The following is a 52,680-nucleotide window of genomic DNA, read 5'->3' as shown; positions in this document are numbered from 1 at the left end:
AGCCCGTTTGCGCCGATGATACTACAAACGTGGAAAAGTAGGTCGCCGCCTTCTTTAAACCCTGAAGTGAGTTTACTCTACTTCAGGGTTTTTTATTTTAAAACCATTAATTATTACAGGGCAATGCTTGAAGCATTTCATTGAGTTCAATAAGCTTTTGACCTTGCCAGACAGGGTTTATATCATCTAAAATGGTAAGGATGTCTTTAATTACTTTATCCTTTTCGGCTTGATCAACCTCACCGATATATTCTCCACATGCACACCCTAAATCATCGGGATGAATGCCTCTATTATTCCAATCTTTTCCATTTAAAAGATCGTTGGAACAAAATGGATTCACTAAAGGAGGTGTATCAATGTATGGTTCTAACATATCAACTCCATGATTAGTATATTCTTTACCTCGAAAGTACCAGTAAGCCACAGCCATTGCCAGCATAGCATCAACTATCTCGTGATTTTCCAGTTCCTCTGGTTGTAAATATTCAAGGCAATAGGAGTCTAAATTCATAGTACCTATAAAAAGGATATAATCTTCAATTAAGATTTGCCTTTCTTTACAATCTAATTTATCTCCTTTAAGCTTCTTTTCATAGGTAAGTATATCAAGGTATTTTGCAAGAGTATTCCACATACACATATAGGTTTTTGAACACCCTTTCTGTCCCATTCTATAAGTACCCACAGCACCAATGATTAAGCCACCTAATGAACCAAGACTATCAGATTGAATAATGTTCCCTAGTTTTGTAATCTCATTATCATATGTTTTTAATTCTTCATAATCCTCCTCTTCTTCATCGTCTTCAGTGTCATACATATCATAGGGGTTATTAGAGGGAGTCTGGGATTTTACCTCCATACCCGTTCCTAAGGAAATAATCAAAAAAATCAATAGGTATTGTGTTTTCATATGTTTCATTCTAATATCCTGAGTTGTAATCTTTCTTATTAATTTCGACAGTAATTTCAACAAGCTGGGTGCAAAGCATTGTCATATTGTCCTTTTTACCACGGTTGGCAGTGTAGTTCATTTCAAGAATCAATGATTTAACACTTATAGGGTAATTACGTGCTTTTTTTGGCAGGGATTTAAAATTGGCAAAAACCTCGTTGATGGTGACAGGAGCGTCATTGGTGACCCAAAATTTCCCCACACCATCTTTAGAAGTCACCTGGTACCCGTCACATTCGTACCCCAAAATGGTCTTTCCCTCAATAGGAACTATGTCCACCTCTTCTTCTTTTTCATCGGGTATAATTTTCTTGCCAAATTTTTTCTGCATCTTTTTTGCATTCGGCATCTTCATTTTCATTGCCATTTTCTGCTCCTCATTCTCCATGAACATGACCATGGCATTCTTTTTAAAATCGTAGACCATCAATTGTTCTGTTTGTTTATCCACCATTTTATTGGCAAAATAATCGGCTTCTGGCTCGAGCAGATACTCTAAAGCCATAGATTCTTTCCCTGTATCTAATTGATAAACTAAGCTATACGAAAATTCATAGGTATCACGAATTTCTTCCAATCCGCCTCCAAAAAAGTTGGCCATTCTTTCATTTTGCTTTTTCTGTTCTTCCTCAGTCATTTCGGGTCGCTGCGTTCCTTCGTTTCCATCCGGTACAGAATCCTTTTCCTTTTCTTTAGATCCGGTTACGGTATTGATTTTTTCTTTTATTTTTTTAAAGATTTGCGCTTCTGCTGATGGAGCATATAATATCGTAAAGCAAAAAAACAGTAATAATAGATGTTTATTTCTCATGATTTTTATTTTAGATTCCTTGAAGGTTTTCAAATTTAAATTGATTGATTGCTTGCCAAAGTTCTTCTTCCGATAAAGCTTTGGTTTCGATTTTGATGGCATACCTGTTTTTAGGTGCAAATTCCAAATTGAATTTATCACTCGCATTTCGGTATTTTTGAACCATGGTCATTTCGTTTTTGGTGATTACATTTTGATAGCCTGAATCATCTGATTTGTCGTGATATAGATTCTTTAAATTGAGAAATGGGCTCATCGCACGACTGCCTTTTTCCCCGGCACCATCCATGATGGAAATATCCAACTCTTTTGCACTGTTAGGGTCTTTGAAGGTTGCTTTGGTCATAAAGATCCCCATCATCGGGACAGAATTTGCCTTATAATAGGTGCGTTCCAAATCCCCTATCTTTTCAGGCATCCATGCGTCCATCTCTGCTTCGGTCATTGGCCCAAGAGAAGCTAGTTGCGAGATTAAGGAAGGCGGTTCATTCTTATTTTCCGTGGTTTCGTTAACTGTTTTCTCCTTGTTCTTTTCAGAAATCTCTTCCAACGAGGATTTCTTTTGATCGGTTGCCGAATTGTTATCACAGCCATGGATAACTAAGAACAGTAGCGCAAGTATAAAAGTGTAGTTGAGTTTCATAAGTAATGATCTATTTTTTTACATGAGTGAAAATCCTGTCCAGGTCAATTAGTTCGTATCCTTCATCTCTGTTGGTTTCATGCAAGTCCATGAAGGAACAGAAATTCAACGCGGGTTGCTTCGCATCATCATAACTGGTTCGTATAGGAAGTGTATTTTGTTCCCAGATACTGATGACCCAACGTGCCGTGGGGAGATCTCCTCTAAGGGTCATGTCCACGTCTACTAGTGTGCCCAGGTGATCATAGGCTCCATTCTTTAAAGATCGCTGAAATCGGATAGGGGTATCAAAAACTATTTTATTACCGGTTCCTTTTCTAAACAATCCGGCCCAAATAGTTCCATTGGTATGTGGATGCCCTTCCACATCCACTATTTTCAAATTCCGATCACCACTGGTCTCAATTTGCTCAAAAAAGTCATCCTGGCTGTACATCAGGGTGAACTCACTTCTTGGCGCCCCTTTTTCAAATAATGCATTTATGGAACTATTAGTTGAAATATCATCTGATGTAGGATCAAACAGACCGAATTCTATATCTATGATTTCCAATCCCAGTTCCCTGTACCGTGTAATGTCTTCCAGTATTTCTCGCACCGTTCTTCCCGTGGATAATACCTGGTCCTTTTTATCCTTTTTGAATACACCATCATAGATCTGTATGTTGTCATCGGTTACGTGTATCTCAAAATCCTCAAGGTGATAGCCATACTCATCTTTCATGATCCTGATTTCATCTCTGAATTCATTGATATCAAGACCGGTTCGTAAAATTTGTTCCTGGTTGGTTTTCTTCCACACCCCAATGAACAGATCTTTACCACTTGCCATTCCGTTATGACATGTATCCAAAGGAGTTGTTTTGGAAGTATAGATGTCTGGCCCCAATTTCATTTCTTCAAAGAGATTCGCTGCCAGCCGTTCTAAGTTCGCTTGTCTTAAGGGGGCCAGCATTACAATTCCTACGGTGTCCTTCGGAAAGAAATGAATATAAGCGCGGCTTCCTTTGTTGGTTCCACCGTGAAATACTCTGAGGTTTTTGCCGGTTCCTCTGTGCTGCAAGCCTACTCCATACATTAGTTTAGTTTTGTCATTTATTACAGTTGAGTTACTTTCTCTCCATAATGCTTCTCCATCTTTTAATAGTTCTCCTTTGCTTAATGCCCTGGTGTAAGTTGCCAGATCGCAAATGTTAGATTCCCATCCACCGGCAGGCAGGACGTCGTCATGATCGGCCAGAGCCACATTTTTCAAAATACCGTCATCTCTATACTCGTAACCGTATCGGTTGGAAACATGGCGAGCCATGCTGAAGCTTTTTAGTCCAAGGTGATTTTTTATATACTTGATCACCCAGTCGTCGTAACCGTAACTAATTTTAGCATCAATCATGGCCCCCGCAAGATTAAAGCCATAAGAAGAGTACAAATAGTCGGTGCCCGGAGGAAAGTCCAGAATCGATTTGTTGAATTGTTCTACCGAGCTATTCGCGTTCCACCCACCATTTATGGCCGGGGAGTAGTCACCACTGTGAACAAACTTAAAGGTTATATTTCCATATTGGGTGGTGGTAGCATCGTCCCTTCCTGTTCCATAGTGTTGAATTCCACTTGTATTGTTCAGAAGGTGGCGCAAGCTGATATCCATGTAGCGGTCCTCAATGTATTCCTTGCCATTTTCTGCTTTGATATTGACACGTCTTTGAGGCCAATTCGATACCACATTCGAGGCCTTGTCGTCCAGGTGGAGCCTCCCATCCTCTATCATTTGCAAGGCGGCAACTCCTGTAACCGATTTAGACACTGAAGCCCATTGCAGTTTTGTATCCAGCGTAAGGGGATGGTTGAGTCGCATTTTTCCGTAGGCTTTCATGTGAATGATGGAGTCTCCCTTGAATACGGCCACAAGCAGTCCGGGAATGTTTTGTCTAAGCATCTCTAAACGAATATTTTTATGGGCAATTGGGTGTATAACTTCGTCACATGGGAATGCATTATTTTCCTGCTCTCCGGCTGGAATCGAACCTCCAGAGCCACCACTCCCTCCAGAGCCACCGTTACCTCCGGAGCCACCACTACCTCCGGATCCTCCAGAGCCGCCGTTACCGCCAGATCCGCCACTTCCTCCGGAACCGTCATTTCCCCCGGACCCTCCGGAGCCACCGCTACCACCAGATCCTCCGGAACCACCACTACCACCGGTGCCTGCAATCCCACCATTGCCACCTGAATTGCCGCCAGGCCATCCCTGTGAGTCATCAACTGGTATATCCGTTTGTATAATGCGTTGTGCACTGTTGTTTGATGGCGTAGCTACGCTATTCCTGGATCTATAATTTTTTCCTTTAACAGGCATGTAGTAATCGTCGAAAGAAGGTCCTTTTCCGCCAATGGGTCGATAAGCGGTGATATCCTCCGGAACATATATCTGGACCACCGTTTTGGCATAATTCCCAACTATATATCGAATAAAAAACCCATTGGGGTGTTTGGTCCATCGGCCGGTATCAAATCCGTTCAGGACGGGTTCTATGCCTGCTCTCATGGCTATCTCTTCATATTCTGAATAGTCGTTGATCCCCTGGTAGTATTTATTCCTAAGACTATTCTCTGCTTCGAGTACCGCTCGCATGGTGGGGTTTTTATTTGCCACCTTGGATATTTGAGATGAAGCATAGTTGTCCAGCGCCCCTTTACTTAGTCTGGCTATTTGTTCAGGGGAAAGAAGCTTAAGCGCTGTCACTTTAATTGGGCCACTCATTTTTTGAAAATCTGTTTTTGCAATGATCGCCCAGAGCAGCAGTTGCACCTCTTGTTGCGTTATTTCGTCACTTTTTTGCTGAAACCCATCTATGATCGCTGCCACTATATCGGCTTTTGGACCTTTTAATTCTGCATAAAAGCGTCCGTTACCTTCCTGAGGGGTGTACGTTCCGGCTTTGATGCAAAACGACTTGAAGTAGCCTTCGTAATACCCTGGTGTTAGAAAGAAACCATTTTCCCAGGTGTATGGTTGCTCGTGAAGATTTTTATACTCGGCATTGTTTCCAAAATCATCCGAAAGGTATTTGGTCTTGTCGACATCGCTGAAGGATGTAGTAACCGGCTCCCGACTAAGTTTGTCCAGCGAGAGTGTAGCAGCGACGCCGTCCTTCAGTTTCTTTATCTTTTTAAGGATTTGTGCCTCAGTGCTTACTGTGCACGTTAACATTAGAACAATAATCAGTATGTATTTGTTTCTCATGATATGGAATTTCTCAAATAAAACTATACATTGATTATTTTTACCGGGGTTCAATTGTCTGATCAACTGATAAAAGTGTGTAGTCAGTTCAATTTCCTGTATAATTGAAATGGACAAAATTGTCAAGGATAAAAGGTGAATCATACAGTTTTACAGTATATCCAAAGTCGTTCGGAAGCCATTGATACATTAGTGGGGCATGTTTTCGATATTGTAGTTAACTTTAAAGTATTATCTTCTGAACTATGTTAAAAGCGATTATCGTAGATGATGAGACCAGGGCCATTAAGAACCTGAAATGGGAAATTGATAAATTCTGTCCGGAACTAGAAGTGGTAGAGTGTTTTTCCAACCCAGTTGAGGCTATTTCCGGAATTGACTATCTCAAGCCGGATTGCGTGTTCCTGGACATTGAAATGCCACAAATGGATGGTTTTCAGTTATTAAAAGAATTGAGGTTCAGGCAGTTCAATTTGATCATCACAACGGCCTATGACAATTACGCTATCAAAGCCTTCAAAGAAAACGCAATTGATTATTTGCTAAAACCTATAGATTCCGATGATTTGACTCGGGCGGTCGCTAAAATTATCAATCGTAAAGAAAAGCACGACTTAGGGTTCGATGTAGAAAAAATGCTAAGCTCAATAAACAGCGCTAATCGCCGAAAAAAGATATCCATCCCACTTTCCGGAAAAACTCTTTTTGTGCATTCGGATGAAGTTGTCTTTTGTAAATCAGATGGAAATTATACTGAATTTTATTTGGCAGATGGTAGAAAGGAAGTTATAACAAAGAATCTTAAAGAGGTGCATGAAGAATTATTAACCGACTCCTTTTGCCGAATTCATAACTCGTACTGTGTTAATATTGAACATATTAGGGAGTATATCCGTGGAGAAGGTTATTATTTGATTATGACTAATGATCATCAGATCCCTGTTTCCAGGTCCAGGAGAGATAATTTGATGCAACGAATTGCCAGGTAAAATGCTCGATAACTTGATCGAAATTATCTTATTCGACCCATTCAATAACGGTTTTTTTTATTTTACCCTGGGTGGATTGCTTCTTCTGGCCATTTATCACTTGTTCCTTTATTTTCAGAACAAAAGCACCCTCTACATTTTATATGCTCTTTACTTATTTCTAATCGTCTTATCACAGAATCAGTTTCTTGAGAATTGGTTCTTATACCCCCTTGTTCGTAATTTGGGAAAGCTTAATGATTTGGGAACGTTCTATACCCAGTCCTACTATATCATCTATTTTTTCTTTGCATTTGAATTTTTGAACATCAAGGAGGATTTTCCAAAATGGCATGGATATATCAGAAAGGCCATATTGTTGATATCAGCCTACACAGTGATCCAGTTCATAGTGTATTTGTATACCGATAACTACAATCTGGACATGCAATTCTATCACTTTTTTGTAATCTATATTTTGGTTCTGAGTGTCCTGACGTATATACTTCTGTTCAAGTCAAAAAGGAGATTGAAATACTATCTTATCATAGGCTCAATATTATTGATGGTTTTTTCAGTAAGTTCACTTGCTGAATACATACGTCTTCAGATGAGTGGGCAACCCGTACAGCCCTCATTTTCGCTACTATATATTGGTTACATCACTGAGAATTTCCTTTTCTCACTAGGTCTGGGAAAACGTCAGAAGTTGATCCTGGATGAACGAAACCGGGCCCAAAGCGAATTGATTGCACAAATAAGGCAAAACGAGATGCTTGAGCGGGAATTTCGCTCGAAACTTGAATCGGAGATAAAGCAGCTGAAAGCTACAGTGGAAAAGGATGCTATGGAACGTATCAGTGTTCAATTTGAAAAGAATATAGCCGAATTAAAATTAGCCGCGTTACGTAATCAGATGAATCCTCATTTTATATTTAACTCGTTGAATTCAATAAAGGGATACATCATTGATAATGACCGTGAACAGGCGGTTTTTTATTTGAATAAATTCAGCAAATTAATACGAATGATACTATCCTCTTCAATAGAAAAAGATGTCTCTCTTGCCGAGGAAATTGAAATTGCTGAACTTTATCTGCAGGTCGAAAACATTCGATTCAATAACGAGATCCATTTTGATATAAATGTTGCTCCCGAATTAGCCCTTAATACAATAAAGGTTCCTGCATTAATCTTACAACCATTTTTGGAAAATGCCATCTGGCATGGCTTGTCCTCGAAAAAGGGATCGAAAGAACTTTTAATGGATATCACCCTTGAGGATGATCGGGTCAAAGTATCGATCTACGATAACGGGATTGGTAGAAAACAAGCTGCTGCGATCAAAGAACGAAAGGTTCTAAAGCGTAAATCTTATGGCATAGTTCTTTCGGAAGAACGACTTCGAAATTTCGTCCATGGTACATCTAAGGAATGCAACATACAGATCATCGATTGTACGGACGAGGAGGGAAATTCAACCGGTACCAGGGTATTGATAACCTTGCCCGTTTCAACTACCCAAATACCGCCTTCATGATCGTTTTCAGCCCCTTGAACCCCAGCCAGAAGGTGCCGGCCATTCCGGCTATTGCCAGCGGCATCACGATGTAGAATAGTCTTGTTTCCTTATTCAGGAACATGAATGTGAACAAATAAGTGGTGAGTACCAATAATGGAATGACCAGGGCCATGTATTTGATCCCCTTAACCAGCATTTTTTTATCGGTATGTCCTTTAGGCATTGGCTCGTGATTCTATTGCTTTTCGTACACTTCCGTGTTTTAACAGGAGTTCGTTTGCATCACTTTCTGAAATGTGTAAAGCTTCCATAACCATTCGTGTACCGCGATCCACTAGCTTATTGTTGCTAAGCTGCATGTCGACCATACGGTTTCCCTTTACGCGCCCAAGTTTTATCATAGCCGAAGTACTAATCATATTCAACACCAGTTTCTGAGCGGTACCCGCCTTCATCCTGGAACTTCCCGTTACGAATTCCGGCCCAACCACAACTACCACCGGGAACTTTGCGGTCATCGCAAGGGGACTTCCTTCATTGCAGGTAATACAACCCGTTGGAATGTCTCGCTTGTTACATTCTTCCAGGGCTCCCAACACATAAGGTGTTGTTCCTGAAGCTGCGATCCCAATAACAATATCTCCTTCAGAAATCTGATAATCCACTAGATCTAACCAGCCTTGTTCCTTTGAGTCCTCGGCAAATTCCACCGCCTTTCGAATGGCGCTATCACCTCCGGCGATCAAACCAACCACAAGTCCATGTGGCACACCGAATGTTGGCGGACATTCACTGGCATCCACTACTCCCAGTCGGCCACTGGTACCCGCCCCCACATAAAATAATCTACCACCTTTCAGTAGTTGATCAGAAACCTTTTCTGCCAGTGCCTCAATCTGTGGTAAGGCCTGCTCCACGGCATCGGGAACGGTTTTGTCCTCCTGGTTCATAGAGACAAGGATCTCCTGCACCGACATTTTTTCAAGGTGGTCGTAGTTCGAGGATTCCTCTGTCGTCTTTTTGAAGGTCAAAGCGAAGATTTTGTTCGTTCAAAAGTAATGATTAAAACCCTATATTTATAAAAGCTAACTGAATTATATGCCGTCTTTACTTGAGCAAGCCTCAAAAGTTCTCCACAATAATTGGAAAGAAGCATTTACCATTCCCTGTGAAGGTTTGTACCCCTTTCAATGGAATTGGGATTCGGGGTTCATCGCAATTGGTTGGGCTCATATCGACATGGAACGCGCCAAATCGGAGATTCGTTCCCTGCTGAAGGGGCAATGGAAAAATGGATTCCTGCCTCATATAGTATTTCACAACGAGTCCAAAACCTATTACCCGGGCCCCGAAGTACACGCGGCTCATCTCAGTGATCAAAGCCCTGACGTAAGGACTTCAGGGATCACACAGCCACCTGTTCTGGGTTTTGTACTGGAAGAACTTTATCGCATTTCAGAAGACAAAGAAGACATCCTCTCTTTTATCGATTCGGTCTATGATGCCGTCTATCAAAATCATCATTATTTCTATACGAACCGCGATCCCCAGAATGAAGGGCTGGTATACATTTGTCATAACTGGGAAGCCGGAACAGATAATACTCCGGTTTGGGATTTTATCTGGAGTACTTTTGAAGTACCGGATTATGAGCTTGATCGAAAGGATACTAAGCTTATTGATGCTTCGCATCGCCCTACCAACAAGGAATACCAATACTACATTCACCTTATTGAACTATTCAAGCAATGGAAGTATGACGATGCCAAGATTGCAGAAGGCTCTCCATTCCTGGTGCAGGACCCCTTGTTCAATAGTATGTTGATCAAGGCCAATGAGAGCCTTATCGCACTTGGAAAATTGTTGCGTAAGAATAATAAAGTAGCACAGCTTGAACAGTGGCAGGAGCAAGCTTTACAAGCTATGAATTCAAAATTGTTCGACGAAAATTTACAGGGCTATGTGTATTATGACCTTCGGAATGAGCGTAAGTTGTCCCACCTATCGTCTTCCAGTTTTACACCGCTTATGGCTGGAATCCCTTCTGAAGAAAGGGCAGAAACCATGATTGAACATCTTCATAGAGGTAGTTTCAGTGGCGAAAATGATGAGAATTTCCTCTGTGCATCCTTCGACCCGTCCAGCGAATTCTTTAATTCGAAAAAATACTGGAGGGGCCCTGTTTGGATCAACCTGAACTGGATCATCTATCGTGGGTTGAAACGCTATGGTTATGAGGAACTTTCAGAAAAGATAAAAGAACATACCATCCACTTCATGGAGACTTATGGTTTCTACGAATACTTCGAACCTTCGAAAGAGTTGAACAAAACCCTGGATAAAGGCTATGGTGGTAACAACTTTTCCTGGAGTGCGGCATTAACCATCGATCTGCTAACTAACAAACTATAATATGAATTGGCTCGATTACACCATCGTAATACTTTATATCGTCTTTTTCCTGGGAATGGGGTATTTCTTCAAAAACAACAAAGACTCTACAGATTATTTCCTGGGTGGCCGAAGTATGGGATGGTTCCCATTGAGTCTGTCGACTATGGCAACTCAATTGTCGGCCATTAGTTTTATTTCGGCACCCGCCTTCGTGGGATTGAAATTGGGCGGAGGAATGAAATGGCTCACCTTTGAATTTGCAGTACCACTGGCAATGATCTGCATTATGCTCTTCGTGATCCCACCGCTATTCCGTTCCGGGGTGGTTAGTATTTACGAGTATGTTGAAAGGCGTTTCTCGCCATCAACACGATTAATCCTAAGCATTGTTTTCCAGATCAGTCGTGCCCTGGGAACAGGGGTAATGGTCTACACAATTGCAATCATCCTGCAGGCCGTTCTGGATATCGACTATATCTATACCATTCTGATCATAAGTGTCATCACCATCATTTACAGTTGGCAGGGTGGGATGAAGGCTGTTGTATGGGGTGATGCCATCCAGATGATCCTCCTCTTCGGAGGCTTGCTGGTATGCTTGTTCTATGGTTGGTATCTTGTTGAAGATGCAGGCGGACTCACAAATGGTTTCGCAACCGAACGCCTTGACGTGATCAACCTCAATCTTGGTATTGGCACTGATGAGGAATATGGCCTGTGGCCCATGTTGATAGGTGGTTTCTTTCTCTATGTGTCCTACTATGGCTGTGACCAGACCCAGGCGCAGCGAATGCTATCAGCTAAGAACGAGAAGACCATCCGTCAGCTACTACTAGCAAATGGATTGCTTCGTTTCCCGGTAGTGTTGATCTATTGCACCATGGGATTGATCATAGGTTCCCTGGTGACTTTGGCACCCGATTTCATGGGTGAGATCGCGGCTACCACCGAAAAACATTTTCCTCAGGACTTCGCTTCCACAGGGTATAAAGCAGACCTGATGATCCCTGTTTTCATAACTAAGTATCTGCCCCATGGAATGATAGGATTGCTTATGGTAGCGATCATGTCGGCAGCCATGTCATCATTGAGCTCTACGGTAAATTCTTTATCGGCAGTGAGTGTGGAGGACTTCTTCAACCGTGGAAAGAAAAAACTCGAAGGTGCCCGCTATATGCGAATCTCGAAATTTGCCGTTGTTTTCTGGGGTGTGGTATGTATCGCCTTTTCATTTCTATTCGGAGGAAGTAAGAGCACGGTAATTGAGATCATTAACGCCATTGGGTCTGTCTTCTACGGACCTGTTCTGGTTACTTTCGTATTGGCTATATTCTCAAAGCGTGTAAACCATGTGGGTATGAATACTGGTATTATAGTGGCAGTGCTGATCAACCTGATATTTTCCAATACGATACAGGAGATTTTTAATTACGATATAGGTGTGAAGATATTTTGGATATGGTTGAATTTTACCGGTGTGCTTATCTCCCTGGTAGTAGCCTTTTTGGTTAGTGCACTTACTTCTAACGTTAAAATAAAGACTGCAGAAGGCATTAAATTCACAGTAAAGAAAAGCGACATTTACTCTAAAGAAGTTTTTATACTTCTGATCTTCTTTGTCGTGATACTCATATTCAGCTATTTCGTTCCCCAGATATTTTCGTAGATGTCGCTGAATGTATTACTCATACCAGATGCCTTTAAGGATAGCCTTACTTCTTCTGAGGTGGTTAAGGCCATGCGTCAAGGGGTTTTCAGTGTTGATCCTGATGCAAATATCACTCATATCCCTGCTTCGGATGGCGGTGAAGGGTTCCTGGATTCCGTAAGGGAACATTTGGATTCGGTGGAAGAAATTCCCTGCGAAACGGTGGACCCACTTGGTCGGGCACTCGAAGCCAGTTATTTATTTGACAATCAGTCTGAATCTGCCTATCTGGAACTCGCGCGGGCTTCGGGACTGGAACTCCTAAGTAAGGAAGAGCGAAACCCAATGCATACATCGACCTATGGAACCGGGATTCAAATAAAACATGCGCTCTCTATGGGTGCTAATACGATCTGCCTGGGTATTGGGGGTAGTGCCACCAATGATGCCGGTACGGGGATAGCATCGGCCCTGGGCTATGAGTTCTTCGATAGTGCGGGGTCCATAGTTTCACCGAGTGGTAAAATGCTGGAAAAGATTGCTGCTATTGACATTCCGAAGGATTTTATGCACAGCATTTCTTTCTATGCGATAAACGACGTACTGAATCCACTTTTTGGTCCAGAGGGTGCCGCATATACTTATGCGAAACAAAAAGGAGCATCCCCGCAAGAGATCGAGCAGTTGGACAATGGATTGCGTTCAATAAGTAAAGTGATATCAAGAGAATTAGGCGCCGATCATTCAGAGCTACCGGGTTCCGGGGCGGCAGGTGGAACTGCCTTCGGGTTAAAATCCTTTCTGGGTGCAGCCTATATATCGGGAGTCTCTTTTATGCTGAAACTGGCCGGTTTCCAGGACAAACTGATTTCAGAAAAAATTGATTTGATCCTGACGGGAGAAGGCTGTATCGATTCACAGACATCTTATGGAAAATTGGTTTCAGGGGTGGCTATGGAGGCTAAGGAACACGGTATCCCCGTCCTCGCAGTTTGCGGTAAGCTCAATTTAGACAGAAAAGGTGTAGCGGATCTGGGATTGCAGGACGCCGATGAATTGTTCCGTGCGGATCAAGAAGAAGGGTATAGCTATGAGTTTGCTTCGGAACTGATCCGGGAGAGAACGGCCGGACTCATCAAGGCATTTACTCTTCGATAACAATGGTTTCCTTGTATTCCTGAACTATCGCGAAGTACCCCAGGGCAAAATTATCTGCTGAATCAAGATTGTTGAAATTGTCAATATTGTCAATATCAGTAGCGTTAATGATATTTCCACGAACCGTTAAAGCTGGGGTTTCGAATGGCCCGAAATTTTCCCCCGATTGTGTGATCAGTTCGTCCATGTAGTTATGAAAGTCCTCGTCAACTCCCATTATACTTATGTCTACAGAATCGCCTGGCGATAATTCGTCATCGTAGAAGTATGAAAATTCAAACTCCTGTCCCTGGTAAAATTCATCCTCACTAACCAGATAATTCCCGAAGCTGAAATCAAAAAGATAAAAATCATCCCGGTCTCCATTGTCGGTAAAGGCAATGATCAACTCTATGTCATTCTCATCGAACAGGAATCCGTCACCTTGCACAACATTGTCCAAAGGCACCGTAGGAACAAATTCCGCCATGGCTACAAAGAACTCATCTTGATAATCAATTTGTAAAAGGAGACTGCCTTCGGTTAAGAATTCCGTAGCAAATACTTTGCTGTAAATACCGGAACCCGGCACTTCTTCAATAAGCACCGGAGGGTCGATACCTCCACCGGGAAGTGAGAGATTCGTTAGCGTGATCTGTTGAAGATTCGCGGCCGGTACAGATTCGAAGAAAGAACTGGTCTCGCTTACTTTTACACTAACCTTGGTGAAGGCTTCATTCGTATCAACGCGGATCAATGCATCGACAATCAGCCTGGGCTCTTCGGAGCTCAGCTCCACCTCGATAACGTCTTCACAGGAACCCATTAATAAGATCAGACTTGTAATGATGAGGAGTCCTAGTTGGGATGTTATATTTTTTATGTTCATACTAAAATTTAAAATTATATGTCACCGATGGCACTATTCCGAAGATGGATGTCCTCACCGCCTCATTCACACCCGTGTCCTGGTTCTGCCTGAAATTGATGGCCGCTGCATTTCTTCTGTTGTACACATTATAGATGCTGAATACCCATTCTGCCTGCCAGTTGCGATCTTTGTTCTTACCAGGTGTAAGAGTGGCTGCGATATCCATGCGGTGGTAGTCCGGAAGTCGCGTTAAGTTTCTCAATCCGAAATAAGGAATCACCAATCCCTGGAATTCAAACTGTCCGATTGGGAAGTTGGTAGGTTGCCCGGTCTGGAAGACAAAGTTCCCGTTAAATCTCCATTTGTCGTTAAGTTCATAATTGCCGTACACGGCAATGTCGTGGGGTTTATCGTAAGGGGTGTTGTACCATTCCCCGTTGTTGATACCGATCTCGTTTGCATCCCTCGGCGGGGTTCGTTGCTCCGATTTCGATAGGGTGTAAGCTATCCATCCTTGCAGTTTCCCTGTGTTTTTCCGAAGTAAGAATTCGAGACCATAGGCTCTTGCTTCTCCGTTCAGTATTACTTGTTCGATCGCGTTATTTGCGATCAAATTGGCCCCATCGATGTAGTCGATCCGGTTTTGTATGTCTTTATAAAACACTTCCGTTTCCAGGGTGTAATCCCTTTCCCAAAGATTCTTGAAAAAACCGAAGGCATATTGATCTAGCAACTGCGGTTCCACAAAAGGTCCACTGGGAGTCCACACATCCAGGGGAGTGGGGGAGCTGGTGTTGCTCAGCAGGTGGAGGTATTGGGCAATTCGAGTATAACTTGCCTTGATGGAAGCGTCATCGCTGAAGGCGTAGGACAAGGATACTCTTGGTTCAAGATTGGTAAACGACGCCAGTTGATCGCTCCGGCTGGATTCCTGTACACCAATGGGTTCGGCTCCCCGATAGATAAGCAGAAAGGGGTCGAATTCAACTGGATTGTCGTTTTGGTAAATATTCAGTTCATCTTGTCCGAAGCGTATAAAATGACTCAATCGTAAACCATATTGCACCCTAAGTTTTTCGGTTAAGGTGTGCTCCACGTCTACGTAGGCCGCAAATTCATTGGCGTATTTCTTGATTAGCTGTTCTTCAAGGATTCCCGATTCCGGATTGTTAGGTTCGATCTTTCCGGGATTGAAACTGTAGTAAATATTATTGATCCCGTAATTCACCTGCAGCTTGTCCGATAGATAGTGTTTTAGGTCGTATTTTATATTGAAATTCTGAATACCTGAGTTCCATTCGAAGCCTACAAAGTCCAGTTCCAAACCATAGTAGTAATCCGAATAGATCACGGAGAGATTAGAGAACAACTTATCGGAAAATATATGGTTCCACCTGAAATTCCCCAGGGCATTTCCATAAACGTTTACAAAACTTTCATTTATACTGAAGAGATCCCTTCCGAAGTAACCTGAAAGGAAGAAGCTGTTCCTGTCGTTAAGTCGATAGTTGATCTTGGTGTTCAAATCGTAGAAATAGGCGCGGTTCTCAATGTCGAAAAGGGGTAGGAACAAATGAGCATAAGATCCTCTACCACCAACCAGGAAAGCTGCTTTGTCTTTAACTATGGGTCCTTCGGCCAATAACCTGCTGGCAACAGCCCCGATTCCACCGTTGATTTTTAATTCACGGCTGTTTCCTTCTTTCTGAAAGATCTCAAGTACCGAAGAAACTCGACCTCCATAACGCGCCGGTATTCCACCTTTGAACAACTTCACGTCCTTAATAGCATCCGGATTGAATACTGAAAAGAATCCAAAGAGGTGGGAAGAATTGAATATAGTAGCCTCATCGAGCAGTATCAGGTTTTGATCTGCCGCACCTCCTCGTACGTTAAAGCCTGAGGAGGCCTCACCGGCACTGGTTACTCCGGGAAGAAGCAAGAGCGACTTAACCACGTCTGCTTCGCCCAGAACCACGGGAATAGATCGTATGGTTTCCGCGGTGAGCGTGTTTACACTCATCTGGGCGGCCTTGATGCTCGCCCGCTCCACATCCGCCTCGATCACAACTTCGTCGAGTTGTTCCGTATCACTGATCATGAGAACATTCTGACGAACATTCTGCGACAGGTCAATTGTAGTGGATTGGGTAACAAAACCAAGACTACTGTACGTAATCTCATATGTACCAGCGGGTAAGGTGATTGAATAGAAGCCGTACTCGTTTGTGGACGTTCCGGTCCGAAGATCGAGTATGAGTACATTCACCCCTATAAGGGTCTCACCGGTGGCCGATTCGGATATAGTGCCACTTAGGGTAAATTTATCCTGGGCATATGTGATTGCAACTGAAAGTACTAAGAGGAGAAGGGTCAGTTTTTTCAATTCGAATTTTTGCTAAAAATAGCCATTCAACTTGAAATCCAAAAGGGTTACCCCTAAGTGTTTTGTTAAATTATGAAATGCTGGTAAGTATGGAATTCAGCGTTGTACTTGCGCGCATCTCCTTATTAACCATAGCAGTATCAGGTTTGTAATAACCGTTGATATTCACCGGACTGCCCTGTGTGTCATTCAATTCATTAACGATTTTCTCCTCGTTCATGCGTAGCTGCTCTGCCACCGGACTGAATTGCGCTTTAAGCGCCTGGTTCTTATCCTGATTGGCCAGGGCTTCTGCCCAATACATAGCAAGATAGTAATGACTACCCCTGTTATCGAGTTCGTTTACTTTCCTCGAAGGGCCTTTCTTGTTCTCGAGTAACTTTTCAGTTGCTTCATCCAGAGTTTCGGAAAGGAGGATTGCATTATCGTTATTGTAAGTAGTTCCAAGGTGCTCCAAAGAAACAGCAAGTGCGAGGAATTCACCCAGGGAATCCCATCGTAGGTGTCCTTCCTTAACAAACTGCTGAACGTGTTTTGGTGCAGATCCGCCCGCCCCGGTTTCAAAGAGTCCACCGCCGTTCATCAGAGGAACAATGGAGAGCATCTTCGCACTGGTACCCAGTTCGAGGATAGGGAAGAGGTCGGTGAGATAATCCCGCAGTACATTCCCGGTTACGGAAATCGTATCCTGTCCTTTTCTAACTCGCTCCAGGGTATATTTAGTTGCCTTTTCCGGGGATAGGATCTTGATCTCCAGTCCACTTGTATCGTGGTTTGGCAGGTAATTATTTACTTTTTTGATCAATTGGGCATCGTGTGCTCTGTCTTCATCCAACCAGAAAATCGCCGGAGAATGAGTAGCTCTGGCGCGCGATACAGCTAGTTTCACCCAGTCCTGTACAGGCAAGTCTTTTACCATGCACATACGCCAGATATCGCCTTCCGACACATCGTGTTCCATAACGGTATCCAGATCCTGGTCCAGCACAGTGATTTTCCCGTTAGCCGGTACTTCAAATGTTTTATCGTGTGAGCCGTATTCTTCGGCTTTCTGAGCCATCAGCCCAACATTGGGAACTGTTCCCATGGTCGTTGGGTCGAACGCCCCGTGTTCCTTACAGGAATCAATTACAGCCTGGTAAACACCAGCATAACTACTATCGGGGATCACTGCCTTGGCATCGCGGGTATCGCCGTTCTTGTCCCACATTTGTCCGGCGTTGCGGATCATAGCAGGCATGGAAGCATCGATGATCACGTCACTTGGAACGTGTAGGTTCGTAATGCCTTTATCGCTGTTCACCATGGCGAGGTCCGGATTGGCTTCGTAGATTCGATCGATCTCTGCAAGAATCTCGGTTCTCTCTCCTTCGGACAGTTTTTCCAGATCATTAACCAGGTCTCCAAAACCATTATTCACATCCACTCCGAGGCGCTCGAACGTATCGCCATATTTATCGAACAGATCTGCAAAATAAACGCGTACGGCATGTCCGAAGATAATCGGATCGCTCACCTTCATCATGGTGGCTTTCATGTGCAAAGAGAACAATACTCCTTGAGCTTTGGCCTCCTTAACTTGTTCAGACAGGAATGCCAGTAATTCCTTTTTTTGCATTAATGTACCGTCTACGATCTCACCTTCGAGTACGGCGATATTGTCTTTCAAGGTAGTTTTGTTTCCGGCCGTATCCGTGTGCACTATAGAAAGTGCTCCTGCTTTGGACATGGTAGCGGATTTCTCATTATGACGGAAGTCGCCACCGGACATTGTAGACACATGAGTCTTGGAATCTGCACTCCAGGCACCCATGCTATGCGGATTCTTCTTGGCATAGTTTTTCACTGCCTTTGGAGCACGTCTGTCGCTGTTTCCTTCCCTCAGCACAGGGTTTACTGCGCTTCCCTTCACCTTGTCGTAGGTAGCTTTTATCTTTCGTTCTTCGTCCGTTTGTGGGTCATCCGGATAATCCGGAAGGGCATAGCCTTTAGATTGCAACTCCGCGATGGCTGCGGAAAGCTGAGGTAATGAAGCACTAATATTCGGAAGTTTGATGATGTTCGCTTCGGGCGTCTTTGCAAGTTCCCCAAGTTCGGCAAGGGCGTCACCTATGCGTTGTTCTTCGGTTAAATACTCAGGAAATTTCGCCAGTATCCTGCCAGCCAGGGAAATATCCCGGGTTTCAACATCAATGCCCGATGGTCGGGCAAAAGCTTCAATAATTGGAAGTAATGAATGTGTAGCTAGAAACGGAGCTTCGTCCGTCATCGTATAAATGATCTTGGCGGATTTGGTCATGGTTGTGAAGTATTTTAGTGAACTTGTTTTAAGGATGCCAAATATACGGAATAGCCACTGCTTTTAAAAGGGAAAGGGGTGAGAAAAGAATGGGAAAACGCTATAAACAAGAAAAGCCATATCACCGTATTGCTACTTTGATATGGCTTCTTGTGAAACCTGCCGTTACCAACTATCCGCCGAAGACGAATCAGGACGAGTTTATTATACCCTCGCAGTTGTGACCTGTTTCAACGAGACTGTTTTCCTCAACGACTTTCCGAAACGAGTTCTTCCGGTCTCCGAAAACAATACCCTAACTTTCACTGAATCTCGACCTAACGTACCTTGCGGTCGTCAGAGTCTCAGGCAATTCAACAAAAGAAATAAAGAACGTTACTTTATGTTTATCATGCGATTTGCATCACATTGATATTTCAAATGTAAAATAGATAATTTAAAATGCAAGAAAAATACACTGCTTTATATTCACAATGTATTCACGAGGGTTATTAACATTTGTTCATAACAAAGGCCTCCACTTGGGAGGCCTTGTATTTTCTTGTATTTGAAGCGATGTTTAGCTTCTCTTTTCTCGGATTCTTGCCTTCTTACCGGTCAATCCTCTGAAGTAGTAAATACGTTTTCTTCGTACGCTTCCTGTTTTGTTCACTTCAATTTTTTGAAGGGCCGGAAGGTTAAGTGGGAATATTCTTTCAACTCCAACGGTTCCGGACATCTTTCTAATGGTGAAAGTTTGCGAAGTTCCGGTTCCTTTAACCTGGATCACTGTTCCTTTGAAGAACTGAGTCCTTGTTTTACTTCCCTCGCGGATCTCGTAGTAAACGGTGATACTATCTCCCGCACCGAACTTCGGGAATTCTTTTTTAGTTACAAATTCGTCCTGAACAAATTTTACTAAGCTTTCCATTACTTACCTTTTAATGGTTTTGTTCGAAACAACATTCACGATTCTCGCCAGAGGTTGAAGCAAATCGGCTGCAAATATACATTTTTCTGCATTTGCGTCCTCATTTTTAGAAAAATATTTACTTCTGTATTTTGGGCGTTCCCCTGAAGTAGAAACGCCGTTTCACTTCAGGGGCGGGCTTTCCGCGCTACACGCCTGCCCGCCATAGCGTGCGACGGCGGGGTAGCCAGCTTCAATCCCTAACGCAGGGAGCTAGTCATCCAGTAGGTCAGGGCGTTTGTTTTCTGTGTTTTTCAGCGCCTCTTCCTCTCGCCACTTTTCAATATTGGCCGTATGTCCACTTGTCAAAATATCGGGAACCTTCCAGCCCTTGTAGTTGGCAGGACGAGTGTAAATAGGCGGTGCCAGCAGATCGTCCTGAAAGGAATCTGTTAATGCACTGGTTTCATTGCCCAGTACGCCGGGAATTAGACGAATCACCGCATCACATAAAACCGCTGCGGCTAATTCACCCCCACTCAGCACAAAATCTCCTACCGAGATCTCACGTGTGATAAAGTGATCCCTCACTCGCTGATCCACACCTTTATAATGCCCGCAGAGAATAATAATATTTTTTTTTAGTGAAAGCTCGTTAGCCATTCCCTGGCTAAAGGTGTCACCATCAGGGGTCATGTAGATCACTTCGTCATAATCCCGCTCTTCCTTCAGCTTACTAATGCATTTATCAATAGGCTCAATCATCAGCACCATACCGGCACCACCACCAAACTGGTAATCGTCTACCTGTTTATAGGAGTTGCTCGTGTAATCTCTCAAGTTATGAGTGTATACGGAAACGAGCCCTTTGTCTATGGCTCGTTTCAAGATGGATGCTTCAAACGGACTCCGAAGCAGTTCCGGTAATACCGTGATGATATCAATTCGCATTAGATAAGGTCTTTTTTCATCTTACAGCGATCTATCGATCCCTTTGCTCTTTCCAGTACAGATTTGTCAAGGGTGCTTAAAGCTGCTTTTCTGTAGTGTTCAATAGCTTCGTCCAATTTTCCCTGCTGCTCATACATGATAGCGTATTCATTCCACATAGTGGATTTTGTAATACCCGGAATATTGATCGCCTTGTCAAGTAAAGCCTTCAGGTCGTCCCATTTTCCCAAGGTAGAAAGCAGAATAGCATAATTGTAGTATACCGCTGGGTACATAGGCGTCTTTTCCAGGCACAATTTATAGAGTGTTTCACCTTTCTCATACTCCTTGAACTTCACTTCATACAAATACCCAAGATGATTGTACGCCTTCCCGAAATTGGGATCCATATCAATGATCTTTTCCAGCTTATTCGTGGCTTCGTCGTATTTACCATTTTTAATGTCAGTATTGGCCTGGTCGAGCAATTCTTCTAGTTTGGTAAGATGGTCCATTCGATTCGGTTTAGAATGTAAAAATAAAGCAAATACTTCGAATTATATCTCCCAGGTATAATGAAATACGGCGTCGTCCTTCTTCCATCCCAGTCGCTCATACAATCGTTGCGCCGGATTATCCACCGCTGTCTCCAATGTCAAACCCCTGCTTCCTTCATTTCTGGCAAATACCTGGGCGTGTTCCAATAGGGCTTCTCCAATTCCACGACCCCTGAAAGCATTAGAAACAAAAAGGTCGTTCAGAATAAATACTCGTTGCATGGAAACAGAAGAAAAACTAGGATACAATTGTGTAAAACCCATACCTTCTCCATCTTCTGAAACCACTAAAAAGATCACCGAGTCCTTCTTTACAAGACGCTCCCGAACAAATTTCCTTGCGACATCCAGGTTGGATTCCTGTTTGTAAAACACACGATATCCATCGAACAGTGGCACTATGGTTTCCAGGTCATCAAGGGTTGCTCTTAATAGCTTCATGTGGTCTTTTAAGCAAGGAAGTTAAAGAATTCCTGCTTACTCGCATACTATACAACGTGAAAATTCTTTTCTTATCTTTAGGCAACTTTCTTCAAACTATCCAACTATGAAACGCAGATCTTTCCTGAAAAAGACTGCCGCAGCCAGTGCGGCTTTTACTATCGTTCCCAGCTTTGTTTTAGGTGGGGCGCACATACCACCAAGTGATACATTGTACGTCGCTGGTATAGGTGTTGGCGGCCGGGGAGCTGGTGTAGTGAACGAATTGTTCAATAGTGGGAAAGTGAAGTTCATCGCACTCTGTGACGTAGATGCTAAACGAGCGGCGAATACCTTTGCCAATCATCCTAAAGCAAAGCAGTATGCCGACTTCAGAAAAGTATACGATAACCATCTCAATGAGATAGATGCTGTGATGGTTGCGACGCCTGATCATACACATGCCGTGATAGCACTTCCATTCATGAGGGAGAAGAAACATGCCTATGTGGAAAAACCCCTCACGCATAATATCTATGAGGCGCGCCTTATGGCGAGTACTGCCAGGGATATGGGTATCAAGACCCAGATGGGAAACCAGGGAGCCTCGGGCGAGGGTATCCGACTAGCCCAGGAATGGATCAATGCCGGTGTTATCGGAAAAGTACATCGAGTGGACTGCTGGACAAACAGGCCCGTCTGGCCACAAGGCTTTCGAAAGATCACCAATGGTGAACCCATTCCGGAAACCTTAGCCTGGGATCTATGGCTGGGGCCTGCCGCCATGAGAGATTATCACTCCGGCTATTTGCCATTCAAATGGCGCGGTTGGTGGGATTTTGGAACAGGAGCTATGGGAGATATGGGTTGCCATATTATGGAAACGCCATTCAAAACACTTGGATTACAATTTCCGTACGAAGCAGAAGCCAGCTGTACAACGGTTTGGTCCGGGGATTTTGTGGAAGCGGATTATTCTGAGGCTTGTCCGCCATCATCAATTGTGCGATTAAAGTTCAATTCTGAAACACATGGTGATGTTTCACTAAACTGGTACGACGGCGGCATCATGCCTGATCTTCCTTCCGAATTAGGAGAAGGGGAGGAGCCCGGTGGTAGCGGGGGAGGAAGTATCTTCCATGGAAGCGAAGGCATCATGATCACTGATACCTACTCCGGGAACCCAAGATTATTGCCTTCGGAACGTATGCTGGACTTCACACCGCCTGATCCAACAATAAAACGAGTTGAAACCGATCATGCCGGGGAATGGGTGAATGCCTGCCTGAACGGAACGGAAACTTCATCACCCTTCAGTTACGGAGGTCCGCTAACCGAAGCGGTACTCATGGGTAACCTTGCTATCAAAGCATTTCAGTACAAAAAACTAAAAGAAGGCAAGAAACCCGGCGACTGGGCACCTTACGAATACCCGGGTCGTCGAACCATTCTTTGGGATGGCGACGCGATGAAAGTATCCAATTACGAACACGCTAACAGTTGGGTTAAGCGTGCCTATCGAAGCGGCTGGGAGCTTTAGGTCCTAATAATATGTATATCTCCTAACTTTCGAAATGTATTTTGCCAGGCGGATTACCTGGTGACTGTACCCGTATTCGTTATCATACCATACATATAGAACAACATTCTTCCCGTCTTTGGCAACAATAGTAGCGTTGCTGTCGAAAATGGCAGGCGCCGAAGAGCCAACAATATCCGATGAAACTAATTCATTGTTGAGTGAATACTTGATCTGCTCGACGAGATCGCCTTCCAGTGCGTACTTCTTCATGATGGTGTTCAGCGCATCTTTGGAGGTCTGGTTTTCCAGTTCCAGTTTAAGAATAGCTAATGAACCATTAGGAACGGGTACACGGATGGCATTGGAAGTGAGTTTGCCTTCGAATGATGGTAACGCCTTTGAAACAGCACTTCCGGCACCTGTTTCTGTGATCACCATGTTGAGTGCAGCCGCACGCCCTCGACGATATTTCTTGTGCATATTATCAACCAGGTTCTGGTCGTTGGTATAGGCGTGAATAGTTTCCAAGTGGCCTTGTACTACCCCAAACGAATCTTCGATAGCTTTAAGCACAGGAGTGATAGCGTTAGTTGTACAGGAAGCAGCCGAGAATATATCCACACTGCTCGGATCGTAATCGCGGTGATTTACTCCATGAACGATGTTAGGCACTCCTTTTCCGGGAGCGGTAAGCAATACTTTTGAAACCCCTTTTGATTTGAGATGTCTTCCAAGCGCTTCTTTATCTCTGAAAGCCCCTGTATTGTCGATCACCAGGGCGTCCTCAATTCCGTAGGGAGTATAATCGATATCCTCGGGTGCATTTGCGCTGATCATGTGTACGGTGGTTCCGTTGATGATGAGTGCGCTGTTTTCCAGGTCAGCCTGAACCGTGCCGGGAAATTCACCGTGTACCGAATCGTGCTGGAGGAGAGAGGCTCTCTTCTCCAGTATGGACTGGTCTATATTTCCACGGGTCACAATGGCCCTAAGACGCATTTGGCTCCCTTGCCCAGTGCGAGTCATCAATTCACGGGCAAGCAACCGGCCTATCCGACCAAAACCATAAAGGATCACATCCTTAGGCACAATACTCTCCGATTTCTTAGCTCCCTTGAGTTTCTTGCTCACAAAGTTCATGGCATCCTGGAATTGGTTGTCCTCCATGTGGTACTCGTAAGTGAGTTTACCGATGTCGAGCTTGGCAGGAGGAAGATCAATGGTGCGAATGGCTTGTGCGATCTCTACAGAATCAAAGATGGAAATTGGTTTTTGAACGAATTCACCTGCATATTCATGCAGATTTAGGATCTCGCTCACGTTGCGGTCTATAAGCTGATTTCTGAAGAGAACCAACTCTATGGAGCGGTCGTACCAAAGGTCGCTGACGATCTTAATAAATTCTACCGTGGCCTTACGGCGGTCGGTTTGGAAGGAGAGTTCTTTTTCATAAACTTCGTCGAAACTCATGAGTGCTTTTTTAGGGGGTTGAAATTCGCTGCAAAAGTATAGAATTCAAACGTTTTCGTAAAGGATATTTGTAAAAATAAATACCCCTTCGAAATATCATTTTCGAAGGGGTGTCTTTCTTTAGAATTTATAAGTTACCTGAAGATGAACGTGTTTTGGTCTCCATCCCTGTCGATGAAGGTTAATTTAATGTCATCGTTGCTATCAACCCGGCGCATAATGCTTTTCACATCGTCGATATTGTTCACGGGTTCATCGTTTATCTTAGTGATAAGTATGCCTCCCAGATCGTATTTTTGCATGTCTCGTGTTAGCGCCCTACTTACTTTCACTCCGCCGTTCACGCCAAAATTTTTAAGGTCTTCACGATTAGCATTTCGAAGTTCCAGTCCGATTTGCTCCAGCTCGTAGGTTTCCAGTTTGACGAGGGTAACAGGAATAACTTTTTGTCTTCCATTCCGTATCACGGTCACATCCACTACATCGTCCGGCCGTTTGGATCCCAGATAACCGGTTAGATCCGAAAACTTACCTACTTTATAACCATCCAGGCCTTTAATGATATCACCTTCCAGTATGCCGCTTTTGTCCGCGCCGCTGCCGCTTTCAACACCGCCAACGATCACTCCTTCGGTTTCCTCTATACCTAGTTGTTCGGCTACGTTTGAATTTAGGTTGCGACCCTGAATTCCGAGAATACCCCGTTGCACGTCTCCGTATTCCATTATGTCCTCAATGATCTTACGGGCATTATTTGAGGGAACCGCAAAAGAGTAGCCCACATAGGAACCCGTTTCAGAAGTAATGGCGGTATTGATACCTACCAGTTCTCCACGTATGTTTACTAAAGCTCCGCCGCTGTTTCCTCGATTTACCGCAGCATCGGTTTGGATGAACGACTGTGGATTAGCGTCGAATTCATTCAGGTCACGAGCCTTGGCACTTACAATTCCTGCCGTTACTGTTGAGGTAAGGTTAAAGGGATTTCCAACTGCCAATACCCATTCACCAATTCGCAGTTCATTGGAATCACCAAAAGGCACGAAAGGCAATTTCTCATCCGTGTCAATTTTAATAAGGGCGATGTCTGTTCTTGCATCGGTTCCGATCAGTTCGGCATCGTACGTCTTATTATTATTCAGGGTAACCTCAAGTTGCGTAGCATTGGCGATCACATGGTTGTTGGTAACAATATATCCATCAGGCGTAATGATCACCCCACTACCCGCACCTTCAACGGCCCTGGGCTGGCCACCACCGAAGTAGTATTCCATAAGGTTGGTTGGCTTGCGGCTGATCATTGTATTTTTTACGTGAACCACGGCGTGAACGGTTTTCTCTGCTGCCTCCACAAAATCGATATTCGTTTCAGTTAAATTTGAAGCATAGGAGGTAGGTATGAACCTGGGGCTTTCCGAAGTGGTCACCACCATCGGTTCGTTCTTTTCTTCGAGTAATTTATAACCTCCAAGCGTCACGGCGCCTGCAATGAGCGCCACGGCTAGCATTCGAATAGTCTGTTTCATATGCGCATTCATTTATTTAAAGTTAACAATTATAAGACGAAAATATTTCTTCAGTATTTCACATTTAACGTCCATTTAACAAGGTTGTAAAACGGTATTTAGAACTGTCTTTTCATACCTTTGCGAGGATGCCTATCGAATTCTATAAATACCAGGGTACGGGTAACGATTTCATTTTGATCGATAACCGCGCTGATCATTTCACCAAAAATAATACCAAATTGGTGGCGCAAATGTGTGACAGAAAATTTGGCATAGGGGCTGACGGATTGATATTGCTGGAGAAGCATCCGACTGCCAATTTTACAATGGTATATTACAATTCGGACGGGAACCTGAGTACCATGTGCGGTAACGGAGGGCGTTGTATCACTCACTTTGCCAAACACCTGGGCATTATTGAAACCAATGCCACCTTCGAAGCGGTAGATGGAATGCACGAGGCCGAAATTGAGGATGGTATAGTTTCATTGCGTATGAACGATGTCCACAGCGTAGATGTCTATAATAACTACGTCTTTCTGAATACCGGTTCACCACATCACGTAACCATAGTGGACGATTTGAGTGATTATGATGTCTTCGGAAAAGGGAGGGCTACACGAAATGATTTGTACGGAAAAGAAGGAGCCAACGTGAATTTTGTGTCTGAGATATCTCCTTCGGAATTTGCTGTTCGGACTTACGAAAGAGGAGTGGAAGATGAAACCCTGTCCTGTGGAACGGGAGTCACCGCCGTGGCGCTGGCCATGTACGAAAGCGGACGAACCACTTCAGAAGAAATAAAACTGAAAACTCCGGGAGGAGACCTGATGGTTAACTTCAGAAAAAAAGAAGATAGTTATACGGATGTTCATCTCATCGGTCCGGCTGTGCAGGTATATAAAGGAGTCTGGAAATGAAAACGCTGAAAAGTGATACCATACTGCTCAGAGCGCTTGAGCAAACCGATCTCGATTTGTTATACGAACTGGAGAACGACGAATCGGTATGGGAAGTTAGTAATACGACAACGCCTTATTCTAAGTTTGTGCTTAAACAGTACCTGGAAAATGCCCACAGGGATATTTACGAAGTAAAACAGTTGAGGCTTGTTATCTGTGTAGCAGAAAACAGAAAGCCAATTGGTTTGGTGGATCTTTTCGATTTTGAACCTAAACACAATCGTGCGGGAGTTGGAATCGTGATCTTCGACCGCGATGAGCGAAACAAGGGATATGCATCGGATGCTTTGAAAATGATCGCGGACTATTCCTTCACCCACCTGAAACTGCACCAGATGTATGCCAATATTTCAGAAGATAATAACGTTAGTATTCAGATGTTCGAAAAGCTGGGTTACGTGCTGGCGGGAACTAAGAAAGACTGGATCAATTCAGAAAAAGGATATAAGAACGAACTACTCTATCAGTTAATTCATGAGAAAGAATTTTAAACGTATAATTTGGTCGGTATTAATACTTGGGATAATCGCGATGGCGATCTTTGCCTGGTTCGTGTATGGAGCCGTTCTATCTCCGAATACTGCTTTTAATAATGACGAAGCACATATTTATATCGGGACCGATGCAACCTTTTCGGATGTATTGGATGAATTGCGTCCATTGCTTAAAGATGATATTTCCTTTGAAGCGGTCGCAAATAGAAAAGGATATCCAGCTAATATCAAACCCGGTCATTATGTTATTAAGAAAGGAATGAATAACAATGATATTATTAACACCATTCGGATAAATAATACGCCAGTAAAGGTGAAATTCAACAACCAGGAACGTCTGGAAAACCTGGCAGGGGCCGTATCCAGACAGATCGAAGCAGATAGTCTGTCTTTGATCACTGCGATGAAAGACCGGGCAATTCTTGAGGAAATCGGACTAACAGATGATTCAGCCTTGTCAATGTATCTTCCCAATACCTATGAGCTATACTGGAATACTTCGGCTGCAGAGTTCTGTAAGCGGATGAGTGCGGAGTACGATCGCTTCTGGAACGAAGAACGCAAAGCGAAAGCTTCCGCTATTGGATTGAGTCCGGAGGAGGTGATATCCCTGGCTGCTATCGTTCAGAAGGAAACGGCTAAAGTGGACGAGCGTCCTCGAGTGGCAGGTCTTTACGTGAACAGGATAAAAAAAGGAATGCTATTGCAGGCGGATCCTACAGTGATCTATGCCAAGAAGAAGACAGAAAATGATTTCGACCAGGTGATCAAACGGGTTTTGTACCGCGACCTGGAAATTGATTCTCCTTATAACACCTATAAATATACCGGGGTTCCACCGGGACCTATTTCCATGCCTGACCTGTCGTCTGTGAAGGCTGTTCTAAACTACGAAAATCACGATTATATCTTCATGGTAGCCGATGTTTCCAACCCCGGCTATCACAAATTTGCCAAAACCCTGGCCCAGCACAATCGAAATCGCGCAGATTATGTTCGTTGGATCAACGAGCAGGGTGTAAATCGCTGATAATTATTACCTAAAATCGGTCAGAAAATTGAAAATGTCTTGTTATTTATAAAATCAGACCAAAATATTCGTTAAAATTTCATTTTAACACCATTGCGTTGTTCATAAGATAGTTCATTGTTTTTGAACGAATTAGCAATTTTACCCCCTTTTCAGTGTTAATTTTGTAATGAAAGGTGTAAATACCTGATTAGATGAAAATTCCCACAAAAATGAACCTTAACAAACATTAACAACCGTCATATAAAAATCTGTGTTTCAGTAGTATATTTGCTGTCTGAAATTTGGTAAGTGTATTATTTACTTACCGCAAGCTAAAAAAATGAGACGTAAGTTATTACGAGTTAGTTTATTAGTGATCATCGCGATCGGAGCTGTTTCGACTTTTTCATTTAAGAAAAATAAGTCGTTAACATACTTCGACACCAGTGGAATGGAGCTTTATTATACAGTTCCCGCCATGGTAGATGGAAATTATGAAAGACCCGGAAAACTATCGAACAACGATTTGTTCCTGGGTAAGACCTATGTAGGATTCAAGGAAGCTCTTGGATTTAAAGAGTCACGAAACAACTACAATACGATCAATGAGTATGGCTACATGGGGAAATACCAGTTTGGTAAGGGTACCTTGCATATGATCGGGATATACAATTCTCAGGCGTTCATGAATGATGCCAAGATGCAGGAACAGGCCTTCAACGCCTACACTTCACGCAACAAATGGATTTTGCGTCGTGATATCGACAGGTATGTAGGAAGATATATCGACGGGGTGAAAGTTACAGAGTCGGGTATACTGGCCGCAGCTCATTTAGCAGGAGCAGGTAATGTAAAAAAATATCTTCGAAGCGGTGGAGCTGTGCAATTTAGCGATGCCTTTGGCACTTCGATTCGCTACTACTTAAAGAAATTTTCAGGATATGATACTTCCTGGGTTGAAGCCGACAGGCAGGCCAAAGTATTATAAGTAAGTTATTTTTGGATGATAAAAATGGTGGGTCTCTTGTTGAGATCCACCTTTTTGTTTTTCCATTCATCCGCGGTTAATGTGAGAATGAATTCGGTGGCTAAGGTAATATCACATGCAACACAAATCCTGGTCTTGCCCATGACCGTGCTAAGAATACTCTCGAGCAACTGATTATTTCGATAGGGTGTTTCGATGAATAACTGAGACTGGTCTTGTTCTTCGGAAAGCCTTTCAAGGCGCTTTATCTCTTTCCGCCGTTCCCTTTTGTCAATTGGGAGATAACCGTTAAAAGCAAAATTCTGTCCATTGAATCCGCTGGCCATCATGGCGAGTAATATACTAGAAGGACCCACCAGAGGAACAACCCTGATCCCTTGTCTGTGAGCAGCAGCAACAACCGCAGCACCTGGATCTGCAATCCCTGGACAGCCAGCGTCGCTTATCACCCCAACGTCAAGACCCTGGTGGCATGGCGACAACATTTCGGGTATCTCGGATTCGTCTGTGTATTTATTGATCAGCATGAACTGCAGATCGGGTTGGGATTTTCGCGGAACGATGCTCTTAATAAATCGGCGAGCGGTTTTCTCGTGCTCCACTATGTAGTAATCGATCTCCTCCACGGCTTTCTTCACGAGCAGCGGTAGTACTTCCAGGGGAGGAGTCTCTCCCAGCGTACAAGGAATTAAATACAGATTGCCTTTTTCCGGCTCCATGGCTACTGAACCACTAGTTTTTGAACACGTTGTGTGCCTGAGTCGGTTTCAACAGATACCAGGTATATACCGCTTCGCAATGCAGAAATTGAAATTTGGTGGTTTTGAGCATCAATGTTTTCTTCGGAATAAACCACAGCACCTGTGATATCCGCGATCTGAATATTCTGAATAATTCCAAATTCCAGGCGAAAGGAAACCATATCGGTAGCCGGATTGGGAATCAATTGAAAACTATTTGTTTCGGAATCGTTGACCCCGGCGATTGTAGCGTCGACGATTCGGAATATATTCCCGGATATATCTACCACAAATAATTCGTCATTGATATCTTCTCCGAAAGATACCCAGGAACCGCCGAATCCACCTCGGTCAACAATATTTCCTGTGGAGTCCACTGTAAACAACTTTCCGCTACATACATCGGCGGCAAAGTATAGTCCTTGTAAGGCGGGCCACTGACTTCCTCTATATACGAAGCCTCCTGTAACCGAGCAATTTCCGCTACCGGAGCTTGAAGAGTATTCAGCTTCGGGAAAAGTTAGTGTTCCCATTGGAGGGCAGCCAGAGGTATTAAAAGGTTGTGATCCTTCATAGCATCGCCAACCGTAATTTAGTCCCGCAGCTGTTGCCGGTTGCTTGTTGATCTCTTCTACATCACCTTGTCCCACATCACCTATCCAAAGATCATCGGTCTGGCTATCGAATGAAAATTTCCATGGATTTCGCAATCCGTATGCCCAGATCTCTTCAGCATCTGTCGAACTACCGGCAAATGGATTGTCTCCTGGAATGGCATAGTTGTTCCCTCCGGAAGTATTGTCCACATCTATGCGGAGCAACTTACCTAAGAGTAAGGTTGTATTTTGTGCCCTGTCACCCGGATCACCTCCGCTACCTCCATCACCCGAAGCGATATAGAGGTAACCATCAGGACCAAAGGCCAGTGAACCACCATTGTGATTCTGAAAGGGTTGGTTATAATCAATAATCGGTAATTCAGAACCGGGATCGGCAATATTCGGATCAGCGGCATCCACAGAAAACCTGGAGACTTGTGTGTTTCCGGCATTGTTGATGTAATTGACATAGAAAAAGCCGTTGTTGGCATAATCCGGATGAAAAGCTAACCCCAATAAACCGCGTTCATCATTTGTGCTAGTTGGTCCGAAGACTATTGAATCGATATCAAGAAACGGCGTAGCTACTATCGAGCCGTCCGCATTCATAATTTTTATCACACCGGCTTTCTCAACCACAAAGAGTCGGTCATCACCCGCATTTTGCAGATCCACTGGCTGACTAAATGACCCACCCGTATTAAACTGTTCTACTTCAATGATTTGAGCGAATGCTGACGTAATACAACATAGCATTAATAGAAAAGGGGAAATTGTTTTCATAGATTCTTTTTTTGATTTTACACTAAAGTAATGAAATACTAAGGAATGACAAAGTTAGAGCCGAGCTGCGATCTTCTCACAGGCTTCGTCCAGCATTTTGAAAACATTCTCGAAACCGTTATGGCCGCCGTAGTAGGGGTCTGGCACATCCACGTTATCACCCGGGAATATTTCGTCCAGGATTAACGTAACCTTAGCAATTTCATCATCGGTTTTAGCCAAAGCAACCACGTCACGATAGTTCGAATTGTCCATTACAAAGATATGGTCGTAGGTCTCGAAATCGTAGGCTGAGAACTTTTTTCCTCTCTGATAGGTAATGTCCAGGCCATTTTTCTTTGCGACTTCAATACTCCTGGGATCAGGTTGCTCACCTACGTGCCAGCCACCGGTTCCCGCCGATTCAACAGTAACGCGACTCCTGTCTACTTTGGAACGTAGAATACCTTCCGCAAGGGGAGAGCGGCAGATGTTGCCAAGGCATACCATTAAAATTTTTGTCTTCATATAAATCAAAAAATCCCGCTGCGGCGGGATTTGTTATAAGGTTAATTTCTTGTTCAGGTCCTCCACATATTTTCGGAACTGCTTGTCGGTACTCGAAAGATTGTCTACCGTTTTACATGCGTGTAAGACCGTGGCATGATCTCGCTGCCCGATCTGGGATCCAATGGACGCCAGCGAAGCTTTGGTAAATTTCTTTGCAAAGAACATGGCCAGTTGCCTTGCCTGAACGATATGTCTTTTTCTTGTTTTCGACTGAAGCGTATCTACGTCCATCTGGAAATATTCACTTACTACCTTCTGAATGTAATCGATAGAAACTTCACGCTTGGTGTGCTTCACATAATTATCGACGATCTTTTTCGCAAGGTCGATAGTGATCTCTCGTTTGTTGAAAGAAGAATGTGCGATCAGCGAAATAATGGCACCTTCCAGTTCGCGGATATTGGTCTTTATATTATTAGCCAGGAATTCGATGATGTCTTCAGGCATTTCCACACCGTCCCTATACAACTTGTTTTTTATGATCGCCACTCGAGTATCGTAATCCGGGTGGTTCAGTTCGGCGGAAAGTCCCCATTTGAAACGTGAAAGCAAGCGTTGCTCAATATCGATCATGTCCACTGGTGCCTTATCACTGGTAAGGATCACCTGCTTGCCATTTTGATGTAAGTGATTGAAAATGTGGAAGAAAACATCCTGTGTTCCGGCTTTTCCGGAGAGCAACTGGATGTCGTCCACGATCAGTACATCAATTATCTGGTAAAAATGGATGAAGTCGTTTCGGTTGTTCTTCTTAACCGACTCAATATATTGTTGCGTGAACTTTTCAGCAGAAATATAAAGTACTGTCTTTTCCGGGTACTTGTCCTTGATCTCAACACCAATGGCATGAGCAAGGTGAGTTTTTCCTAAACCTACACCACCAAAAATGAGAAGGGGGTTAAAAGAAGTTCCTCCCGGTTTGTTTGCAACAGCCATCCCTGCTGAACGAGCAAGTCGGTTCGATTCTCCTTCAAGGAAGTTATCGAAGTTGTAGCTAGGATTAAGCTGGGACTCGATCTTTACATTTCTGATACCGGGGATAACGAAGGGATTCTTAAGTTCAGGGCTTTTGTTCTTTAAGGGAACATCCACTTCCTGGGACTGGACCTGACTTCGGTTTGTACTCGGGATCTTTTCGGTAAAGGGTTGTTTGTTACCGTAGGTGTTCTCCATTTTGATGACGTACACCAGCTTGGCAGAGGTCCCTAATTCTTTTGTAAGGGCAACCTTCAGTAGTTTTACATAATGCTCTTCCAGCCATTCGTAGAAAAATTTACTCGGTACCTGGATGCTAAGGGCATTATCTGTAAGCTTTACTGCTTTGATTGGCTCGAACCATGTTTTGTATGCCTGGGAAGAGATGTTATCTTCAATAAAGGACAAACAATTGTTCCAAACCGATTCGGCAGTTTTGCTCATAGTGATCGCTGAAGTATAGTTAGTTAATTCCTGTGCAGAAAAATGTAGAAAAAAGAAGGATTCCTAACATTATCTTAACACTGCAAATATGTGAACAAAAAAATGAAAAAAAAAATCGAATGGGTATTGAATTTTCACTTTTTTTTTCGCATACCTTTACGTAGATAAACTTACGAAAAATATCCCCACTTTTTGATACTTTTCTTGTGAAAAAAAATAAAACCAAAATAAGAGTCCGCTACGGAGAGACCGATAAAATGGGTGTGGTGTACTATGGAAATTACGCTCAGTATCTCGAACAGGGAAGAACCGAATGGTTGCGTGAACTGGGCTTTTCGTACAGGTGGATGGAAGAAAACAGCATCGAACTGCCTGTAACTAAACTGCTTATAGAATATAAGAAAGGAGCCAAGTACGACGATGAAATTATAGTTACCACAACGTTAAGGAAACTTCCTACATTTACAATTGAGTTCGATTATGAAATTCACAACTCGGAAGGAGAGCTTTTAGTGACGGCTTCAACAACTCTGGTTTTCGTTGACATGCAAAAAAATAAGATAAGACGTGCGCCTGAATATCTGTTGGAAAAGCTTCGGGATTAGCTATGCTTTTTGAATGTCAATTTTCGGCTGCACTTTGAAGAGATTTTTTACCCTGTCGGCTTCCTTTTTCCGAACTGAAATTTGAAATTCACAGTCGAGTTCCATTTTCTGTTCCAGGATTTCAACTGCCTCACTTTTAACTATCCGCATCACTGTATTCATTTCTGAATAGGGAAACTGAATAACAAATTCGTCATTTATAGTGCGGGTTATAATTTTTGAAGCTTCCAACGCAAGCCTGGCCGAGCTGCGATATGCCTGAATCAATCCACCAACACCAAGTTTGGTTCCCCCAAAGTAACGAACTACCACAATTAGCACGTTAGTAAGATCGAATGACTGAATTTGTCCGTGGATTGGTGCTCCCGCCGAATTCGAAGGTTCTCCGTCGTCATTAGCGCGATAACGCTCATATTCTTTACCCAGCACCCAGGCATAGCACCAGTGCCTGGCACTGTGGTGCTCTTTCTTCAAATGGTCGATGCGTTCCCTAATCTCTTCTTCGGAAGAAACCGGATAGGCATAACCATAGAATTTGCTCCCCTTTTCTTTAATGAGAGTTTCATTGGATGCAAAAGCAATAGTTTTATATGTATCTCTTTCCCCTTCCATTATAAGCCATCAAAGGTCACCAATAAGATACTAAGTATGGCCAGCACAACACCTATCCAATTCTTGGGCAGGAGTTTCTCCCGGAAAAGCAGAATACCAATCAAAGTAGATGTCATTACTACCGCAACATTGTTGACGGTGAAAATCCCCGAACTTTCCAGGATATCGCTACGCAGCGCCTGGACAAGGAAGTATACCGAGAAGTAATTCGGGATACCAAGGAATATACCGCCAATAATGCTTTTTAATTCGAACTTGAATTTTCCGCGAACAGCCTGCCAACCCAGCAACAGAAATCCGGAAACGGCCGCTGTCGCGAAGATCATTGAAGAAAACAACGCCACCTCATTCTTAGCCACATGAGTATCTTCCAGATACTTCAAGCTGGTGTCTATAACACCGCTACCCAGGAAGACGAGCAGTGGGTAAATGAGGTTCCTGCGATCCACCCGGACTCCTGCCTTCGACTTCATCGAGGCGAGGTAAACGGCGATCAGGGCCATAACAATTCCTACGAACTTCAATACGCCTAAACTCTCCTTATAATATAGGAGTCCAAAAATGATAGGAATTACCAGGCTCATTTTTGTAGCTACCGAAACTACCGACAAACCACTTCGCTGTGTTGTGATCGCCATTAAATTGAAGATTATGATAAACAATACACCCAGTCCGGCAGTAAACGGAAACCAGTCTTTGGAAATAGTTTCAGTAAAACCCACGCTCTCCTCGTAGGCTATGAGTCCGCAAAGGCAAGCCGTAATGTAATTAGCCACGATGGCGTGGAGGGTATTGATCTTAAAACGATCGAATAGTTTAAAGACCACGAAAATGATCGTAGAGGAGAGGACACTTAATATCAGATAGATCACCCGGCCATATTTTTAAATATTGTCAAACTATCCTCCTTGATGTTTTCTTCCGAATGCACCATTCCTGCAATTATGGGAGAAGCGACTCCTTCACCAAATACGGCAGGCCCTTCGAAGACGATAGCTTCATCCCAGAGTTCTTCGTCTATAAATGTTTGAAGTGTCTTAGCACCACCTTCCACGATGAGGCTTTGGATCTCCATTTCAAAAAGGATCTCACACACCTGTTTCGCAATGGGCTTGCTAAAGTCAATCGCTCTGGCGGTCACATTTGGGAATTCCTCGTTGCTACTTTGGGTAAGTAGCAGGGTAGGAGAGCTGCCGTCCAGTATCGCTGCTGATTTTGGGATACGACCCTTTCGATCCAGTGCGATCCGCAATGGATTGGAACCTTTCCATTCCCTTGTGGTAAGACCAGGATCATCATCGATCACTGTTTGGGTGCCAACGAGTATGGCTGCCTCTTCAGCACGCATTTTATGTGCTATTTGTTTGGAGAACGGATTACTTATCCATACTGGTTCACCCTCCGATTTTCGATTTTTAGGTGCGATAAAGCCATCACTGGTCTGTGCCCACTTTAAAAAGATGTAAGGCCGATGTTTTTTCTGATAAGTAAAGAAACGTTTGTTGAGTTCGTCACAGGCATCTTCCATGATCCCAGTTGTTACCTCGCAACCGGCTTCTTTCAGTAATCGAATACCATTACCACTTACCTGTGGGTTGGGATCGGTGCTTCCAATTACCACCTTTTTTATTCCTTCGGAAATGATACGGTTGGCGCAAGGTGGAGTCCTCCCGAAATGACTACAGGGTTCGAGGCTAACATAGATCGTAGACGATTTTAATAAGCTGGGATCGGCTACACTATTGATGGCATTGATCTCCGCATGAGGCGATCCCGCTTTGTGATGCCAGCCTTCGCCAATGATCCTGCCTTCATGCACTATCACACTGCCCACAAGTGGATTGGGGTATGTATTTCCCAGACCTTTTTTGGCCAGTTCGATACAGCGTGACATAAATTTTTCGTGTAACTTCACCACGCAAAAGTACAAGTTAATTAGCACATGCAATCTCCCGTTATCAGACCCATTAAAAAAGGCGACAATGCCCGGATCGCCTGTCTTATCCGATCCGTGCTGGAGGATTTTGGAGTACCAAAGGTTGGTAGTGCCTATGCCGATAAGGCCCTGGATGATATGTATGGAGAATACCAGGAAGAAAAGGCAGCTTATTTTGTAATTGAGTTGGAAGGGGAGATCGTTGGTGGTGCTGGTATTTCTCAATTGGATAATTACGACGGACCTATATGTGAACTACAAAAAATGTATTTCCAGCCATCCATAAGAGGCCGTGGATTGGGCACTCGAATGATGGAAAAGTGCCTGGAGAAGGCAGCAGCATTCGGCTACGAAAAAGTATATATTGAAACCATGCCGTATATGATCGCCGCTCAGAAACTATACGAAAGATCCGGTTTCGAATATATCGATGGTCCTATCGGAGATACCGGGCATTATGCTTGTCAGACACACATGCTAAAAACACTGTAGGGTTGAAAGTTGGTGAACTAAAAGTTGATTTTCAGAATAAACTCAAAGGAATATTTCCTTCGGAAGAGATCGAATCCTTTTTCATTTTACTTTCGGAACACTGGCTTGGATACTCACGTTTCGACCTCGCCATAAAAAGCGATACTGTAATTTCTTCCGAAGAAATTAAAAAAATTGAAGAAGCAATACGAAGGTTGCAAAAGGAAGAACCTATACAATATATAATAGGTAGCACAGAATTTTACGGACTCGATCTTAAGGTAACACCAGACACCCTAATTCCCAGGCCGGAAACCGAAGAATTGGTGGACTGGATTATCAAAGAACACAGTGGATGTAAGAGTGTCCTGGATATAGGTACAGGCTCAGGGTGCATAGCTATTTCGCTTGCTAAAAATTTACCAAAAACCCAGGTCTCAGCCATAGATATTTCAGAAGAAACCCTCGCTGTGGCAGGAGGAAATGCTGAGGACCATCAAGCTGATGTTGAATTTTTACAATTGGATATCCTCCAAGCAACTACTTTGCCTGAGACGTACGATCTTATTGTTTCAAATCCGCCCTATGTTCGTGAGATGGAGAAGAAGCAAATGAAAGACAATGTTCTTAAATATGAACCAGCCACAGCGCTTTTCGTGCCCGATCACGACCCACTGTTGTTTTACCGGCGTATCGTTGAATTGTCGAAACCAGCTTTGAACAATCAAGGCTGGCTTTTATTCGAGATTAATGAGTATCTTGGAGAAGCGATGCTTTCGCTGTTGAAAGATTCTGGTTTTGAGAACGTTGAGTTGCGCGAGGATTTCAGGGGGAAGCACAGGTTTATACGCGGTCAATATTTGAAAAATGACACAGCTAAATAGTATATGCGTTTTTTGCGGTAGCAGTGAAGGAAACGACCAGCTTATAATTGATGCGTCGGAGACACTTGGAAGGTCTTTGGTTGAGAAAGACATCACTCTGGTATATGGAGCTGCCAAGATCGGTATCATGGGCAGGGTAGCACAGGAGGTGCTGGACAATCACGGTGCTGTGATCGGTATCATTCCTGAATTTCTGAAAAAGAAAGAAGTCGTTCATCTCGGACTTTCCCAACTGATCACTACCACCAATATGCACGATCGCAAATTGAAGATGCAGGAGATAAGTGACGGTTTTATTGCGATGCCGGGAGGAATGGGGACGCTGGAAGAGTTATTCGAGATCATCACCTGGCTTCAACTGGGACTGCACGCCAAACCTATTGGTCTATTGAATGTGAATGGATTCTATGACGACCTTCTCCGGTTGCTGGAAACCATGGTACGACGAGGATTTTTATCGATGAATAATTACGAATTGCTTCTTGTTGATACGGATGTTGAAGGGCTATTGGAAAAAATGCATCAGTTCAAACCACCACAAATTCCGCATTGGCTTACCGAGGAAAGAACCTAGAGTTCAACTTATTAACTATTTCCACTGTTTTTTTAACAATTTAAGTCCAACCATAGCTTTTTCGGCTAAATTGGATTCATAACCATTAAATTTTTAGTTATGAGTTCAACGAAAAAATATTTTGCAGAAGGGCTTGGGACCTTCGCCCTTGTGCTCTTCGGATGTGGTGCGGCGGCAGTGGCAGGCGTTTCACAAACAGGCCCTGACGGCCTGGGATTACTAGGAATCTCGCTGGCTTTCGGTTTAGCTGTTGCAGTTATGGCCTACACTATAGGTCCCATCTCCGGTTGTCATATCAACCCGGCAATTTCCGTTGCCATGCTGGTGGCCGGTAAATTATCGGCAAAAGATACTTTTGGATATATCATCTCACAATGTATAGGTGCCATTGGTGCTGCGGCCTTGTTGTACATGATCCTTTGCGGAGGAGCCGGTTTTGAGATGCCCGAATGGGGGCTCGGCAGTAACGGATGGGGAGAAGGTTATCTGGGTGAATACAATATGACTTCGGCCCTGATCGCTGAATTTGTTTTCACTTTCCTGTTTCTTATGGTGATCTTCGGAACCACAGCAAAGAATGCTTCCCCTGCCATGGCCGGACTGGCTATAGGATTGTCGCTTGCACTTATACATATGGTGGTTATTCCGATAACTGGCACATCGGTGAATCCGGCACGTAGTTTAGGTCCTGCATTATTCGCTGGTGGTATGGCACTGGAGCAACTCTGGTTGTTTATCGTAGCTCCTATTGCCGGTGGTGTGTTCGCTGCGGTAGTTAGAAAACTATTTATTGAGGATTAGCATTTCTGAAATTTAACAAAGGACCCCGATCGGGGTCCTTTTTTTAAAAATTATATCTTTAGGTATTATTAACAAATCTGACATAAAAATGAAAACAAAACAATTACTGCTCAACCTTTTTATTCTAAGTTTAATTTTTCCGCTGTCGGCCCAGGTGGCTGACAAGCAATCCCCAAGCTTTATTGGCTCTGTGACATCCATGGAATATGTCACTTCACTCGCTTCCCGGCAGAACGACTGGATCCCGTCCGACGACTCTGTAAAGGAAGCAAAGGATAAACGATCTCTTGGTAATATGATAGTGGAAGGCAAAGATCCTCAAACAGAAGACGACTACTATGTAAGAAACAGGCACGAACAGGAGCAAAGTGTTCGCATGGCTCCGGCAAGTCTAGTTTTCGATGCTTACGCATCCGGATCTCAACCTACCGATCCGTCACTTGCGGTTGGACCAAACCATGTTTTTGTGGTGTACAATACCGGTTTTACCATTTATGATAAATCCGGAACTCAATTGGTTCCTCAAACTTCGCCTAGTCCGGCGATATTTCCTTCGGGTGGATGCTGCGATTTAACTGCTTCCTATGACAATGCTGCCGATAGATGGGTGCTTTCGTTCCTTGGGAATGGAGCTCAGATAGCGGTTTCAGATGGTCCTAACCCGGTTACAGCCGGATGGTATGTCTATACCATATCTTCAATAAGCGACTATCAAAAATTATCGGTTTGGAGTGATGGTTATTATATGACAGACAATACGACCTCCAGCAATAAAGTATGGGCCTTGGAGAGAGATGCCTTATTAACTGGAGACCCGAATGCTCAAATCCTTGGGTTTAATCTTCCTGGAATTTCGACCTTCGGCTTTTACAGCCCTCAGGCGTTCAATGTTACAGACGGAAATATGCCCGCAGCCGGTGGTGCAACCATTGTTTATATGCAGGATGATGCCTGGTCCGGAGTATCGAACGACCATATCAAATTATGGACAATCGATGTGAATTGGAACAGTCCCGGAAGTTCAACGGTTTCGTCTCCAACGGAGATTCCTACGACACCCTTCATTGGTGTGTTCGATAACGGAAGTTTTGCCAATCTTACCCAACCGGGTAGAGGAAGAAAGGTGAATGTAGATGCCTTACAAGCAACGATCATGAACCAGGCGCAGTTCAGGAAATTTACGAATCATAATTCTGCCGTATTCAATTTTGTTGTGGACGCAGATGCTAGTTCAGGAGAGTTAGCAGCGGTTCGTTGGTATGAGTTCCGTCAGAGCGGAGACAATCAGCCCTGGAGCCTTTACCAGGAAGGAACGTATACAGCACCGGATGGCCGCCACGCATGGAACGCTAGTCTTGCGATGGATGGAGCCGGAAATATTGGAATGGGATACACCTCTATGAGTGGTCCGAATACACCCGGCACTGTTCATATCAGTTCGTACTTCACAGGTAGATCGAGTAGTGATCCCTTAGGTGTAATGACAGGGACAGAAGGACTTATCGCCAATGGTACCGATAAGATTCCCGGAACGCGCTATGGTGATTATAGTAAGATGGATGTTGATCCTTCGGATGATACTTCGTTCTGGTTTATCAATGAATACGTAAACGGGAGTCGAAGAGGAGTAGTTGGAAAATTCACTGTGCAAATTGCACCACCTGATACAGAAGCACCTACTACGCCTGCCAATTTAATTGCGACAAATATTACTTCTTCCGGAGCTACGTTAACATGGGATCCATCTACCGACAATGTAGGTGTAACTCAGTATAATGTGTCAGTTGACGGTAATTCAGTAGGGAGCACGACATCTACATCATTCGATCTAACAGGATTGTCTCCACTAACACTTTATAATGCCACAGTAAACGCGCAGGATGCTGCCGGGAATGTTTCCGGTGATGCGAATACATCATTTACCACACTTGAAGGTGGAGGTACAGGTGGTGCTATAGCAGCGTACTATTTTGAGACTGGATTAGAAGGATGGATCGATGGGGGAAACGACTGTGCCAGGCAAGCAACTTCAAATTCATATGAAGGGACGTATTCAATCCGTTTAAGAGACGATTCTAATTCATCCAATGCGACTTCCCCGGCTTTGGATCTTACAGGAAACACCCAGGTTTCTATCGAATTCCATACCTATGCTAACAGTATGGAGAATGGTGAGGATTACTTTGTTGAATTCTTTAATGGGTCTTCTTACGAGGTTATCGGACAGTATGTTAGTGGAACAGATTTCAGTAACAATACGTTCTTTACCGATACCATTGTGCTTAGCTCTGCGAACTATAACTTCACAACGAACAACCGATTCAGAATTCGATGTGATGCAAGTGCTAACAACGACCAAATCTGGTTTGATCAGGTTATCATAACCGGTGACGGAGAGCAGACTCCGATTGTGCCTTCAGAATCAAACATTAGAACACCTGAGGCTCTCCAGGCACAAAGACTTGCCACTTCAGATAATATCAAATTGCATCCTAACCCTGCTAATACGACTTTGAATATTGATATTTTAGAAGGGCAATTCGATGAAGTAAATGTCTATTCGGCTATGGGAATTCTGGTACAATCTTATACAAACGTAAGTGGTTCACTGCAGATTGATGTTTCAGAACTTGCCACAGGAATGTACTTTGTGCGTTTTGTGACGGGTAAATTAGCAGTGTCTAAACGATTCATCAAAAGATAAGGTCAACTAAATATTTTTAACTGATAGGGCCGCCGTTATGGTGGCCCTTTTCTTTAAATAATTACTTACTCGATCACGATTCAATTTCTATATTTGTGTTCATGAATCCCGAAGAGCAGATCAAACAATTGCGCGAAGAACTTCGCGAACATAACTATAAGTACTACGTACTGGACGAACCTACAATTTCGGATTATGAGTTCGATCAAAAACTGAAGCAACTCCAGGAGCTCGAAGCAGCGCATCCGCAGTTTTTCGACCCCAATTCACCTACGGTACGTGTTGGAGGTGAGGTGACTAAGAATTTCAATACGGTTACACATGAATTTCGGATGTATTCCCTGGACAACTCCTATTCAAAGGAAGACCTGCTCGATTGGGAAAAGCGGATACAGAAGATGGTCGATGGACCTGTTCAATACACCTGTGAATTAAAATATGACGGGGCCTCTATGAGCCTTACCTACGAAAATGGTATGCTGGTTTCCGCCGTTACCAGGGGGGATGGTTTTCAAGGAGATGAGGTCACGGCCAACGTTCGAACGATAAAATCTGTCCCTCTACAACTCAAAGGAGATTACCCGGAAAAATTTAGTATCCGTGGTGAGATCATTCTTCCTTTCGAGGGCTTCGAAAAAATGAACCTGGAGCGAATCGATATTGGAGAGGAACCCTATCGAAATCCACGAAATACGGCTTCCGGAAGCTTGAAACTCCAGGATAGCAGCGAAGTCGCCAGAAGACCTTTGGAATGCTTGCTATACAGTTTAAAAGCGAACCGTTTGCCAATTAAAACACAGTTTGAGGGTCTTCAGAAGGCCAGGGAATGGGGGTTTAAAGTACCCCAAGTTGCCAGGCTCTGCGACAGCATGGATGAGGTGCTTGAATTTATTAATTACTGGGACATACATCGCCACGATATGCCTTATGAGACAGATGGTGTAGTTATAAAGGTGAATAGCCTGCAGCAGCAGGAAGAACTGGGGTACACTGCCAAAGCACCACGCTGGGCGATGGCGTATAAGTTCAAGGCAGAATCTGCGGCAACCGTATTACACAAGATCACTTACCAGGTAGGCCGAACCGGGGCTATCACTCCAGTTGCCAACCTGGAACCCGTGGAATTGGCCGGAACTATTGTAAAGCGTGCTTCGCTTCACAATGCAGACCAAATCGCAAAGTTAGATGTAAGAGAAGGGGATACCGTTTTTGTTGAAAAAGGAGGAGAGATCATCCCCAAGATTACAGCGGTCGATCTTAGTGCTCGTGATGCGAACAGCGAACCCACTCGATATATTACACATTGCCCTGAATGTGATACGGCCCTCGAAAGAAAAGAAGGCGAAGCACAGCATTATTGTCCGAATGCCGAAGGATGCCCGCCACAGATCATAGGGAGGATCCAACATTACATATCGCGTAAGGCCATGGATATTGAAGGCCTGGGTGGAGAAACGGTGGCCTTGCTCGTGAACAATGGTTTAATTCACAATTACGCCGATCTTTACGAACTTACAGCGGAACAGGTGATTCCTCTTGAACGAATGGCCGAGAAGAGTGCTGAAAACCTGATCAATGGGATTGAGGCTTCCAGGCAGATACCATTCGAGAGAGTGCTTTTCGCCCTGGGTATTCGCTACGTGGGTGAGACGGTTGCCAAAAAGCTGGCGCGTCACTTCAAATCGATAGACGCATTGATGGCCACTTCGGAAGAAGTGCTAGTTGGCGTAGAAGAAATTGGGGAGCGGATCGCACAAAGTGTGATACAGTTTTTTGCTTCAGAAGAAAATAAAGAAACTATTCAACGGTTAAAAGAATACGGAGTTCAGTTGGAAATCTCGGCCGATATCCTCGCGAATCAAACCGATAAACTACAGGGAAATACCTTCGTGGTATCAGGTGTATTTACTTCGGTCTCACGTACTGAACTCAAGAAACTCATTGAGGATAATGGCGGGAAAGTGTCCGGAAGTATTTCAGGGAAAACCAGTTATGTAGTGGCCGGGGAGAATATGGGTCCGAGTAAAAAGACTAAAGCAGAGAGCCTGGGTATCTCTATAATTTCCGAAGAAGAATTTCTGGCAATGATTTCCTGAATGTAATGAGAAAATCGCCTCTAATGCTGTATTTTTGTAAGATGAGAACTGGGTCTTATGTTTGAAAAAATCAAGCGTCGATCTTTAAAAAAACAAATCGATCACAACCTGAAGGAAAGGGACATTTCGAGGATCAATGTCGAAATGAAAACCTTGGGTTTCCTGGTGGATGAGGGTATGATACAGGAATTGGAAGTCTTCGATTCGTTTGCGTTCGATTACAACCTCCAACCGAAAGACGTAAAGGTATTTTCCTTTCAGGAATTTAAAAAGAAAATGCCGTCCATGCGCCAGAACCAGGTGAATAACAAAGATTTTACCTGGAAAGGAGAAATTCAGAATCAGAATGCGGTTGAATTTCTCGAAAAAGAGTTTGATGTCCTGGTTGGCTATTATAAAGGAAAGCACGAATTCCTGGACTTGATGATCTCAAAGAGTAATGCGGCCTTCAAGGTTGGCTTTTCAGGTGGAGATGAGCGCCTCTACGATTTGATCATGTCGTTAGATCCTATGAATACTGCTGCATTCAAGAACGAATTAAAAAAATACCTTCAGGTTTTAGGCAAATTAACATGAAAGAATTAATAGGAACCGGTGTTGCATTAGTTACTCCTTTTACTGTGGAGAACGAGGTCGATGTAGCTGGACTACGTCGAGTAGTGCAATTTCAAATTGATAATGGTATCGACTATTTGGTGCTGCTTGGAACGACGGCTGAAAGTGTTACATTAACTAAAGAAGAGAAGCAATTGGTGATCGACACGGTTGTTTCTGAAAATGCGGGCCGACTCCCCATGGTTTTAGGGATTGGAGGGAACAATACCCAAGCGGTTATTGATGAGATGAATTCCAGGGATCTATCCGATTTCACCGCCATTCTTTCCGTATCACCCATGTATAACAAACCCACACAGGAAGGCATTTACCAGCACTTTGCGGCAATAGCAGCAGAAAGCCCTAAGCCTATAATACTCTACAATGTACCGGGTAGAACTGCGAGTAATATTCAACCCGAAACAGTTGCTCGATTATCTCGCGATTTCGATGCTATCGTTGCCATAAAAGAGGCTGCGGGAGATATAGTCCAAGCCATGAGGATGATCTCCCAAACACCAGATGATTTTATGGTGATCTCGGGGGATGATATGATAACCTTGCCCATGATTTTGGCCGGAGGTTCCGGTGTGATATCTGTTATAGGAGAGGGTTTCCCGGAGATGTTTTCTGAAATGGTCCGTCTGGGGCTAAAAGGTGAAGTTACCCAAGCATACAAGCTTCATTATCGTATCGCTCCTGCTATCGATTACATCTTTGCGGAAGGCAATCCGGCGGGTATCAAGTCTGTGCTTGAAGCAAGGGGGATTTGTGGAAATTCTGTACGACTTCCTCTCGTTGCAGCAAGCAAGGAATTGCAGGGTAAGATTCGCGATTTTGTTACTCAAAATACCTGAATTGAACCGCTGAAATGTTAATTGTATCGGAAAAGGCTGTTGAAATCCTTCTTCAGACAATATTTTAGCCTGATATTAAGTTTTTGTAATCAGCTTTAATTCACTATTTTTGCACGATGTTTTATAAAATGATCAGAATTAGTCTTTTAGGCTTTGTTTTAGCCGTATTTCTGAACTCCTGTAGTGAGTACCAGATGGTGCTGAAGGAGGATGATGCTACCAAAAAGTATGCGATGGCGGATTCCTTGTACAATGTTGGGAAATATAAAAAGGCCTTGAAACTGATGGAACAGATCGTACCTGTATATCGCGGTAAGCCTCAGGCTGAAAAGCTGATGTACATCTACGCCAATACATTTTATAAACTGGAAGATTTTTACCTGGCCGGTTACCAGTTCGAGCGATTCGAGAGCTCCTACCCGGATAGTGACAGCCTTGAGGTCGCGGCCTATAAGTCGGCCAAGAGTTATTACGAACTATCTCCGCGCTATTCCCTGGACCAAAAGGATACGGATAAAGCCCTGGAGAGACTTCAAAGTTATATCGATAAGTACCCTAACTCGAATTACAGAACGGAAGCTAATGGTCTTGTACTGGAGCTCAGAAGAAAGATTGAGAAGAAGGATTATGAAACGGCCTTACAATATCTTAGAATCGAAGATTTCAAAGCAGCTATTGAAGCGTTTGACAATTTCATTTCCGATCATCCCGGGGCATCACTGAGAAAAAATGCCTTTTACGGAAGATTCGAGGCAGCCTATAAGTTGGCGATAAACAGTTTACCTTCCCTGGTAAATGAAAGACTAGAAGTAGCAAAAGGACATTACAAAAGTTTTAATAAATATTACGAAGACAGCGAACTAAGTGAAGAGGCCCGTGAGATCATGGTCGACATCCAAGAACGATTGTCTTCTGAAACAGAAGAACCTACAAGCAAATAACCATATTATGACGGATATTAAGAATTCGGAAGCGCCTATCAACACTAAGACTATCGATAGGAATCAAATTGACGAGCCAACGGAGAACATCTACGAGGCCATTTCTATCATATCGAAGCGCGCTATTCAGATCAACTCTGATATCAAGAAAGAACTTCTTGAAAAGTTGGATGAATTTGCCACCTATAACGATAGCCTGGAAGAGATCTTCGAGAACAAAGAACAGATCGAAGTATCGAAATTCTATGAAAAACTTCCTAAGCCACATGCTTTGGCGATACAGGAATGGTTAGAAGATAAGATTTACTACCGAAACACTGCAGACGAAGAAATCGAAGACTAGTTTATGTCTGTGCTGAGCGGTAAAAAAATTCTACTGGGCGTCACTGCCGGAATTGCCGCTTATAAATCGGCTTTCCTTGTACGATTACTGGTCAAAGCAGGAGCCCAGGTAAAGGTAGTAATGACGCCTTCATCGAGGGAATTTGTCACTCCGCTCACCTTGTCCACGCTCTCAAAGAACGAAGTATTTTCTTCATTCACAAACGAAGAAGACGAGAATGCCCAATGGAACAACCACGTTGAGTTGGCCCTTTGGGCTGATTTATTTCTGATCGCCCCTGCCACTGCGAATACCTTATCAAAAATGGCACATGGCACCTGTGACAACTTATTGCTGGCCGTGTACTTGTCGGCCAAATGCCCGGTGTATTACGCACCTGCCATGGATCTGGATATGTACAAACATCCAACGACTAAGGCAACATTTGATACCCTGGATTCCTTTGGAAATACCCGAATTGATGCTACCCATGGTGAATTGGCCAGTGGATTGGTTGGTAAAGGTAGAATGGCCGAGCCTGAGGCCATAGTTTCGTTTATTGAAAAGGATCTCTTAAAGGGACTTCCGCTGCGCGGAAAGAAAGTACTTATCACCGCGGGTCCTACCTACGAGGCTATTGATCCCGTTCGTTTTATAGGGAATCATTCCTCAGGAAAAATGGGCTATGCGATCGCCGAGAAGGCAGCTTCACTAGGAGGTCAGGTTACATTGATCTCCGGTCCGGTAAGTCTCCAAACGAATACTTCGGAAATTGAGCTGGTTTCGGTCACCAGCGCCGAAGAAATGTATAAGGCTACACGCAAATACTTTGACGAGACAGATATTGCTATCCTAAGTGCGGCAGTAGCCGATTACAGGCCTGCTGAGGTAGCTTCAGAAAAAATAAAGAAGTCAGATACCGAACTTCACATCAAACTTGAGAAGACTAAGGATATCCTGGCCTCCCTGGGAGAGCTGAAAAAGGACCAATACCTGGTTGGTTTTGCACTGGAAACGGAAAATGAACTTGAAAACGCAAAATCGAAACTCAAAAAAAAGAATTTAGATTTAATTGTGTTAAATTCGCTGAGAGACAAGGGTGCCGGATTTGGAGGTGATACTAATAAGGTAACCTTGATAAGCAAGGACAATAAAACGCTTCCTTTCGAAGTTAAACCAAAAACGGAAGTTGCCGGAGATATACTGGCATACATTATAGATGAGATCAATGAATAGAATACTACTTGTACTAGCGCTTATTTTTAGCGGCGGAATACTCCAGGCACAGGAGCTGAATGCGACAGTGACAATTGATGCCGAACAGACCGGACAACCCAACCTCCAGGTATTCCGAACGTTGGAGGCGCAGTTAACAGAATACATCAGCCAAACTAAGTGGACCGATAAGATCTACAAAGTTCAGGAGCGAATCGATTGTAATTTCACGCTTATTATCTCAAATTTCGAGTCGGATTTCTTTACATCCACCCTGCAGGTTCAGGCGTCACGCCCGGTGTACGACTCAACCTATGATAGTCCGATCTACAACTACAACGACCGTCAGTGTAATTTCGAGTACATCGAATTTCAGCCACTGGTCTTCAACATCAATAATTTTGATTCCAATCTGATGTCCGTTCTGGCATTTCACATCTACACCGTTATTGGTCTGGATGCCGATTCTTTCGAACTTAATGGCGGACAGGAATACTTCGATATCGCCAAGCAGATAGTCAATACCGCAGCTGGTAGCAACTTTGCTGGTTGGAAGGCGACAGACGGAACCCAATCGCGTTTCCGTTACAATGATGCTTTGATTTCAAACGTGTACAAAGAGTTTCACGATGCAATGTATGAGTATCACAGAGAAGGTTTAGACCTTATGAGTGAGCAACCTAAGATGGCAAAGCAGAATATAATCAAGTCGATCGCTACACTCAAGAACATCAACGACCGCAGGCCTAACTCATACCTGCTTAGAACATTCTTCGATGCGAAAAGCGACGAGATAAAGGATATATTCAGTGGTGGTCCGAATGTAGAGATCACACGACTCCTTGAGAACCTGAATCGCATGGCGCCTACAAAACGCAGTGCCTGGAGCGAGATCAGATTTTAGATACTAACCCTGTTGCCGGGATAGATTTTTCCTTGTACTTTTAAGGAGTTGAACAGCTCATTGCTGAGGCTACATTTCTATAGCTCATGATTACTCATTTAGCCATAAAGAACTATGCCCTGATAGACGATATCAAGGTAGATTTCGATTCGGGACTTACCATTATTACTGGTGAAACAGGTGCTGGAAAGTCTATTTTACTCGGGGCTCTTTCCTTATTGTTAGGGAAACGAGCCGATATGAGCAGTGTGAAGGACCCTGCTAAGAAATGTGTGATCGAGGGGGAGTTCAGAGTTTCCGACTATGATTTTGAGGGGTTTTTTTCTGAAAATGATCTTGATTACGATCCTAATACTATTGTGAGAAGGGAGATCCTTCCCGGTGGTAAATCCCGAGCTTTTGTGAACGATACCCCGGTTACGCTGGCACAATTGCAATCGCTGGCCATTCGGTTAGTGGATATTCATAGTCAACACGAAACACTGGTATTGTCTTCCGAAGCATTTCAACTGGAAGTACTGGATGCCATGGCGGGGAATGGTGCGATTCTACAGTCCTATAAAAAACAATATCGAGATGTAAAAAGCAAAAGCCAACAGCTTCATGCTTTGGAAGAACAAAAAGCCACGGCAAACAAAGAACAGGACTATAATACTTTCTTATACAACGAATTAAAAGAGGCGAATCTGGATGGAATAGACCTGGAGGAACTGGAAGAGACCTATGAGACCCTGAACAACACCGAGTTGATACAGGAGTCGTTGGCTTCGGCTATCGGTTTACTGAGTGATGAGCCTATGGGAGCCATAGAAACGGCCAAACAGGCCCGGGCTGCATTGTCTAAGATAAAAGGGTTTACTTCGGAATTGGACGAACACTGGGAGCGGATCAATAGCAGTATAATTGAGATCGAGGATCTATTGGAAAGTTTACATTCCAGTCTGGACAAGGTAGAAGCTGACCCCGGACAACTTGCGGAGATCAATGAGAAGTTACAAGTACTTTATAAGCTGCAGCAGAAACACACGACAGAGGATATTTCGGACTTAATTGAGATCAGGGATAGCCTGGAGGCGAAGATCGATGAGACTGCCAATCTGGATGATGCTATCGCCTCGCTACAGGACGAACTGGACAAATCCCGTGAAAGGGCGGTGGACTGGGCGAAAAAATTGCATGAAAAGCGGCTTGAGGCAATACCTCACTTAAAAGAAAAGCTTGAAGAGATCCTGGCAGAACTCGGTTTACAGAATGCCCGATTCAAGTTTGAGATCGAGTGGACGGAGGAGTTCAGGGAACTGGGGATGGATAAGCTGGAATTGTTGTTTACAGCGAATAAGGGCCATTCTTTTGGACCGTTGAAGAAAGTGGCCTCCGGTGGGGAGAAGAGCAGAATCATGCTCGCTGTAAAAGCGGTGCTGGTAAAATACAAGCAATTACCAACTATTATTTTCGATGAGATAGATACCGGTGTCTCCGGGGAGATCGCGAATAAAATGGCGGTGATAATGAGTAATATGAGTAAATCCATGCAGTTGATAAGCATTACCCATTTGCCTCAGATAGCGGCAAAAGGAGACAGGCACATAAAGGTGTTTAAAGAGGATGAAGATGAAGTGACTTTCACCCGATTAAAGGAATTGAATTTGGACGACAGGATCGTTGAAATAGCAAAGATGATCGGTGGAAAGAACATAACCGAAGCGGCATTGGCCAATGCGAGAGAATTGTTGAATTAACTGTATCTTTGCCCTTACATTAACCATTAATTTTCAATACAAAAACAATGTCGTACAACTTGTTGAAAGGAAAAAAAGGGATCATTTTCGGGGCTTTGGATGAGAATTCAATTGCCTGGAAAACTGCGGAACGCATCGCTGAAGAAGGTGGTACTTTTGTGCTGACCAATGCACCCATCGCCATGCGAATGGGGCAGATAAAGGATCTCGCTGCAAAGACGAATTCGGAAATAATTCCTGCCGATGCCACTAATCTCGAGGACCTGGAAAACCTGGTAGAGAAATCGATGGAAATCCTTGGAGGTAAGATTGACTTTGTGCTTCACTCCATTGGGATGTCTGTCAACGTTCGTAAAGGAAAACATTATACAGAGTCGAATTACGACTGGACACATAAAGGTTGGGATGTTTCGGCACTTTCGTTTCACAAGACGATGCAGGTGTTATACAAGAAGGATGCGATGAACGAATGGGGCAGTATAGTGGCTTTAACCTATATGGCTGCGCAGCGTGTCTTCCCGGATTACAATGATATGGCAGATAATAAAGCATATCTTGAATCTATTGCCCGTAGTTTCGGGTATTTCTTCGGAAGGGATAAAAACGTAAGGGTAAACACCATTTCACAGTCACCTACACCCACTACTGCTGGGCAGGGTGTGAAAGGATTTGATGGCTTTATCGCCTATGCTGAAAAGATGTCTCCATTGGGGAATGCCACCGCCATGGATTGTGCCAATTATACGGTTGCCATGTTTAGTGATCTCACAAGAAGGGTAACACTTCAGAACCTCTACAATGACGGTGGATTTTCCAATATGGGGGTTAGTGATCTCGTGATGGAAACTTTCCAGGAAGAATAGGTAGATCCAACAATAGATAAAGACAGCCGCTTGATGTTAAAATCAAGCGGTTTTTTATTGATATTCAACGGTAAGATGATGCGTTCATCGATGATTCTAATTTCACTTGCAAAATATTTGTTAATCATAGTATTTATGGATACTTTTATTAGATTATAACTAATCTAATTATTTTATTATGAAGAAAATTACTATGATGCTTTCATTATTGGTTTGCATACCGATGATGATGGCGCAAACTACTGAGGTTTCTGCAATTCAGCAGGAACTCACTCAAGCTGCGAATATGGAGTCCCAGGAACCCGTAGATGTGCAGAGTTTGATCGCTACCCTCGAGAGTAGAGGCGATAGTCCTTTGATCTCTGATGTACATTTTACTTTGGAAGAAAGACTTGCATTGCGAAAGTACTACAGTGATCAGACTCGCAATGTACTCGCAGATATAATCCCAACCGCTGGTGCAACGGAGACGTTTCCAGTTGCCGTTGGAGATAACTTCTTCGATCCGGGAGGACCGGGAGGTAGTTCAACTGGTGGAACCCCGGGTAACTATCCGAATTGTGGCTGTATCACCCTAACAACCCTTGATGGGGCTACTGAAATAGAATTTTTATTCTTCAGTGTTTTTGCCACTTTCGACTGGTTGAGAATCTACGACGGTGTAGATACAACAGGGCCTGTTCTTTATGATAATTCTGCGGGCGGTATTAACGATGGAGACATCACGTTAGTGGATATGATCGCGTCTAACGGATCTGCACTGTTTACCGGAACATCCGGTAGCTTAACGTTCGAATTCAACGCAACTGCCGTAGTAGACTACGGTGGATGGGATGTTG

General features: G+C 43.6%; 48 protein-coding genes (1 of these 48 running past the window's edge). 26 read left to right on the top strand and 22 right to left on the bottom strand.

Translation table 11 applies throughout. The features are described from left to right. Positions 1–106: 106 nt before the first annotated feature. From J1N09_RS07565 to J1N09_RS07550, 4 genes are read right to left on the bottom strand one after another with little or no spacing between them, the layout of a single operon-like run. Positions 107–916 (bottom strand): hypothetical protein, encoded by an 810-nt coding sequence (locus J1N09_RS07565; protein WP_265199409.1) that lies wholly within the window; start codon positions 914–916, stop codon positions 107–109. 10 nt (positions 917–926) lie between these two features. After that, on the bottom strand, positions 927–1,769 hold the full coding sequence (locus J1N09_RS07560; protein WP_265199407.1) for a DUF4412 domain-containing protein: 843 nt from the start codon (positions 1,767–1,769) through the stop codon (positions 927–929). 10 nt (positions 1,770–1,779) lie between these two features. Then, a complete protein-coding gene (locus J1N09_RS07555) occupies positions 1,780–2,412 on the bottom strand; it encodes a hypothetical protein (protein WP_265199404.1) in 633 nt (210 codons plus the stop codon). Between the two features lie 10 nt (positions 2,413–2,422). Then, entirely contained in the window at positions 2,423–5,656 is a 3,234-nt protein-coding gene (locus J1N09_RS07550) for a serine hydrolase domain-containing protein (RefSeq protein WP_265199403.1), read from the bottom strand. A gap of 245 nt (positions 5,657–5,901) precedes the next feature. Here J1N09_RS07550 and J1N09_RS07545 point away from each other — a divergent pair, with 245 nt between their 5' ends. Together J1N09_RS07545 and J1N09_RS07540 are read left to right on the top strand one after the other, a co-directional pair. Further along, positions 5,902–6,645, top strand: a complete 744-nt coding sequence (locus J1N09_RS07545; protein WP_265199401.1) for a LytR/AlgR family response regulator transcription factor — start codon at positions 5,902–5,904, stop codon at positions 6,643–6,645. A 13-nt stretch (positions 6,646–6,658) separates the two neighbouring features. Beyond that, positions 6,659–8,164, top strand: a complete 1,506-nt coding sequence (locus tag J1N09_RS07540; protein ID WP_265199400.1) for a sensor histidine kinase — start codon at positions 6,659–6,661, stop codon at positions 8,162–8,164. Here J1N09_RS07540 and J1N09_RS07535 read toward each other — a convergent pair. Then, the gene (locus J1N09_RS07535) at positions 8,142–8,369 is read right to left on the bottom strand and encodes a DUF6095 family protein (protein ID WP_265199399.1); all 228 of its coding nucleotides are present in this window, start codon (positions 8,367–8,369) and stop codon (positions 8,142–8,144) included. The genes J1N09_RS07540 and J1N09_RS07535 overlap by 23 nt on opposite strands. Further along, positions 8,362–9,177 carry an N-acetylmuramic acid 6-phosphate etherase gene (gene murQ / locus J1N09_RS07530; protein WP_265199398.1) on the bottom strand — a complete coding sequence of 272 codons (816 nt, stop codon included), beginning with the start codon at positions 9,175–9,177 and terminating at the stop codon, positions 8,362–8,364. The genes J1N09_RS07535 and murQ overlap by 8 nt, the downstream gene beginning before the upstream one ends. A gap of 67 nt (positions 9,178–9,244) precedes the next feature. Between murQ and J1N09_RS07525 the strand changes: the two genes are divergently transcribed. From J1N09_RS07525 to J1N09_RS07515, 3 genes are read left to right on the top strand one after another with little or no spacing between them, the layout of a single operon-like run. Beyond that, on the top strand, positions 9,245–10,558 hold the full coding sequence (locus J1N09_RS07525; protein WP_265199397.1) for an amylo-alpha-1,6-glucosidase: 1,314 nt from the start codon (positions 9,245–9,247) through the stop codon (positions 10,556–10,558). Position 10,559: 1 nt separating this feature from the next. Beyond that, positions 10,560–12,206 (top strand): sodium:solute symporter family transporter, encoded by a 1,647-nt coding sequence (locus J1N09_RS07520; RefSeq protein ID WP_265199396.1) that lies wholly within the window; start codon positions 10,560–10,562, stop codon positions 12,204–12,206. Beyond that, positions 12,207–13,346, top strand: coding sequence for a glycerate kinase (locus J1N09_RS07515; protein WP_265199395.1), 1,140 nt, complete (start codon positions 12,207–12,209; stop codon positions 13,344–13,346). Here J1N09_RS07515 and J1N09_RS07510 read toward each other — a convergent pair. The 7 genes from J1N09_RS07510 to J1N09_RS07480 all read right to left on the bottom strand — a co-directional run bounded on the left by J1N09_RS07510 (position 13,333) and on the right by J1N09_RS07480 (position 21,698). Then, positions 13,333–14,214, bottom strand: coding sequence for a DUF4249 domain-containing protein (locus J1N09_RS07510; RefSeq protein ID WP_265199393.1), 882 nt, complete (start codon positions 14,212–14,214; stop codon positions 13,333–13,335). The genes J1N09_RS07515 and J1N09_RS07510 overlap by 14 nt on opposite strands. 1 nt (position 14,215) lies before the next feature. Continuing rightward, complete coding sequence (locus J1N09_RS07505) at positions 14,216–16,582, bottom strand: TonB-dependent receptor (protein ID WP_265199392.1); 2,367 nt, start codon at positions 16,580–16,582, stop codon at positions 14,216–14,218. Positions 16,583–16,652: 70 nt separating this feature from the next. Continuing rightward, positions 16,653–18,881, bottom strand: coding sequence for an NADP-dependent isocitrate dehydrogenase (locus J1N09_RS07500; RefSeq protein ID WP_265199389.1), 2,229 nt, complete (start codon positions 18,879–18,881; stop codon positions 16,653–16,655). Positions 18,882–19,440: 559 nt separating this feature from the next. Continuing rightward, complete coding sequence (gene rplS, locus J1N09_RS07495; RefSeq protein WP_265199388.1) at positions 19,441–19,791, bottom strand: 50S ribosomal protein L19; 351 nt, start codon at positions 19,789–19,791, stop codon at positions 19,441–19,443. Positions 19,792–20,043: 252 nt separating this feature from the next. Then, on the bottom strand, positions 20,044–20,721 hold the full coding sequence (gene trmD, locus J1N09_RS07490) for a tRNA (guanosine(37)-N1)-methyltransferase TrmD (RefSeq protein WP_265199387.1): 678 nt from the start codon (positions 20,719–20,721) through the stop codon (positions 20,044–20,046). Beyond that, positions 20,721–21,215, bottom strand: coding sequence for a tetratricopeptide repeat protein (locus tag J1N09_RS07485; protein WP_265199385.1), 495 nt, complete (start codon positions 21,213–21,215; stop codon positions 20,721–20,723). Before J1N09_RS07485 ends, trmD begins: the two co-directional genes overlap by 1 nt. Positions 21,216–21,257: 42 nt before the next feature. Continuing rightward, positions 21,258–21,698 carry a GNAT family N-acetyltransferase gene (locus J1N09_RS07480; protein WP_265199384.1) on the bottom strand — a complete coding sequence of 147 codons (441 nt, stop codon included), beginning with the start codon at positions 21,696–21,698 and terminating at the stop codon, positions 21,258–21,260. 106 nt (positions 21,699–21,804) lie between these two features. On the opposite strand from J1N09_RS07480, the gene J1N09_RS07475 reads away from it, so the two are divergent. Further along, entirely contained in the window at positions 21,805–23,217 is a 1,413-nt protein-coding gene (locus J1N09_RS07475; RefSeq protein WP_265199382.1) for a Gfo/Idh/MocA family protein, read from the top strand. A gap of 3 nt (positions 23,218–23,220) precedes the next feature. Here J1N09_RS07475 and J1N09_RS07470 read toward each other — a convergent pair whose 3' ends face one another. Both J1N09_RS07470 and J1N09_RS07465 read right to left on the bottom strand, forming a co-directional pair. Then, positions 23,221–24,669: a glyceraldehyde-3-phosphate dehydrogenase gene (locus tag J1N09_RS07470; RefSeq protein ID WP_265199381.1), complete on the bottom strand. Its 1,449-nt coding sequence runs from the start codon at positions 24,667–24,669 to the stop codon at positions 23,221–23,223. A gap of 134 nt (positions 24,670–24,803) precedes the next feature. Beyond that, on the bottom strand, positions 24,804–26,195 hold the full coding sequence (locus J1N09_RS07465; protein WP_265199380.1) for a trypsin-like peptidase domain-containing protein: 1,392 nt from the start codon (positions 26,193–26,195) through the stop codon (positions 24,804–24,806). A gap of 128 nt (positions 26,196–26,323) precedes the next feature. Here J1N09_RS07465 and dapF point away from each other — a divergent pair, with 128 nt between their 5' ends. The 4 genes from dapF to J1N09_RS07445 all read left to right on the top strand — a co-directional run bounded on the left by dapF (position 26,324) and on the right by J1N09_RS07445 (position 29,633). Further along, positions 26,324–27,097, top strand: a complete 774-nt coding sequence (gene dapF / locus J1N09_RS07460; protein WP_265199379.1) for a diaminopimelate epimerase — start codon at positions 26,324–26,326, stop codon at positions 27,095–27,097. Then, a complete protein-coding gene (locus tag J1N09_RS07455) occupies positions 27,094–27,630 on the top strand; it encodes a GNAT family N-acetyltransferase (RefSeq protein WP_265199378.1) in 537 nt (178 codons plus the stop codon). The genes dapF and J1N09_RS07455 overlap by 4 nt, the downstream gene beginning before the upstream one ends. After that, the gene (mltG, locus tag J1N09_RS07450; protein ID WP_265199375.1) at positions 27,614–28,663 is read left to right on the top strand and encodes an endolytic transglycosylase MltG; all 1,050 of its coding nucleotides are present in this window, start codon (positions 27,614–27,616) and stop codon (positions 28,661–28,663) included. Before J1N09_RS07455 ends, mltG begins: the two co-directional genes overlap by 17 nt. A 322-nt stretch (positions 28,664–28,985) precedes the next feature. Further along, positions 28,986–29,633 carry a peptidoglycan-binding protein LysM gene (locus J1N09_RS07445; protein ID WP_265199374.1) on the top strand — a complete coding sequence of 216 codons (648 nt, stop codon included), beginning with the start codon at positions 28,986–28,988 and terminating at the stop codon, positions 29,631–29,633. A 5-nt stretch (positions 29,634–29,638) separates the two neighbouring features. On the opposite strand, the gene J1N09_RS07440 is transcribed toward J1N09_RS07445, so the two are convergent. Genes J1N09_RS07440 through dnaA form a run of 4 tightly spaced genes read right to left on the bottom strand, consistent with a single transcriptional unit; the run spans position 29,639 to position 33,723 of the window. Next, complete coding sequence (locus J1N09_RS07440) at positions 29,639–30,352, bottom strand: SAM-dependent methyltransferase (RefSeq protein WP_265199373.1); 714 nt, start codon at positions 30,350–30,352, stop codon at positions 29,639–29,641. Positions 30,353–30,354: 2 nt separating this feature from the next. Beyond that, on the bottom strand, positions 30,355–31,755 hold the full coding sequence (locus J1N09_RS07435) for a PQQ-dependent sugar dehydrogenase (protein ID WP_265199370.1): 1,401 nt from the start codon (positions 31,753–31,755) through the stop codon (positions 30,355–30,357). A 54-nt stretch (positions 31,756–31,809) separates the two neighbouring features. After that, positions 31,810–32,262 (bottom strand): low molecular weight protein-tyrosine-phosphatase, encoded by a 453-nt coding sequence (locus J1N09_RS07430; RefSeq protein WP_265199369.1) that lies wholly within the window; start codon positions 32,260–32,262, stop codon positions 31,810–31,812. Positions 32,263–32,295: 33 nt separating this feature from the next. Continuing rightward, on the bottom strand, positions 32,296–33,723 hold the full coding sequence (gene dnaA / locus J1N09_RS07425) for a chromosomal replication initiator protein DnaA (RefSeq protein ID WP_265199366.1): 1,428 nt from the start codon (positions 33,721–33,723) through the stop codon (positions 32,296–32,298). 206 nt (positions 33,724–33,929) lie between these two features. Here dnaA and J1N09_RS07420 point away from each other — a divergent pair, with 206 nt between their 5' ends. Beyond that, positions 33,930–34,328: an acyl-CoA thioesterase gene (locus J1N09_RS07420; protein WP_265199365.1), complete on the top strand. Its 399-nt coding sequence runs from the start codon at positions 33,930–33,932 to the stop codon at positions 34,326–34,328. On the opposite strand, the gene J1N09_RS07415 is transcribed toward J1N09_RS07420, so the two are convergent. The 3 genes from J1N09_RS07415 to ribD are packed head-to-tail and all read right to left on the bottom strand — an operon-like array spanning position 34,329 to position 36,855. Beyond that, complete coding sequence (locus tag J1N09_RS07415) at positions 34,329–34,940, bottom strand: IMPACT family protein (RefSeq protein ID WP_265199364.1); 612 nt, start codon at positions 34,938–34,940, stop codon at positions 34,329–34,331. Beyond that, entirely contained in the window at positions 34,940–35,812 is an 873-nt protein-coding gene (locus J1N09_RS07410; protein ID WP_265199363.1) for a DMT family transporter, read from the bottom strand. Before J1N09_RS07410 ends, J1N09_RS07415 begins: the two co-directional genes overlap by 1 nt. Beyond that, entirely contained in the window at positions 35,809–36,855 is a 1,047-nt protein-coding gene (gene ribD, locus J1N09_RS07405; RefSeq protein WP_265199362.1) for a bifunctional diaminohydroxyphosphoribosylaminopyrimidine deaminase/5-amino-6-(5-phosphoribosylamino)uracil reductase RibD, read from the bottom strand. The genes J1N09_RS07410 and ribD overlap by 4 nt, the downstream gene beginning before the upstream one ends. A 27-nt stretch (positions 36,856–36,882) precedes the next feature. Here ribD and J1N09_RS07400 point away from each other — a divergent pair, with 27 nt between their 5' ends. The 15 genes from J1N09_RS07400 to J1N09_RS07330 form a co-directional block, all read left to right on the top strand. After that, positions 36,883–37,368 carry a GNAT family N-acetyltransferase gene (locus J1N09_RS07400; protein ID WP_265199360.1) on the top strand — a complete coding sequence of 162 codons (486 nt, stop codon included), beginning with the start codon at positions 36,883–36,885 and terminating at the stop codon, positions 37,366–37,368. Further along, positions 37,338–38,231, top strand: coding sequence for a peptide chain release factor N(5)-glutamine methyltransferase (gene prmC, locus J1N09_RS07395; protein ID WP_414826841.1), 894 nt, complete (start codon positions 37,338–37,340; stop codon positions 38,229–38,231). Before J1N09_RS07400 ends, prmC begins: the two co-directional genes overlap by 31 nt. Beyond that, the gene (locus tag J1N09_RS07390) at positions 38,215–38,805 is read left to right on the top strand and encodes a TIGR00730 family Rossman fold protein (protein ID WP_265199359.1); all 591 of its coding nucleotides are present in this window, start codon (positions 38,215–38,217) and stop codon (positions 38,803–38,805) included. Before prmC ends, J1N09_RS07390 begins: the two co-directional genes overlap by 17 nt. 99 nt (positions 38,806–38,904) lie before the next feature. Continuing rightward, the gene (gene aqpZ / locus J1N09_RS07385) at positions 38,905–39,606 is read left to right on the top strand and encodes an aquaporin Z (protein ID WP_265199357.1); all 702 of its coding nucleotides are present in this window, start codon (positions 38,905–38,907) and stop codon (positions 39,604–39,606) included. 88 nt (positions 39,607–39,694) lie between these two features. Then, complete coding sequence (locus tag J1N09_RS07380) at positions 39,695–42,310, top strand: T9SS type A sorting domain-containing protein (protein ID WP_265199356.1); 2,616 nt, start codon at positions 39,695–39,697, stop codon at positions 42,308–42,310. Between the two features lie 101 nt (positions 42,311–42,411). After that, on the top strand, positions 42,412–44,406 hold the full coding sequence (gene ligA / locus J1N09_RS07375; protein WP_265199354.1) for an NAD-dependent DNA ligase LigA: 1,995 nt from the start codon (positions 42,412–42,414) through the stop codon (positions 44,404–44,406). Between the two features lie 57 nt (positions 44,407–44,463). Beyond that, positions 44,464–44,982 (top strand): DUF6913 domain-containing protein, encoded by a 519-nt coding sequence (locus tag J1N09_RS07370; protein ID WP_265199352.1) that lies wholly within the window; start codon positions 44,464–44,466, stop codon positions 44,980–44,982. Continuing rightward, the gene (gene dapA, locus J1N09_RS07365; protein WP_265199350.1) at positions 44,979–45,857 is read left to right on the top strand and encodes a 4-hydroxy-tetrahydrodipicolinate synthase; all 879 of its coding nucleotides are present in this window, start codon (positions 44,979–44,981) and stop codon (positions 45,855–45,857) included. The genes J1N09_RS07370 and dapA overlap by 4 nt, the downstream gene beginning before the upstream one ends. 128 nt (positions 45,858–45,985) lie before the next feature. Then, a complete protein-coding gene (locus tag J1N09_RS07360) occupies positions 45,986–46,798 on the top strand; it encodes an outer membrane protein assembly factor BamD (protein WP_265199348.1) in 813 nt (270 codons plus the stop codon). Positions 46,799–46,805: 7 nt separating this feature from the next. Next, positions 46,806–47,141 carry a DNA-directed RNA polymerase subunit omega gene (locus J1N09_RS07355; protein ID WP_265199345.1) on the top strand — a complete coding sequence of 112 codons (336 nt, stop codon included), beginning with the start codon at positions 46,806–46,808 and terminating at the stop codon, positions 47,139–47,141. Between the two features lie 3 nt (positions 47,142–47,144). Next, positions 47,145–48,356 (top strand): bifunctional phosphopantothenoylcysteine decarboxylase/phosphopantothenate--cysteine ligase CoaBC, encoded by a 1,212-nt coding sequence (coaBC, locus tag J1N09_RS07350; RefSeq protein ID WP_265199343.1) that lies wholly within the window; start codon positions 47,145–47,147, stop codon positions 48,354–48,356. Beyond that, positions 48,349–49,239: a DUF4835 family protein gene (locus tag J1N09_RS07345; RefSeq protein WP_265199341.1), complete on the top strand. Its 891-nt coding sequence runs from the start codon at positions 48,349–48,351 to the stop codon at positions 49,237–49,239. The genes coaBC and J1N09_RS07345 overlap by 8 nt, the downstream gene beginning before the upstream one ends. A gap of 86 nt (positions 49,240–49,325) precedes the next feature. Next, a complete protein-coding gene (gene recN / locus J1N09_RS07340; protein WP_265199339.1) occupies positions 49,326–50,978 on the top strand; it encodes a DNA repair protein RecN in 1,653 nt (550 codons plus the stop codon). Positions 50,979–51,025: 47 nt separating this feature from the next. Then, positions 51,026–51,841, top strand: coding sequence for an enoyl-ACP reductase (locus J1N09_RS07335; RefSeq protein WP_265199338.1), 816 nt, complete (start codon positions 51,026–51,028; stop codon positions 51,839–51,841). Positions 51,842–52,019: 178 nt separating this feature from the next. Next, on the top strand, positions 52,020–52,680 hold the 5' portion of the coding sequence (locus J1N09_RS07330) for a T9SS type A sorting domain-containing protein (RefSeq protein ID WP_265199336.1). The gene runs 2,144 nt beyond the window's last position; only the first 661 of its 2,805 coding nucleotides appear in the window; the start codon lies at positions 52,020–52,022; its stop codon lies beyond the right edge, outside the window.

This window comes from Aureitalea sp. L0-47 (assembly GCF_026126405.1).
In the GTDB taxonomy this organism is placed as follows: domain Bacteria; phylum Bacteroidota; class Bacteroidia; order Flavobacteriales; family Flavobacteriaceae; genus Pukyongia.
Note: the sequence above shows the minus strand (reverse complement) of the source record. Positions and strands in the feature narration are given on the sequence as shown.

Excerpts from the sequence above, each read along its gene's own strand:
- J1N09_RS07565 (WP_265199409.1), bottom strand. The coding sequence starts at position 916 with ATGAAAACACAATACCTATTGATTTTTTTGATTATTTCCTTAGGAACG.
- J1N09_RS07560 (WP_265199407.1), bottom strand. The coding sequence starts at position 1,769 with ATGAGAAATAAACATCTATTATTACTGTTTTTTTGCTTTACGATATTA.
- J1N09_RS07555 (WP_265199404.1), bottom strand. The coding sequence starts at position 2,412 with ATGAAACTCAACTACACTTTTATACTTGCGCTACTGTTCTTAGTTATC.
- J1N09_RS07550 (WP_265199403.1), bottom strand. The coding sequence starts at position 5,656 with ATGAGAAACAAATACATACTGATTATTGTTCTAATGTTAACGTGCACA.
- J1N09_RS07545 (WP_265199401.1), top strand. The coding sequence starts at position 5,902 with ATGTTAAAAGCGATTATCGTAGATGATGAGACCAGGGCCATTAAGAAC.
- J1N09_RS07535 (WP_265199399.1), bottom strand. The coding sequence starts at position 8,369 with ATGCCTAAAGGACATACCGATAAAAAAATGCTGGTTAAGGGGATCAAA.
- J1N09_RS07525 (WP_265199397.1), top strand. The coding sequence starts at position 9,245 with ATGCCGTCTTTACTTGAGCAAGCCTCAAAAGTTCTCCACAATAATTGG.
- J1N09_RS07520 (WP_265199396.1), top strand. The coding sequence starts at position 10,560 with ATGAATTGGCTCGATTACACCATCGTAATACTTTATATCGTCTTTTTC.
- J1N09_RS07515 (WP_265199395.1), top strand. The coding sequence starts at position 12,207 with ATGTCGCTGAATGTATTACTCATACCAGATGCCTTTAAGGATAGCCTT.
- J1N09_RS07510 (WP_265199393.1), bottom strand. The coding sequence starts at position 14,214 with ATGAACATAAAAAATATAACATCCCAACTAGGACTCCTCATCATTACA.
- J1N09_RS07500 (WP_265199389.1), bottom strand. The coding sequence starts at position 18,881 with ATGACCAAATCCGCCAAGATCATTTATACGATGACGGACGAAGCTCCG.
- rplS (WP_265199388.1), bottom strand. The coding sequence starts at position 19,791 with ATGGAAAGCTTAGTAAAATTTGTTCAGGACGAATTTGTAACTAAAAAA.
- trmD (WP_265199387.1), bottom strand. The coding sequence starts at position 20,721 with ATGCGAATTGATATCATCACGGTATTACCGGAACTGCTTCGGAGTCCG.
- J1N09_RS07485 (WP_265199385.1), bottom strand. The coding sequence starts at position 21,215 with ATGGACCATCTTACCAAACTAGAAGAATTGCTCGACCAGGCCAATACT.
- J1N09_RS07480 (WP_265199384.1), bottom strand. The coding sequence starts at position 21,698 with ATGAAGCTATTAAGAGCAACCCTTGATGACCTGGAAACCATAGTGCCA.
- J1N09_RS07475 (WP_265199382.1), top strand. The coding sequence starts at position 21,805 with ATGAAACGCAGATCTTTCCTGAAAAAGACTGCCGCAGCCAGTGCGGCT.
- J1N09_RS07470 (WP_265199381.1), bottom strand. The coding sequence starts at position 24,669 with ATGAGTTTCGACGAAGTTTATGAAAAAGAACTCTCCTTCCAAACCGAC.
- J1N09_RS07465 (WP_265199380.1), bottom strand. The coding sequence starts at position 26,195 with ATGAAACAGACTATTCGAATGCTAGCCGTGGCGCTCATTGCAGGCGCC.
- dapF (WP_265199379.1), top strand. The coding sequence starts at position 26,324 with ATGCCTATCGAATTCTATAAATACCAGGGTACGGGTAACGATTTCATT.
- J1N09_RS07455 (WP_265199378.1), top strand. The coding sequence starts at position 27,094 with ATGAAAACGCTGAAAAGTGATACCATACTGCTCAGAGCGCTTGAGCAA.
- mltG (WP_265199375.1), top strand. The coding sequence starts at position 27,614 with ATGAGAAAGAATTTTAAACGTATAATTTGGTCGGTATTAATACTTGGG.
- J1N09_RS07445 (WP_265199374.1), top strand. The coding sequence starts at position 28,986 with ATGAGACGTAAGTTATTACGAGTTAGTTTATTAGTGATCATCGCGATC.
- J1N09_RS07440 (WP_265199373.1), bottom strand. The coding sequence starts at position 30,352 with ATGGAGCCGGAAAAAGGCAATCTGTATTTAATTCCTTGTACGCTGGGA.
- J1N09_RS07435 (WP_265199370.1), bottom strand. The coding sequence starts at position 31,755 with ATGAAAACAATTTCCCCTTTTCTATTAATGCTATGTTGTATTACGTCA.
- J1N09_RS07430 (WP_265199369.1), bottom strand. The coding sequence starts at position 32,262 with ATGAAGACAAAAATTTTAATGGTATGCCTTGGCAACATCTGCCGCTCT.
- dnaA (WP_265199366.1), bottom strand. The coding sequence starts at position 33,723 with ATGAGCAAAACTGCCGAATCGGTTTGGAACAATTGTTTGTCCTTTATT.
- J1N09_RS07415 (WP_265199364.1), bottom strand. The coding sequence starts at position 34,940 with ATGGAAGGGGAAAGAGATACATATAAAACTATTGCTTTTGCATCCAAT.
- J1N09_RS07400 (WP_265199360.1), top strand. The coding sequence starts at position 36,883 with ATGCAATCTCCCGTTATCAGACCCATTAAAAAAGGCGACAATGCCCGG.
- J1N09_RS07390 (WP_265199359.1), top strand. The coding sequence starts at position 38,215 with ATGACACAGCTAAATAGTATATGCGTTTTTTGCGGTAGCAGTGAAGGA.
- aqpZ (WP_265199357.1), top strand. The coding sequence starts at position 38,905 with ATGAGTTCAACGAAAAAATATTTTGCAGAAGGGCTTGGGACCTTCGCC.
- J1N09_RS07380 (WP_265199356.1), top strand. The coding sequence starts at position 39,695 with ATGAAAACAAAACAATTACTGCTCAACCTTTTTATTCTAAGTTTAATT.
- ligA (WP_265199354.1), top strand. The coding sequence starts at position 42,412 with ATGAATCCCGAAGAGCAGATCAAACAATTGCGCGAAGAACTTCGCGAA.
- J1N09_RS07370 (WP_265199352.1), top strand. The coding sequence starts at position 44,464 with ATGTTTGAAAAAATCAAGCGTCGATCTTTAAAAAAACAAATCGATCAC.
- dapA (WP_265199350.1), top strand. The coding sequence starts at position 44,979 with ATGAAAGAATTAATAGGAACCGGTGTTGCATTAGTTACTCCTTTTACT.
- J1N09_RS07360 (WP_265199348.1), top strand. The coding sequence starts at position 45,986 with ATGATCAGAATTAGTCTTTTAGGCTTTGTTTTAGCCGTATTTCTGAAC.
- J1N09_RS07355 (WP_265199345.1), top strand. The coding sequence starts at position 46,806 with ATGACGGATATTAAGAATTCGGAAGCGCCTATCAACACTAAGACTATC.
- coaBC (WP_265199343.1), top strand. The coding sequence starts at position 47,145 with ATGTCTGTGCTGAGCGGTAAAAAAATTCTACTGGGCGTCACTGCCGGA.
- J1N09_RS07345 (WP_265199341.1), top strand. The coding sequence starts at position 48,349 with ATGAATAGAATACTACTTGTACTAGCGCTTATTTTTAGCGGCGGAATA.
- recN (WP_265199339.1), top strand. The coding sequence starts at position 49,326 with ATGATTACTCATTTAGCCATAAAGAACTATGCCCTGATAGACGATATC.
- J1N09_RS07335 (WP_265199338.1), top strand. The coding sequence starts at position 51,026 with ATGTCGTACAACTTGTTGAAAGGAAAAAAAGGGATCATTTTCGGGGCT.